Raw genomic sequence first — 57147 nt, 5'->3', positions numbered from 1 at the left:
TGGGCCATGCGGCGGCGCAGCGCGTCCGGCGCCATGTCGACGAGCTGCACCTGGTCGGCCCGGCGCACCACCTCGTCCGGCACGGTCTCCCGCTGCGGCACACCGGTGATCTGCTGGACGACGTCGTTGACGGAGTCCAGGTGTTGCACGTTGACGGTCGCGATGACGTCGATGCCGGCTTCGAGCAGCTCCTCGATGTCCTGCCAGCGCTTCTCGTTGCGCGCCCCCGGCACGTTGGTGTGCGCGAGCTCGTCCACCAGCGCGACCTTCGGACGCCGGGCGACGATGGCGTCGACGTCCATCTCGGTGAAGGTGGCGCCCCGGTGCACCAGCGTCTGCCGGGGCACCACCTCCAGCCCTTCGAGCAGCTCCGCCGTACGCAGACGCCCGTGCGTCTCGACCAGGCCGACGACCACGTCGGTGCCCCGGTCGAGACGCCGGCGTCCCTCGCCGAGCATCGCGTATGTCTTGCCGACCCCGGGAGCCGCCCCGAGGTAGACCCGCAGCCTTCCCCGCTGGTTCATGGTGGTGTCATGCCCGTCGGGATATCGGCCCTCGTGTGCCGGGCGGTGCGGGTGACTGTCCTGCGCATGAAAATCAGCCCTTGTCCAGGGCGAGGTTGAGTTCGAGCACGTTGACCGCCGGTTCGCCCATGAAGCCGAGGGCGCGGCCGGCGGTGTGGCCGGCGATGAGGCCGCGGACGCGGTCCACGGGCAGGCCGCGCTCGCGGGCGACGCGGGGGGCCTGGAGTTCGGCGTAGGCCACCGAGATGTTCGGGTCGAGGCCGCTGCCGCTGGCGGTGACGGCGTCGGCGGGCACGACAGCCTTCGCGTCGCCGCGCACGGGCACGGTGCGGCCCGCGGCGTAGTCCTCGCCGGGCTTCCCGCATTCGACGCGCAGCCCCTGATAGGTGGAGACGAACGGCACCGCCGGGCAGGCCTGGTTGACACTCACGGCGCGGTCGGCGAAGACCTTGAGGACCGCCCCGACTCCGTCCGCCGTGCAATAGGGCCTGGCCCCGCTGACGCCCTCCAGCTCGCCGACGGCCTTGCTGCGGGCGCAGACCTGGGTGAGCAGGGACTGCCTGCCCGCGTCGGGGTTGCCCTCGTCGTCCTTGGCACCCGGCACAGGCAGGGTGTCGACGACGTCCTCGGGGCCGAGGTTGCCGGCGCCGGTCGAGGTCGGGTCGTAGCCGTCGCCGGCGGCCGACGGCCTGCTCTGGAAGTATTTCGCGATCGGCTTGCCGTCGGCGTCTGAGAAGGACTGGCCGATCAGCGCGCTGCCGACGGGCTTGCCGGCGACTTCGATCATCGAGCCGTTGGCCTTGCCGTTGAACACCGCCTGGGCGACGCCGGTAACGAGCAGCGGATAGACGACCCCGGTCACCACGGTGAGCACGAGCAACGTGCGGAGCGCGGCGAGGTGCTGGCGGACCCAGCTTGGCAGACGTTCCATTACGACATCCCCGGAAGGAACTGGATGAGCAGGTCGATGATCTTGATGCCGATGAAGGGGGCGATGATGCCGCCGAGGCCGTAGATGTAGAGGTTGCGGCTCAGCAGCTTCTCGGCGCTTTCGGGCCGGTAGCGCACGCCCCGCAGCGCCAGCGGGATCAGCGCCACGATGATCAGCGCGTTGAAGACGACGGCCGACAGGATCGCCGACTGCGGGCTGGCCAGGCGCATGACGTTGAGCGTGTCGAGGCCGGGGTAGACCGCGGCGAACATCGCCGGGATGATCGCGAAGTACTTCGCGATGTCGTTGGCGATGGAAAAGGTCGTCAGGGCGCCCCTCGTGATGAGGAGCTGCTTGCCGATCTCGACGATCTCGATGAGCTTGGTGGGGTTGGAGTCGAGGTCGACCATGTTGCCGGCCTCCTTGGCGGCCGACGTGCCGGTGTTCATGGCCACACCCACGTCGGCCTGCGCGAGCGCGGGCGCGTCGTTGGTGCCGTCACCGGTCATGGCGACCAGCCTGCCGCCCTCCTGCTCCTTCTTGATGAGGGCGAGCTTGTCCTCGGGTGTCGCCTCGGCCAGGAAGTCGTCGACCCCCGCCTCCTCGGCGATGGCCCGCGCGGTCAGCGGGTTGTCACCCGTGATCATCACGGTTCTGATGCCCATGCGGCGCATCTCGTCGAACCGCTCACGCATGCCCTGCTTGACGACGTCCTTGAGGTGGATGACGCCGAGCACGTGGGCTTTGCCGCCGGCGACCTCGCCGACCACCAGCGGGGTGCCGCCGGCCGCCGAGATGCCGTCCACGATGTGGCCGACCTCCTCGGTGGGGTGGCCGCCGGCCTCCCTGACCCACTTCATCACGGCGGCGGCGGCGCCCTTGCGGATCTTCCGCCCGTCCACGTCGACGCCGCTCATGCGGGTCTGCGCGGTGAACGGCACCCATTCGGCGTGCGCGAGCTCACCCGGCTGCCGTTCGCGCAAGCCGTACGCCTGCTTGGCGTAGACCACGATCGAGCGGCCCTCGGGGGTCTCGTCGGCGAGGCTTGCGAGCTGGGCGGCGGCGGCGAGATCGTCCGGCGACACTCCGGGCACGGGGTGGAACTCCGAGGCCTGGCGGTTGCCGAGGGTGATCGTGCCGGTCTTGTCGAGCAGGAGGGTGCTGACGTCGCCCGCCGCCTCGACGGCGCGCCCGCTCATGGCGAGCACATTGCGCTGGACCAGGCGGTCCATGCCGGCGATGCCGATGGCCGACAGCAGGGCGCCGATCGTGGTGGGGATCAGGCAGACCAGCAGGGAGATCAGCACGATGCCGGTGACGCCGTTCGCGGTCAGCGCCAGGGAGTCGGCGACGCCGGGGTTCTGTGCCTTGGAGTAGATCGCCAGCGGCTGCATGGTGACGGTCGCGACCAGGAAGATGATCGTGAGCGCGGCCAGCAGGATGTTCAGTGCGATCTCGTTGGGGGTCTTCTGCCGGTTCGCCCCCTCGACCAGGGCGATCATGCGGTCGATGAAGCTCTCGCCGGGCTTCTGGGTGATCTTCACGATGATGCGGTCGGAGAGCACCTTGGTGCCGCCGGTGACCGCCGACCGGTCGCCGCCGGACTCGCGGATGACCGGGGCGGACTCGCCGGTGATGGCCGACTCGTCGACGCTGGCGATGCCCTCGACGACGTCGCCGTCCCCGGGGATGATCTCCCCGGCCGCAACGACGACGAACTCGCCCTGTTTCAGCTCGGTCGCCCCGACCGTGTCCCAGGTCGGCTCGGGCCGGCCGGAGCTCCAGTCCTTGAGCCTGCGCGCGTTGGTGTCGCGTTTGGCCGCCCGCAGGGTCGCCGCCTGGGCCTTGCCCCGGCCTTCGGCCACGGCCTCGGCCAGGTTGGCGAAGACGACGGTCAGCCACAACCAGGCGACGATCGCCCAGGCGAAGAACGAGGGCTCGGCGATCGCCACGACCGTCGTGAAGACCGCGCCGATCTCCACGATGAACATGACCGGGTTGCGCCAGAGCGTGGCGGGGTTCAGCTTGCGGAACGCGGCGGGGAACGACTTGACCAGTTGCTTGGGGTCGAGGAGCCCCCCGCCCACCTTGCCGGGCGGGGCCGGGCTCGGAGCACCGGGGGTGGGGATCACTTGCGTGGCCATGTCTACTGGAGTCCTTCTGCGAGCGGCCCGAGCGCCAGGGCGGGGAGGAACGTGAGGGCGACGAGGATCACCGTGACGCCCACGACCAGGCCGACGAACTGGGGGCGGTGCGTGGGCAGCGTGCCCGCCGACGCCGGCACCGGCACCTGCCTGGCCAGCGAGCCCGCCAGGGCGAGCACGAGGATGATCGGCAGGAACCGCCCGATCACCATGGCGAGACCGGTCGCGACGTCATACCAGGGCGTGTTGACGGTGAGGCCGGCGAACGCCGAGCCGTTGTTGTTGGCGGCCGAGGTGAAGGCGTAGAGGATCTCCGACAGGCCGTGCGGCCCGGTGTTCAGCATGCCGGCCCGATGTTCCGCTGAGCCCATCGCGGAGGCGGTGCCGACGAGCACCAGGATCGGCGTGGTGAGGAAGTAGAACGCCGCGAACTTGATCTCGCGCGCCCCGATCTTCTTGCCGAGGTATTCGGGGGTGCGGCCCACCATGAGCCCGGCCACGAAGACCGTGATCACGGCCAGGACGAGCATGCCGTACAGGCCCGCGCCCACACCGCCGGGGGCGACCTCGCCCAGCATCATGTTGAACATCGTCATCATGCCGCCGAGCGCGGTGTAGGAGTCGTGGAAGGAGTTCACGGCTCCGGTGGAGGTCAGGGTGGTCGCCGCGCCGAAGGTGGCCGAGTTCATGATGCCGAACCTGGCCTCCTTGCCCTCCATGGCCGCACCGACCGCCTGCGGCACCGTGCCGCCGTGGGCCACCTCGAAGACGTTGGTGAGGGTCACGCTGATGATCGCGAGCGTGGCCATGACGGCGACGATCGCGTATCCCTGGCGCACGTCGCCGACGATCTTGCCGAAGGTGCGAGGCATGGCGAACGGGATGAGCAGGATCAGGAAGATCTCCACCCAGTTCGTCCAGCTCGTGGGGTTCTCGAAGGGGTGGGCGGAGTTGGCGTTGTAGAAGCCGCCGCCGTTGGTGCCGAGCTCCTTGATCACTTCCTGGCTGGCCACGGGCCCGCCGGTGATCGTCTGCTGGGCGCCGGTGAGGGTGTTGACCGTGTGCGGATCGGCGAAGTTCTGGATCGCGCCGCCGGCCACGAGCACGATCGCGCCGACGAAGGCGATCGGCAGCAGGATGCGCAGCGTGCCGCGCACCAGGTCCACCCAGAAGTTCCCGAGCTGGTCGGTGCCGCGGCGGGCGAACCCGCGCACAAGCGCGATCGCCACCGCCATGCCGACCGCGGCCGACACGAAATTCTGTACGGCAAGGCCGCCCATCTGCACCAGGTAGCCCATCGTGGACTCACCGGAGTAGGCCTGCCAGTTGGTGTTGGTCACAAAGCTGATCGCCGTGTTCCAGGCGATGTGATCGGTCACCGGCTCCATGCCGACGCTCAGGAAGAGCTTGTCCTGCAGGCGCTGCATGCCATAGAGCAGCAGGATCGAGACCGCCGAGAAGGCGAGCACGCCGCGGGCGTAGACGCTCCACTTCTGCTCGGTGCCGGGTTGCACGCCGAGCAGGCGGTAGATCACGCGCTCCACCGCGAGATGCCGCCCGCCGGTGTAGACCCGGAACATGTAATCGCCGAGAGGTTTGTGCACGAGCACAAGCGCGAGAATGAGGGACCCGATGAAGAGGATTCCCGCGAGGGTGGGGTTCATCAGAAGCGCTCCGGGAATAGCAACGCCACGATCATGAAGATCACCAGGCCGACGGCCACTATCAGGCCGGCGAGATTGACAGCACTCACAGGCGCTCTACCGCCTTCACGATCATCCCGAAGATCACGAAGATCGCGATCGTCAGGACGACGAAGATGACGTCTGCCATCTCCACTCCTCTGATACATCCCTGTCGCCCACCGGATAGGCGACTCTGAGAGCAGCAAAGCGGAGAAATTTCGCTATATCTGGCTTCTTGACGGCTTCCATACGCCCACTCCCCCGGCGTTGACGCATTCCCTACATCTCCCCCATTTCCCCAGAACACGCCCCCCGCCTGACCGACCGGTCAAGCCGTGAATCCCCCTTGGGATCACCCGCAAGATCTTTCGACGCGGCCTGGACACGCTTTGCCGGAAAATCCGCTCGTCGTGGGGGCAGGGAGGGGAATCTCGTCGCGGGAGCAGGGAGGGGAATCAGCGCACCGACCAGCGCGGCCCGTCGGCGGTGTCGTGAACCACCACCCCGATCGCGGACAAGGCCGCGCGTACGGCGTCAGCCGTACGGTAATCGCCGTGAGCCCGCAGCCTCGCGCGCAGCGCGATCATGGGGTCGGCGACCGGGGTGAGGCGCTCGCGGCGGTCGCGGGGGTCGCAGGTGCGGCCCATCCGGGCGATCAGGTGGCGCAGGACGTCGCGGGCCTGGTCGACGCCTCCGTCGTCCTCCTCGGTGTCCGCCGCCCAGGTCGCGATCTCGTTCTCCAGGTCGAGCACCGCCCCCGTCATCCCCTCGGGGTCGCGGCCGCGCAGGGCCGTGTCGAACCGGCCCTCGCAGCTCTTGAGCACCTCGGCCAGGGTGGCCCGCGGCTCACGCTCGCCGCGGTGGACCGGCCGCAGGGTCACGTCCGGCGCGCCCGAGCCGTCCGCCAGCGCCCGCAGGCCGGCCAAGGTGAGCAGGGTGCCGTGGGGCAGGACCGTCTGGCCCTCCCGGCGGCGTATGGTGAGCCCGCCGCGGCCCATCACCTCGGCCGTGCCCTCGGCGAAGTCCAGCACCACCGCCGTGTGCTCGTCCACCCCCAGGATCGCCGCGGCGTCAGGCAACTCGGCCTCCATCGCGGCCAGGCGGCGTTCGCCGAGATAACAGAAACGTGTGTCGTGGGTGCCGCCCTCGGTGTTGTCGTAGTGCGGGATCACCACGGCCCGCAGGCCGATCTCGCCGAGCAGGTCGAGCCCCGGCGCCCAGTAAGGCGCGGACCCCACCTTGTAGATCTCGTAGACCGGCACCGTGGCGAGCCCCGCCGTGCACGCCGCCGCCGAGGCGAGCACCGTCACCCCTCGGCCCGCGGCGATGCGCTCGCGCAGCTCGCCTGCCACGCTCGCGGCCTTCCAGCGCTCCATCGCGTAGGTCGGGCTGCCAGGACCCGAGAACACCCAGTCGGCCTCACGCAGCCGCCAGGCGGCGTCCTCCGCCATGACGTCGACCACGAGGCCGACGCTGCGGGCGAAGTAGTGCCGTGCCCGCGCGGAGATGTCCTTGGCGTTCTCCTGGAACGCGTAAGGGGTGTCGAGCAGCAGCGCGCCCGGCCGCCTGGGCAGCCTGCCGACCACCGTGCGATGCACCCCGACCATGGTGGGAGACGTCTCCCCCGACCCCATGAGCACCAGCAGCCCCGGGCCACCCGCCACCGCCACTCACCTCTCCCCTGTGCCCTCCCCCAAGCCACCACGGAAACCACGCCGAGGCAAGGCTCTCCCCGGTTACCAACGCTTCACATCTCCGCCCGGCCGGCCCGCTTTCTCTGGCTTTCCCAGGGGTTTCCGGCGGCGATCGCGGCGTATGTGCCAGAGTTCTTGGCGTTCCCGGCCTGTTCGGCGGAACGGCGCCGTGCCGCCGGCGACGGCCGAGGTGTATGCCGCGGGCCGGCCGAGGTGTACGCCGCGGGCCGGCCGCTCCTGCCAGATGAACGCTCCTGCATACTGTTCGCAGCGGAAACACCATCGTGCTCACCGACCACGGGGATCTCAGTGCCGACCACCCACCGACAAGCATCCAGTCTTGGGTCCCCTCCGGCCCCCGTCGCCGTGGAGGTGATGGCGCTGCGCGCCGACGCGATGGGGATCTGGTCCTATCGCCGGCTGCACACGGTGCCCGGTGCCGGCGAGAGCCCGTCGGCGGCGGCCAGGCGGCTGACCGGCGGCGCCGGGCCCGACGCGGTGGTGCACTCCACCAGCTGGCGCTATCTCCCCGAGGGGCAAGTCGTGCTGACCTTCGCCGTGTGCCCCGATCCGCGGCCGGAGCTCCCCGCGACGCGCCTCACGACGCCGGCGCTCGCCCGCGGCGCGCAGCCGTGCGACCCTGCCCCCGCCGACCTGCGCTGGGACCACGTGGCCACTCACGCGATCAGGCACCTGGCCTTCCTCCAGGCCACCGACGACGTCGTGCGCGCCGCCCTGGCCCGCGAACCCCTGGTGGCGGCGGCCCTGGCCCGCGCCTCCCACGCGCCCGCGGGGGAGATCGTCCCGTAGGGGCGGAGGGCGTGCGCGGGCCGTCAGGGCTTGAAGAGGGCGGTCTTCGCCTCCAGCGGATCCCAGGCGGTGCCGTAGCGCAGCAGGGAGCGGGCGAGGGACACGTGGGCGGCGGCCCACAGGTCGTCGAACAGGAACCACTGCTCATAGCCGAAGATGCCGCTGACGTGGATCGACATCTGCACCATGTGCGAGGTGGTGTGGACCACCGTCTTGGCCGGGTCACGGCCCTCGGTGTAGGGGTCGAGGGGCGCGGGAGAGGCCTCCCCGGAATCCAGGCGGGCCATGGCCCTCTCGTGCACGGCGGCGTGCTCGCCCGCCAGGCCGCCGGTCTCCGGCCCGGTCTCCGACCACGGCCACCGGTTGCAGCGGTGCAGCGCCGGCCCGAGTTCACGCTCGTCCGGGGCCAGCAGGGCACGCAGCAGACCGAGGACGCCGTCCCACTCGTCGCTGGGCTCGCGGAGGCGGTCGGCGAGGTCGGGGACACGCGCCCCCGTGATCGCCACGGGCCGGAGGTACCGAAGGCACTGCCCATCCGGCTGCTGCACCACGACGTAGGTCACACCCTCGGCCGCGGAAGGTGGAAGCGCCAGCTCGTGAACGGGGTCCAGAGGGGTGAAAGGGCGGGCCTGAAGAGGTTGCCGGAACTGATGGAGCAGTTGCGACACATGGGCGGGGAGGGACACTTCCTCGTTTTCCCGGATTTCCTCGATGACAGGGATATCGGGCAGCCGCTCCCTTTCCCATAGCTGGAAATCTACCCAGTCTGGGTGCACTTCCACAAAGGAGTCGTCAAAGAAGAAATAAGCGACCTGGACCTCGTCGTCGTCGGTGAAGACCCGGACGGCGGCCGGGTCCACCCGGACCTCCCTCTCGAAATAAAGATGCTCCTCCAGCACCTCACCCAGCTCGTCCCAGCCGGCGGGCGCGGAAAGCCGGTGTGCGCGCGCCGCTTCGAAGAGGGAGGAAAGACCGTAGACATCTCCGTTGAGCTCGGACTCGATCCAGTCGTCGATATCGGCGAGCACATCCCCCGCCATCTCGAAACCGCGGCGGAACCAATCGAGCACAGAGGCGTCGGGCAACCGCCGGACCCGCTTGCCCAGCGGCCCCTCATAGGGACTCCGATATACAAACCAGGCCATGCACGAAAGATCGCATATGCCTACGACAGTTTCGGCCCCGGCGGGTCACCGTACGGACCCGCCGCGTGACCGGGTTGGAGGGACGGTTGGGTCGTCGGGCTATCGGGTCTCGGGTTGAGTGGTCGTCGGGTTATGGGGAGGACTCGTCGCGGGCCACGCTCTGGAACTCCGCCAGGAGCGGCCCCATGGCCTTGGTGTGCACGCCGTATCTCCCGCCGATGCCGCTGAGACTCACGACATCGGGGACCACGAGGGTGGCGGTGCGGAGGATCTGGCCGATGACCAGGTCGAATTCGTTGCGCAGGTCGCAGGGGTCGACGCCGGTGCGGTTGTCCGCGGCCAGGCGCTCGACGTCGTGGGTGGTGAAGAGCTCGTCGACCAGTGGCCAGACGGTTTCCAGGGCGCTTTGGGCGCGTTCCCGGGAGTATGGGCTGCCGTCGCCGAGCCGTACGACCCAGCCCGCGGAGTAGGCCCGATGGTAGGCGACCTCCTTGAGCCCGCGGGTGGCGAGGGTGGCGAGGACGGGGTCGAGGGAGACCGCCAGGCGGTGGAGCATGGCGAGCCGCCAGACGGAGAAGACGAGCAGACGGGCCATGAGCTCGCTGAAGTCGGCGCTCGCCACCTCGACGAGCCGCACATTGCGGAACTCATGCTCCTCTCGGAAATAGGCCAAATCATCTTCGTCGCGGCCGGAGCCGTCGACCTGGCCGGCGCGGGAGAGCAACATGCGCGCCTGGCCGAGAAGGTCAAGTGCGATATGCGCGATCGCTACCTCGTCCTCAAGCTCGGGCGCTCTGGTGCACCACTGTTGCAGCCGATTGGACATGATCAGCGCGTCGTCGCCGAGCATGAGGCAGTAGACCGCCAGGTCCATGCCGTCCACACCGGCTGGAATGGTGGTGTCGATGCCGCGAAATGGGTCGTTGAACCGGGTTTCGAACGCCCACTCGCCGTCGCCCGCGTGGGCGCCCGCGTCGTAGGCGTTGTCAGATGGCATGGCCTATCGCTCCTCCCGCAAGGTTAGTCTCGCCAGGAATCCGAGCCCCACTACCAGTATCCCTCGGGAATCGTCCTTGTGGGTCCCAGTGTGATGAAGCCATCTTTTGACCCCATACGGCATAGCTTGCTGGGTTTCCCCGCGGATGCAAGCCCTGAGGGGCCGTATATGCTGCCGGATGCGGCTGGTTCGCCTGGTGCCACGTGCATCCGGCGTCGTAAGAGGGAACCCGGTGCGGCAAAAGACGCATATGCGCGTCCGCCAATTCCGGGACTGCCCCGCAGCGGTGAGCGGGAACGACCGCCGTCACACGCACTGGACTCACGTCCGGGAAGCGACGGCCACTAGGAAAACCCTCCCCATCTCGAGGGGGAGGGTAAGCCCGCGAGTCCGAAGACCTGCCAGTTGCCCGCGCGCCTCCCGGCGCGCGGTGGGTCCGTGGTCTCGCGGGAGGACCGGCGACCGGGCGCAGCCGTGCCGTGGGAGAGGCGTCTCCTTTGGTCAGCGGCGGCGCACGCGTGCGCGGTCCCCGTGTGCCCATGGCCTCCCATGGCATGACACGAGGGAAGGACCGCCATGCACAAGGTCACCACCACGATCCTGGGCTACCCCCGCATCGGCCCGCGCCGCGAGCTGAAATGGGCGACGGAGCGCTACTGGGCGGGCGAGATCGACGCCGCCGAACTCGCGCGCACCACCGCGTCCCTGCGCACCGAGGTGTGGCGGGAGCTGTCCGAGGCCGGCCTCGACGGCATCCCGTCCAACACGTTCTCGCTCTACGACCAGGTGCTCGACACCACGGTCATGGTCGGCGCGATCCCGGAGCGCTTCGCCGGCCTCACCGGCGTCGACCGCTACTTCGCGATGGCGCGCGGGGCCGAGGGGGTGCCGCCGCTGGAGATGACCAAGTGGTTCGACACCAACTACCACTACCTGGTGCCCGAGCTCGGGCCGCACACGAGGTTCCGCCTCGACTTCGGCAAACCCGTCGCGGAATACGGCGAGGCCCGCGCCCTCGGCCTGGAGACCCGCCCGGTGCTGGTGGGGCCCCTGTCCTACCTGCTGCTGGCCAAGTCCACCGAGCCCGGGTTCTCCCCGCTCGACCTGCTGCCCGCCCTGCTCGACGTCTACGCCGAGCTGCTCGAACGGCTGGCCGGAGCGGGGGTCACCGAGGTCCAGCTCGACGAGCCCGCCCTGGCCGGCGACCGCACCGGGGCCGACCTCGCGGCACTGCGCCGCGCCTACGACACCCTCGGCGGGCTGACGAACCGGCCACGCCTGCTGGTGGCGACCTACTTCGGAGAGATCGGCGAGGCGCTGCCCGTGCTCGCGGCGGCCAAGGTCGAGAGCATCGCCCTCGACTTCGTGGCCGGCCCCGGCAACGTGCACGCCCTTGCCTCGCTGGGCGGCCTTAAGGACAAGACGCTGGTGGCCGGGGTGGTGGACGGGCGCAACGTCTGGCGCGCCGACCTGTCCCGCGCCCTGTCCACGTGCGCGTCGCTGTCCGGGCTGACCGACCGGCTCGTCGTCGGCACGTCGTGCTCGCTGCTGCACGTGCCGCTGGACCTGTCGGCCGAGACCGGCCTCGACGGCGGGCTGCGCGGGCGGCTGGCGTTCGCCCGGGAGAAGGTCGCCGAGGTGGTGCTGCTCGGCCGGGCGCTCCGCGAAGGGCACGAGGTGATCGGCACCGAGGGCGGTGCCGTACTCGCCGCGCCGCCGGCCAACGAGCGGGTGCGTGCCCGGCTCGCGGAGCTCGGGACGGGCGAGACGCGGAGCCCGCACGCGGTGCGGCTCGCCGTGCAGAAGGAGGCGCTCGGCCTGCCGCCTCTGGCGAGCACCACGATCGGATCGTTCCCGCAGACGCCGGAGGTGCGGCGGGCCCGCGCCGACCTGCGCAAGGGGGTGATCGGCCACGACACCTACGTGAAGTCGAACCGGGAGGAGATCGACCGGGTGATCGCGCTCCAGGAGCGGCTCGGCCTGGACGTGCTCGTGCACGGGGAGCCCGAGCGCAACGACATGGTGCAATATTTCGCGGAGCTGCTCGACGGGTTCGCGGTGACCGAATTCGGCTGGGTGCAGTCGTACGGCTCGCGCTGCGTGCGGCCGCCCATCCTGTTCGGCGACGTGTCCCGGCCCGAGCCGATGACGCTGCCGTGGGCCACCTATGCGCAGTCGCGCACCGGCAAGCCCGTCAAGGGCATGCTGACCGGTCCTGTGACCATGCTGGCGTGGTCGTTCGTCCGGGACGACCAGCCGCTCGCCGACACCGCGCGGCAGGTGGCGCTGGCCCTGCGGGACGAGGTCACCGACCTGGAGGCCGCGGGCATCCGGGTGATCCAGGTGGACGAGCCGGCGTTGCGCGAGCTGCTGCCGCTGCGCCGGGGCGACCGGGAGGCCTACCTGTCGTGGGCGGTGGCGGCCTTCCGCCTCGCCACGGGTGGCGCGGCCGACACCACGCAGATCCACACCCACATGTGCTATTCGGAGTTCGGCGAGATCATCGGGGCGATCGGCGACCTGGACGCCGACGTCACGAGCGTCGAGGCGGCCCGATCTCACCTGGAGTTGCTCGACGACCTGCGCGCGGCGGGATACGGGCGCGGCATCGGGCCGGGGGTGTACGACATCCACTCGCCGCGGGTGCCGTCGGTCGAGGAGATGGAGCGCGCTCTCCGCAAGGCGAGTGAATCGGTGGCCCCGGCGCTGCTGTGGGTCAACCCGGACTGCGGGCTGAAGACCCGCGGCTATGCCGAGGTGGAGAAGAGCCTGGCCAACATGGTGGAGGCGGCCCGCAGGGTGCGCACCTCCCTGGTTTAACGGCTCTGAGCGTGTACTGAACACGTAGGAGGCCCGCATCCGTCCGTTTCGGGGGTGCGGGCCTCCTCATGTCTTCGCGACACGCCGCGCACATAAGCTTACTTTCAGTGACCGGCGGTGATGCTATAGGTGATCTCTACCCGGCCTACTCCGAGGAAGGGCACCGTGAACGCAGGCCCCCGCACACCGTGGACCACCCGGCGCGCCGTCACGACCGGTCTGGCCGTCGTCGCACTAGCCGCCGGGATCTTCGCGCTCAGCCACCTGACACAGGCGGACGCGGCCTCCGCAGGTCCCTGGGTGTGCCGGTTGAACCTCGGCTGACGCCACATCGCGCGCTAGATATCGGATATCAACCGCCCTCTAGCCAGCGACAAGCTTAAGCGCGACAAACACCGGAAATTTCACGACGAGGCCCGTTATACGTGAGCATTCATCATATTGCTTGACGGAACAGGCCGCACATCTCTACCCCCCTTCAATAGAGCCCACCAAGTGGACACTGCACCTCATTAATGGACACTTACCACCTAATCCCCCACCGCTTGTCCACCCACCCCAAAATCAGTAAATAACCTTTCCCGTTTATTCCGTATATGTTATAGACGGGTTTTCCGAAACATCGCCAACGTGCGTGCACAGCTGATAAATGTTGCTTTCACGCTGTTGGAGGTCATTAACGGGAGTTGATCATGCGGTTCCGCGTCGATATCGCGGCGGGTCACACCAGGATGGCGTGGCCGGATGTCCACGGTCCCGCAAGGACGGTGGTCTACAACCTCATCAGGGGCCAGGACGCCGACCTTGCGGCCCAACTCCACGATCACGGATGGGGCGGCACACCACCCCGGCCACTCGGGGTCTCCCCACCGCTGTTCACCGGAACACGCAGGACCAAAGGCGCCTACATGACATCCGACACCGGCGCCCTCTGGCTGGGCTCCCCCATCCCCCAGATCGCCGCATGCCTGCTCGCCGGACTCGCCGGACGTCGCGAACTGCACTGGGGACAGGTGGCACTGCGGGTCAAGGGCGTGCAACTGGAGGCCACGCCCGACCACTCCGGCGGCAGCGCGGAATTCACCTCGGTCTCCCCCGTTCTGGTCAAACAGCACGACCTCTACCTGTTACCGGGAGACCGGATGTACGGCGAGCGCCTCGTGCACAACCTGCGCCACAAGGCCGAGATCCTCGGCCTGCCGCGCGAGGTCGAGGTGGAGATCGTCGACTCGGGCCCCCGGCGGAGGTTCGAGGTGCAAGGGGCACTTCGCATCGGGGCCACCGTACGGCTCCGCGTGGCGGCGGCTCCGTCCCTGCTGGATGCCTGTTATCAGGGGGGCATCGGGCTGGCGACAAACCAGGGGTTCGGCTGGCTGCGCTGACGCGGTGACGGGGCCTCCAGGCCGCGCTTCGCTCTCGGGGGAGCGGACTCTCGACCCGGGCGGGGCCGGAGGACCCTCACACTACGACCGCCTATAGTGAGCCCCCCTACGCTGAGGCGGTCGAAGGCCGCGCCCACCGGGCTCGTCAGCCCGGTGGGCGCGGCCTGCACGGTCCCGGAAAGCAGATCGCACCTACGATCGTGCATAGTGGTATGGTCGGGCGACCGCCCGCGAGAGACCACGTCGAGCTGTGAGGGCCGCCCATGGTTGCCACCCGTCCCGGAAGGGCCGCGACCGCGGCACTGGCCGTGTCCGCGCTGGTTCTCGCCGCGGGGTGCGCGGGCACCCAGACCACCTCGGCCGACGCTCCCACCCCCGTGGGTTCGGAGGACCCGGGCATCGGTCACGTGCACGCACTCTCCGTCGACCCGGGTGACGGCGCCCTTTACATCGCCGGGCACTACGGCCTGTTCAAGGTGACCTCGAAGACCGACGCCGTGCGGGTCGCCGGGCGCATCCAGGACAACATGGGCTTCACGATCCTCGGCCCCAAGACCTTCCTCGCCAGCGGACACCCCTCCATGCCCGACATGCAGGCCGGGAAGGCCCCCCACCTCGGGCTGATCCGCAGCACCGACGCGGGCGTCACCTGGACCACCGTCTCCGACGAGGGCACCGCCGACTTCCACTCACTGCAACCCGCGGGCACGGAGCTCTACGCCTACGACAGTCAGACGAGCAGGGTACGGCGAAGCGGCGACGAGGGCCGCACCTGGAAACTCGGCGCCCAGGCCCAGATCGCCGACCTGGCCGCGCACGCCGGCGAGCCGCTCCGTGTCTACGCCACCACAGCCGAGGGCCTGGCGCGGAGCACCGACGGCGGGGAGAGCTTCACCCCGCTCGACGGGGCACCCCCGATCGTGCTCGCCGACGCCCCCGCCAAGGACACGCTCATCGGCGCCGCCGAGGACGGGCGGCTCCACACCAGCCAGGACGCCGGCCGCACCTGGACCGAACTCGGCCGCCTCCCCGCGCCTCCGTCCGCCCTCAACGCCACGGACCCCAAACGCCTTCTCGCCGCCCTCCAGGACGGCACCGCCGTCGAGTCCACCGACGGCGGCCGCACCTTCACGGTGGTCTTCCAACCGGCGAACGCCTCACACTGACCCCCCGGGTAGCCGGGGCGTTCATCACGCCTGCCGTCTCCAACGAGCGGTCACGCCGGAGAGGAGACGGCCTCACCGGGGCACACCGGCTCACGGGGGCGTCGACAGCGCTCCCGGTTGTGTGGATACCGCTCCCACCGACGCTCATATCGCGAGTGGTCCCTGCCCGCCCGGATGTTTGTGCTTGCCGTCCCGTCTGTGGCGGCCGGGGGTGCGCCCGCCGCGCACCTGTCTCAGCACGATGACCGCGCCGACAAGCACGGCGAGCACCCCGGCTGCCACCGCCGTGGTCTGCGGGGTCAGCGGGATGCCCAGGCCGGAAGCGTGCGCGGTGGCGGCCTGGGCGGCCTGCGCGGCCTGCGCGGCGTCACTGTCGGCCCGCAGAGTGATCAGGGTGGTGCGGACGTCGTCGATGTGCTCCTTGACCTTGCGGGGCACGCCGTATCCCACCACGTGTTCCTCGTCCCGCACCTTGCGTTTGAGCCACACTCCGTCGACGTTCGCCTCGATAGTGTGGATCTTTCCGTTCTTGACCTTTTCCACGACGCCGACGTGGTCGATGTCGCCGATCTTGGAGCCGCCGGACCAGTCATAGAAGACCAAAGCACCAGGTTCAGGGTGGTGCGTCCAGGCGTTCTGCTTCTTGAACCACATCGCGTGCGACGGGGTCCAGGCGAACTGGCCCACAACGTCGGCCACCCCCGCCTTGTCCGCGGCCCAGGCGAGGAACATGTCACACCAGGGCGCGTTCCGATACTTCGGGTGGATGTCTATGTTGGCCGCGTACCACTCACCGAACTTCGTGAACTGTCCTGCCTTCTCCCGATACCCAAGCTCCGGCCGTATGGCTTCGAGCAGGCTCTCCGCAATCGGATCCATAGGCTGCGCGGTCTCCTCACCAGGCCTCGACCAGCATGTGCGCACGGCGCCGCCGCACCATCGCGGCGTTTCCCCGGCACGCGCCTTCCGCCGGCCCGGCGAGGTCCGCTTTGGCGGACCGGCATGCGGGCATGCGGCAGCAAGGCTTAACCCCAACGAGAAACCGGAAACCGTCCTCTCGGTTCACCCCTGACCGCGAGAACCCGGTGAACGGCGGCGTGCGTCCGGAAGACCGCGGCACACCCACATGCCGCCTGAGCACAGCCGTCTCACGAGGCACGTGAGGCGGATGTGACCCACGCGACACCTGCGCCAAGGTCTCACGGAGATCGCCGACCGATAACAATTGACTGTAATCACGGAAGCGCGACCGCGGGCGGGAACCACCAAAAATGACTAAACGACGCCGGAGTACCGCAAGGTCGGGCAAGCTTCATCGGAACGCACCGTGGTGACGGGCCGACTCCGGATGAGGTTAGCCTTACCTACAGAGAGTGCGGCCCGCGTGTCGGAAATGGCCATGGGCGGCCCCCGCCGTACGATTGGCTGGATATGACCGCTGATGGAATCGTGCTGGTCCACGGAGCCATGCACAACAGCTCATGCTGGAACCCTGTGATCCCCCACCTGAGGCTCCCCGCGGTCGCGGTCGATCTGCCCGGGCGGGCCGGAGCGCGGCTCAACCGGCTCGTCTCCCTGGAGGGCTGGGCGGCGACGGTGGCAGACACCGTCAAACGGCACGACCTCAAGCGCGCGATGGTCGTGGCCCACTGCCTCGGCGGGCTCAGCGTGCTCGACCTCGCCAAACGTGTGCCGGGGCGGGTGCGCGACCTCGTGCTGGTCGCCGGGGTGGTGCCCCGCAACGGGCAGTCCTACCTCGACACCCTCCCGTCGCCTCTCGCCCGGCTGCGGGAGGTGATGCTGCGCAGGCGGGACGAGGTCATGCTCCCCCGCCTGCTCGCCAAGATGCTGCTTTTCCACGACATCGACAGGTCGGCCCGGCGCAGCCTGCTCGCCGGGCTCGTCCCCGAGCGGTCCTCGGTGTTGTCCACGCCGGTGCGGACGAGGTTCACAGAAGGCGTGCGGCTGTCCTATGTGCACACCACCAGAGACCGCATCGTGCCCATGCGCGCCCAGCGGCGTTATGTCGCCCGGCTAGGCGACACCGTGACGCGCGCCTTTCTCAACTGCGGACACAGCGTCTTCGCCGCCTGCCCGCGCGAACTCGCCGACGTGCTCAACCGGCTGGCCTTCGCCTAGAGCGGCGTAAGACCCTCGCATGTCCTTCTGCACCCAGTAGGCCGCCGAGGCGCCTGCGTGCACGGCGGTCACCACCGTCTGCCAGTCGGTCGTGAGGTCGCCCGCCGCGAAGACACCGGGCACGCTGGTGCGCTGCTCCTGGTCGACCTTCACGAACCCGTGCTCGTCGAGCACCGGGCCGAGGCGCTCCACCACGGGGACCTGCCGCTGCCGGGGGCGCCAGAACAACGTGCCGCGCGGCACCACCCTGCCGTCCGCCAGCTCGACGGCGCGCAGGTCGCCGCCGGCATGGTGCAGCCGCGCGATGGGGCCGGGCACCACCTCGACGCCGAGGTCGCGGGCGCCGGTGAGCGTCCCGTCGCCGAAGACGACGACGTCACGGCTCCACGGGGCGAACCTCGCCGCCGCCGCTCTCGCCTGCTCCGCGGTCGACACCACCACACCCCAGGAGCGGCCGGCGTTCTCCCACCCCACACAGAGGGGGCAGTGGATCACGGTCTTCCCCCAGCATTCCCGGAATCCGTCCACCTCGGGGAAGACGTCCACCATCCCGGTCGCGAGCAGCACACGCCCGGCCCCGATCCGGTCACCGTCCTCACACGCGATGACAAACCCGCCGTCCCGCTCCACGATCTCCGCCGCGGTGACCGCCCGGCGCACAGCCATGCCGTACTTATCGAGATCGGCCCAGGCTCGGGCGCGGTATTCCCCCGGGGACACTCCGTCCATCCCCACCAGTCCGTGCATGCCATGAGACATGGCGTTGCGCGGCGGCGCCGGCGACTCGACCACCACCACGCGGAACCGCGACCTGCTCAACGTCATCGCCGCCGTCAGCCCCGCGGGCCCGCCACCGACGATCGCGATATCGAACACCTTCAGGCTCCTCGTCGTCACTCCCATTCAACCCTCACCGCGTCCCGCACCGGCACATGCGGCCGTGCGGACTTCAGCGACGCGCGCACAACCTACCGGGGCACTCCACCGGCTCTCACGCCGCCGCCGCGGGCCCGCTCAAGCGAACTGTGCCGTACCGTCACGGGTACGGGGTACGGCGGCGCCTCGTATGATCGGGCCATAGCCCATCAGTGTGGAGACCGGTGACCGAGCAGACGACTCCCCACAGCCGCCCGCGTGGTTCCTTCGCGGCGGCTGCCAAGGCGTTGGCCGGGTTGGGGCGCCTTCGTGACGTGCCGGTCGTCTTCATGCTGGCGTGGGTGGGCTGGCTGGCCATCCCGTGGCCGACCGGTGGCCCCGCGCGGGCCCACACCACCGACGCGGCGGCCTTCGAACCGGGCGCGGAGGCGTCGGGTGCCGCTCCGGCGCGGGACATGGCGGTCGCCGCATCGGATTTCCGGCCGAGCCCGGATTTCCGGCCAAGCTCAGATTTCCGGCCGAGCTCAGATCTCAGGCCGAGCCCGGATTTCCGGCCGAGCCCGGATTTCCGGCCGAGCCCGGATTTCCGGCCGAGCCCGGATTTCAGGCCAAGCTCGGTGGAAGTCCTCCCGTCCGGGGACGTGTTCTCGAACCCGGGGTTCCTGGCGGGCGTTGAGGTCAGGCCCGCCGCCGAGGACACCCGGAGCGCCGAGGAGGTGATCGCCGCCGAGCGGGCGCGCATCGCCGGGGAGGTGCACGACGCGGCCGGGCACAGTCTCGCCGCCATCGCCATGCAGGCAGGGCTCGCCTTGCTCGCCTTCGACGAGGACCCGGAGCAGGCGCGTGCCTCGCTCGCCGCGATCCGGTCGACCAGCGCGCAGGCGCTCGGCCGGTTGCGCTCCGCGCTTGACACGATCGACCCCCGGGAGGCATACGGCGCCGCCGGGACCGACCTGTCCCCCTTGGTCGACGGGGTGCGGGCCGCCGGGCTGCCCGTGGACGTGCACCCTGCGACACCCGTCGTGCCGGGACATCTCCGCGATGTGGTCTACCGGCTGGTGCGCGAGTCACTGACCAATGTGCTCCGGCACGCGGGCCCGACGCGGGTGGCGATCCGGTTCGACGAACGGCCCGGCACGTTCTCGGTGAAGGTCGCGGACCGGGGTTCCGGCCCGCGAGGCAAGGCGGAGGCCGGCAGGGGGCTCACCGGCATGCGCGCCGGGGTCGCGGCGGCCGGCGGCACCTTCAGCGCGGGCTCCCGGGAGGGTGGCGGCTTCCAGGTCACCGCCGTCTTCCCCACGGAAGGCACACCACGTGCCCTCTCTGTGGAGCGGGCGTGATGTCAACCGGTCCAGGCCAGGTGCCCGGGTGATCCGGGTGGCGCTCGCCGACGATCAGGCCGTCGTGCGCATGGGGCTCAAGGCGCTGATCGAGCGGGAAGCCGATCTCGCGTTCGTGGGTGAGGCGGCGGACGGTGGAGCGGCGTTGCGCATGCTGCGCGAGGTCAAGCCCGATGTTCTGCTGCTCGACATACAGATGACCGGCATGGACGGCATCGACGTGTTGCGTGCCATGGCGGCCGAGCCGGAGCTCGGGTCCACCCGTGTCATCGTGGTCACCACGTTCGGCACGGACCGCTACGTGTTCGCGGCCCTGCAGGCGGGGGCCAGCGGGTTCGTGCTCAAGGACAGTGCTCCGGAGGAGCTGGCGCACGCGATCCGGGTCGTCGCCTCGGGTGAGGCGCTGCTCTCGCCCGCGGTCACCAGGAAGGTGATCGGGTTGTTCGGCAGGCCGGGGGCGGCGGTGACGCCGGTGGAGGGGCTTGACAGTCTCACGCCGCGCGAGCGGGAGATGGTGGCCTGGGTGGCGACCGGGCGGTCGAACGACGAGATCGCCGCTGAGCTCGTCATCAGCCCGGACACGGTGCGCACGCATGTCAGCCGGGCCATGGTGAAGCTCCGGGCCCGGGACCGGGCCCAGCTCGTCGTCTTCGCTGTGCGGTCGGGGCTCACCGCCCCCTGAAGCGGCCCTTGGCGCGGCTCGTGGCCGCCGCCCCCTTGAGAAAGCCCTTGTACTCGCGCTGCTCCACTTGCGCGTCGATCTGTTTCACGGTGTCCAGGCCGACGCCAACCATGATGAGCAGGGTCACGCCGCCGAAGGGGAAGTTCTGCTGGCTCGACGGGTCGCGCAGGAGGATGAACACGAGAATGGGGATCAGGGAGACCAGTCCGAGGTAGACCGCGCCGGGCGCGGTCAGCCGGGAGAGGGTGAACCGGAGATACTCGGCGGTGGCCCGCCCCGGGCGGATGCCGGGCACATATCCGCCGGAGCTTTTCATGTTGTCGGCCACCTCGACCGGGTCGAAGGTGATGGAGACGTAGAAGAAGGTGAACCCCACGATGAGCAGGAAATAGCCGATGACGTAAACGGGGTGGTCGCCCGAGGTGAGATAGCGTGCTATCCATTCGGCGACGGGTCCTGTGCCGCCCATTAGCTGCGCCGCCAATTGCGGGATGAAAAGCATCGACGAGGCGAAGATGACCGGCACGATGCTCGCCTGGTTGACTTTGAGGGGAAGATAGGTCGTGCTTCCGCCGTACGTCCTGCCGCCGACCATGCGCTTGGCATATTGCACGGGGACGCGGCGCTGCGCCTGCTCGACGAAGACCACCGCCGCCATCAGGAAGATCCCCGCCACCAGCATCGTCACCAGGGCGAACGGGCTGATCCTGAAGATGTTGGAAATGTAGGACGGGAAGACGGCGATCACCTGGGTGAAGATCAGGATCGACATGCCGTTGCCGATGCCACGCTCCGTGATGAGCTCGCCCAGCCACATGACCACGCAGGTGCCGGCGACCATGGTGACCACGAGCACGACGGCGGCGGGCACCGACGAGTCGTAGAGCACAGGGGTGCGGCAGTTGGGGAAGATCTGCCCGGTGCGCGCCATCGCCACCACCGTGGTGGCATAGAGCAGGGCGAGCACGACGGTCACATATCTCGTGTACTGCGTGATGACGGCCTGCCCCTCGCGTCCTTCCTTTCTGAGTGCCTCCAGGCGGGGCACGACGACGGTCAGCAATTGCATCATGATGCTCGCCGTGATGTACGGCATGACCCCGAGTGCGAACACCGAGAGTTTCAGCATCGCTCCGCCGCTGAACAACTGCAGCATATCGACCGCCGCGCCGTCCGAGCCGCTGAGGCATCGGCGCACGGCGCTCACGTCCACCCCTGGCGAGGGCAGGATCTGCCCGAATCTGAACAGCACGACGATCGCCAGGGTGAAAAGCAGCTTCTTCCGGATGCCGGGCATGCGGAGGGCGCGCAGGAGGAGGCGGGGCATGAGCCGAGTCTGGCCCGGCGGCCCGCCAGGGACATCCGCCCACTCGCGGCTTCGCCGTACGCAAATCCGCGTAGGTCTTGTCATGGTTTTCCGCGGCGGGGCCACGAGTGGGACCCCTATTTCCGCTATTCAAATGATCCGCCTGTCTGGCAGGCTGGGAGCCGGAGACTGTATTAGGAATTTGTCTGCCATTTCCTTGGTGTCCGATTTAGTGGGGGCGCTTAGTGAATTCGGCACGACTCTGCGTGACCTAAAGGGGTAAACTTTGCGCGAGACCGAATCCGCCGCGTCAAGCCGGCGGGAATTTCTTCGTTGGTTGTCCGTCGCCGGAGCGGGTGTGGGCGCGGTGGCGGTCGGCGGGCTGCCGGGGCCTGCCTCCGCCGCCGTCTCACCGGAGGCGCAGAGCACGCCCTCCGGGGGCGTCAACTCCGACATCACCGTGTTGAGAGGCGGCACGGTCATCGACGCGACGGGAGCGCGGCCGATCCGCGACGCGGTCGTGGTGACGATCGGCGACAGCATCGTGTGGGTGGGGCGCGAGCACCGGTCCATGCCCGTGCCTGCGGGGGCACGTGTCGTCGACGTCCGCGGCAAGTATGTGATCCCCGGGCTGTGGGACATGCATGTGCACGGGATCTACATTGAGGAGTTCTGGCCGCCGCTGTTCATCGCCAACGGCGTCACCGGGATTCGCGAGACCTGGGGCCTGCCGGATGTCTACGCCACGCGTGACCGCATCGAGCAGGGGCTGCTCACCGGGCCGAGGGTCAACACCGCGGGCCCCCTGGTCGACGGCCCCGGGTCATGCTGGACCGGCTATCCGCTGGCCCTCGCGCGGACCCCCGCCGAGGGACGCGAGGCCGTGCGGCGCACCCGCGCGGAGGGCGCCGACTGGGTCAAGGTCTACAGCTTCCTGCGGCGCGACGTCTTCGACGCCATCGCCGACGAGGCACGCCTGCTGGGCCTGCCGTTCGCCGGTCATGTCCCGACCATGGTCTCGGTCCCGCATGCCGCGAGGTCGGGGCAGCGCACCTTCGAGCATCTGTACGGCATGGCCATCGCGACCTCCGACCGCGAGGAGGAGTTCCTGAAGCGGCTGCGGGACACCCCGATCGACCCGACCAATCCCTTCCCCTACGCGCAGCTCATGGGCGAGCTCGACCGGGAGGCGGTCAGGTCGCACAACCGCGGCAAGGCCGCCGCGCTCTACGCCTCGCTGGCCCGCCGGGGCACCTGGCAGTCGCCGACGTTGACCGTTTTGCGGGTGTCGTCGGTGCCGACCGACACGCTCGTGAACGACCCCCGTCTCAAATACATGCCGACCTCCTTGAGGGAGTCGTGGAAAGTCATGCTGGAGGCCCGGGGGCCGCGGACACCCGAGCGGCTCGCCGCCGAGCGGGAGTTCTTCGCCTTCCAGATGCGCAGCCTCGGCGAGATGCGCCGGGCGGGCGTCGGCGTGGTCGGTGGCACCGACGTGCTGAACCCCTACTGCATGCCGGGTTTCAGCCTGCACGACGAGCTTCGGCTTCTCGTCGAATCCGGGCTGAGCACCCTGCAGGCGCTCCAGTCGGTCACCCGGGACGCCGCACGCTGCCTCGGCACCGAGCGCACCATGGGCACGGTCACCCGGGGCAAGGTGGCCGATCTGGTCGTGCTCGACGCCGACCCGCTGGCCGACATCCGCAACACGCAGCGCATCCACGCCGTCGTCACGCGCGGCACACTGCGCACCCGGCAGGACCTCGACCGCATCCTCGCCGACGTGGAGGCCGCCGCGGCCCGCCCCGGCGCCGCCGCCGTCTCCTCGGCCGCGGCGCGCATCTCGGACAGGATGGCGCAGGGCGGGGGGTGCGGCTGCCACTGACGGCCGGAAGGCTCCACCCCTGTGGTTCACCGCTCTATCGGCTGGTGAACCACAGGGCTGCCTTGTCCATCTCCTCGCGCGGCCCGGCCGCGAAAGTCCGTACGGCACGGCCCCGCAGGTCGAGCATGATCGTGTGTGTCGTGCGCGGCCCCGGCCAGGGTGGCGGTCGCCTGGCCGGCCGAGGACGGTGCGCCCTGCAGCACTTCTACCGCGACGCGCGGGCCCGCCGGGGGGATTCGGCGAGGCAGACCACTCCCGGACCGCCGCGGCCCAGCAGTCCGAGCACCTGATAGGGGCCTATGTGGGTGGGGAGCATCAGCGGACCGTCGTCCGGTCGAAACACACGAGCGCCTTGTTGAGGTCGATGCGGCCGAGCACGCGGACGGTCTTTCCGACGAAGTCGAGCACCCGGACCTCGTTCTGTCCCTTCTTCTTCATGAGCGGTCCGCCATGGTGCCGCCGAGATCGACGTGGACTTCGTGCTTCACGGCGACACCGGCCCCGCGTCGACGTGGGTCTCACGGGCGCGGGAGGGTGACGAGATCTGGATCGTCGGGCCCAATGCGGCATATCCTGGGATACAGGACGGTCTGGAGTGGCGCGCGCCCGCCGAGGCGACCTGTGTACTGCTCGCGGGCGACGAGACGGCGGTCCCCGCGATCAGGGCCATCGTCGAGGCGCTGCCGCCCGGCGTGCGCGCCCGGGTGCTGCTCGAAGTGCCCGCCGCCGACGACTCCCTCCCCATCGCCGCCGGGCCGGACGTCGAGATCACCTGGCTGACCCGCGGTCACGCCCCGCACGGCGAACTGCTCGTGCCCGCCGTGCGCGAGGTGGCCGCCAGGGTCGCGGCCGACGCCGACGCCGCCCGGGGCGGGGGCTCCGCGTTGGAGGACGTCGACGTCGACACCACCATCCTCTGGGAGATTCCCACCGACACGGCGGGTGGCACGTTCTACGCCTGGCTGGCCGGGGAGGCCGGTGTGGTGAAGACGCTGCGCCGCCACCTCGTGCAGGAGGTGGGGGTGGACCGCCGCGCCGTGGCGTTCATGGGCTACTGGCGCCTCGGGCGTTCCGAGGGAGACTGAGGCGCCGCCTGGGCGCGCCGGGTTCGCGATGCTCTGTACGATGCCCAGGTAACCAAACCCACCGAGATGACCAGGTGAACTTCTCCATGGACGAATCCGGCCAGATCGTCGACGGGACCGTGCATCCGATCCGCTACGTCGGCGACCCCGTGCTGCATCGGCCCTGTGCGACGGTGACCGATTTCAACAGCGAGCTGGCCACTTTGGTGCGTGACATGTTCGCGAGCATGTACGCCGCTCAGGGCGTCGGCCTGGCCGCCAACCAGATCGGTGTGAGCCTGCGGGTGTTCGTCTACGACTGCCCCGACGAAACCGAGGAGCACCAGCGCGGGGTGGTGGTCAACCCCACGCTCGCCCTTCCCGGCATCGGCCGGCGGCAGCTTGAGGACTATGACGAGGGTTGCCTCTCGGTGCCCGGCCAGCGCGCGTCCCTGGCCCGGCCCGACCACGCGGTGGTGCACGGGTTCGACGTGACGGGGCAGCCGATCACGCTGGAGGGCACCGGGCTGCTCTCGCGCTGCTTCCAGCATGAGACCGATCACCTTGAGGGGCGGCTTTATATCGACCGGCTTCCCGGGAAGAGGCGCAAGGCCCTCCTCGCGGCTTACGAGGAGTCCCGCCGCACGGCTTGATGCTTTTGCGCTTTGCGCCTTTGTGCCTTTGTGTACGGCTCACGCCTGAGCGTCGCGTGGTCCGTACACGGCTGGGAAGGCGCCCGCCGAGTTCGGGCGTTCCCGGGTGCTGTGAGGCGGTGTGTCCGGTCGGTCAGGAGCCCGGCATGACGGCGCCGGCCGGGTCCACGGGCGCGGCGGGGTCGATCAGGGAGGCGAGCTGGTTGCGCAGGAACAACTGCTGCACCAAGATCGCGGGCCCGTCCGGCTTGATCTTCACGGTGGCCCTGAGCACCGTCTGACCGCCCGCGGAGACCTCGTCGTGCTCGATGCCGTCGACCGCGTCCCGGAGCACCTTGGCCTGCGGGGTGAATTTCGAGGTGAAGTTGTTCTTGATCTCCGGGACCAGCGGCAGCGCGCACACCACGTTGACCGCCGGGTCACCCGGGGCGGCGGGCTTGCGCAGGCCCAGGCCATAGAGCTTCACCCCTGCCACCTGCGGCGGGGCGGCGATGAGCGCCGCGGCCACGTCGCCCAGGCATGAGGCGACGGCGGTGTGGTCCGCGGAGTCCTTCAGCGACCCGCTGCTCGCCAACCCCGCCTCGACGGGGGCCGCCGCCGCGCCGGCCACGAGCGCCTTGTCGGTGACGACGACCTGATTGAGCTGATTCATCAGGCCGATCTTGACCATGGGGCCGTTCATATCGATCTGGTTGTCCTTGGTGAACGTGAGCCCCTCCTGCCCGCCCATGGTGCGTGGTTTCGCACCGAGAGTGGTGAGCTTGGACTTGATGTCGTCGACGGCGAATGCGCCTTCGAGACGGAGTGCGTTTTCGGGCGGCATGCCGTATGCCACCACTCGGTCAACCTTATAGACATTGATTCCGGTCTGCTGGGTCACCACATCGGCTCTCAACGCGATGTTGCCGAGGCCGACGCCCATGGCCGAGACCCAGCGCCGGTCACCGGTGGCTCCCGCGTCGTTCGCCGCACCGATGGCTCGCCAGTGCGCCATATCCCCATATTCCAGGTATCGCGCTGCCGACCCCTTGGCGGAAAGGGATCCCAATACCTCGACAAGCCCACCGCCTTGCGAGCCGCTGTCCGCGGCCTTCGTTTTGGCGCCGTCGTCGCCCGAACACCCGGTCAACACCAGGCCGGCTGCGGCGAGAGTGACTGCAAATCCACGCATAGCGGTAAACCCTAGCGACACGTCACAACCTCCTACCAGTTCTCTCTCATTGAGCACGACGCTGGGGTTGTGCCGGCGGTTCACGCACCGGGTGAGACATGGGACACACATGAGCGCACCACAACGCTCTGACCAGGCGAATCAATTCCTCAGCCCGGGTATGGAGGGAGTGTCGATCATCAACTCTCGGTCGATGTGTTTCACGGAGAAAGGACAGCCATGCGAGGACATAAAACGTCCACGACGGCATTTACCATAAATTCTGTTAATCTCGCCCTGCTTGCCTTGCTGGGCACTGTGGCGATCCCCACCGGTGCGAGTGCCGCCACCGGGGTGTCCACCATATCGAGCGCCAAGTCAAACCTGTCGGTGCACTCCAGATTGCGCCCCGTTCGCCCGGTCAAGAGCAACCTGCTGCGCACCACCGCCCGTCGCGCCGACCCGGTGGTGATCGCGGGTACTCAGGCGGTCTACGAGATCACCGTGCGGAACAACGGTCCCTCGGACGCGGTCGGCGTCGTCGTGAGCGACACCTTGAACTCCTTTCTCACCTTCGTCTCCTCAGACCCCACGGGGTGTACGGCCAACCAGCAGGTCGTGACCTGTAACGCCGGAACCGTGCCGGTCGGAACGAACAAGACGTTCAGGATCACCGTCAGGATTGCCGCGAACACCCCCAAGGACACCGTCATCGGCAACCTGTCGAGCGTCACCTCGACCACGAACGAGGGCAACCCCGCCGACAACACCTCACCCATCGTCAACGCCACCGTGGACACCCGGGCCGACCTCGTCGCCACGAAGACCGCACCGGCCGAACTACTCCAAGGCACCCACGCGGTCTACACGCTCGGCATCCAGAACAGCGGCCCGTCCGACGCGCAGAACACCCGCATCACCGACGTGCTCGACCCAAACCTGACCTTCGTATCCTCGAACCCGGTCGGATGCACCGCCACCGGTCAGACCGTGACCTGCCCGACCGGCATCCTGCGGCCCACCGATAGCAGAAGCGTGCAGATCACGGTCAACGTCAAACCGACGACCCCGCTCGGCACCGTCATCATGAACACGGCCAGTGTGGCGTCGGACACGACCGACCCCAACAGCGCCAACAACACCACGGTCGACACCACCGGCCTCCCGGTCGGCGCACCGCGAGCCGACCTGAGCATCACCAAGACCGGCCCGACAAGCCCATAACCATCGAACCCCCCTGTGGGCGGGCTGCGACGGTGCCCGCCCACAGCCGGCCTTCTCCCGTCGGGCTGCCTTCGTTTGGGGCTGTACGGCACAGCCTTTTCATGACGTGTGCACAAGTGAGCGGAGGGCGGCACCGCTTACCGGGTTCTGTCTGCATCGGGGCCGGCTCGTGGCCTCGCCCACGCGCGAGGCTCGTGCCGTACGGCACGGCTCTAGCGAGGTGGGCGGGGCGAGCGCATCAGGGTGACCACTAGGGCGCCGAACGCCAGGAGCAAGAGCCCGCCGCAACCGTAGGCGGCGAGGCTGAGGCCGGTGAAGGGAAGCCACTCGCTGATGTACGGCTTCCCGCCGGCGCTGCCGCCGACCTCGAACTCGTGTGTCTCGACTACGGTGCCCTCCCCTTCCCGGTCGTCGGGTTCGTGCCGGTCCGATGATGCGGAATCCGACACATCAGGGCCGACCTCCGGAGAGCTCCAGCTCGGGGATGGCGTCGGGGTGAGTGTGTGAGTCTGTGTTGGTACGGGGGTGGGTGTGGGGGTTGACGTGGGTGGGTCGCCTACGCGGGTGGACACGGTGGCGACGTCGTTGTCCGCGGTCAGGTCCAAGGTCTGCGAACTCATTCCAACCGTGTTGGACAGGAGAACCCCGGAAGGGAGCCCGGACGCGACGCGAACCGGCAGGTCGACGGTCCACGTCGCGTCGGCGGCCAGGTGAAGGCGGCGGCACACGACAAGTCTGGCGTTCGCCGTACATCCCTCCGGGAGTCCTGCGCCGGAGATGAGACCCGCCGCGTCGGGCAGGAGGCCCTCGGGGAGCTCGTCGACGAGTGTGACGCCCGCCGCGGCGGACGGTCCCCGGTTGCTCACCGTGATCCGGTATCTCGCCCGCCGCCCCGGCAGGAGCGGGCCGGCGACCGTCATCTGGAGCGAGAGGTCGGCCATGGTGCGCACGACGGCGTCCACGGGCGGGGTGAGATTGTCGGCCGGGTCGCCTTCCGCCGTCGCCGCGGTCACCTCCGCGATGTTGCTGATCAGCGTGCCTTCCGGCGTGTCGGACGAGGTGCGCACGGTCACGCTGTAGGTCGCGGTCTCGTTGACGCCGAGCCGGGCGACCGGGCAGGTCACCCGCTGCCCGACGGCACGGCAGCCCGGCGGGTCGGACGACACGAACGTGAGCCACCGGTCCAGCGTGTCGCTCGCGGTCACGCCGACCGCTTCGGAGGGGCCGCGATTGATCACGGTGATCTTGTAGACGGCAAGCCGGCCCGCGTATATGGGCTCGGGGGCATGTGAGGCGGCGATGCCGGGGAGCAGCATCAGCGTCACGATCGCGAGCAGGACGCAGACCAGTCTTCTCGCCGGAGTGTGGGACGGTGCGGATGCCCGTCTCCTCATAGCCCACTCCCGATACGCCGGATCCACCTGATCACAACGAGGGGCGTCACCATGTCTACACCGAGAAATCCGTGAAACCGGGGATTGAGGATCTACGGTGTGTCTGTCTTGTTGCACCTCCTTCGCAGGGTGAGTTCCGACATCGTCGCGGTCCGCCATCCATCGTCCGTGGACCGCAGGGCGGTCTGCCGGCTCGCCGCCGGCGGCGCACAGTGCGACCCGCCTACGATAGAACTTCGCCACGATGGCACCCTCTCCCCATCAGCACCCCGGCCGGGGGTCACTCAAGCTCGTCCGGGGAAGGGCACTCGACGGGAGGCCTCGATGCCGAACACGACGCTGGTCACCTACCCCGCCGGGGAGGTCGGCGGCACCTCCGAGGTCGTCGCCGTGATCCCCGTGGGCGACCGCACCGGGGTGATCACCACTCGGACGCCATTCCATCCGCTGGACCACACCTGGCCCGACCAGCCCGCCGACCTCGGCACGCTGACCGCCGGCGGAGTGCGGCACACGGTGCTCGACTGCGTCACGGGAGCCGTCGAGGAGGGCACGAGCACCGTGCTCATCGGCGATGACATCCCCGTGCGGAGGGGGTCGGAGGGGTGGCACTGGCTCGTCGTCCATGTGGTCGACGCGGATGCGAGCGTTTTCGGCCTGCCGTCACACTCGGGCCACGGTGTGGCGCCTGCGGCTTCCTCCGAACCCGCCGCGCATCTTGAAGCGGTGCCGGCCCAACCCGAGGCATTGTCCGTGCACCTTGAGGTGGACGCGGTTCGCCGCCTGGCCCTGTCGGCTGGGCACACGGTGTGTCACCTGATGGCGCTGGCGCTCAACGAGACGCTCGCCGATCTGTGGTCCAAGGAGGTGCGCACGGACTCCCTCGGGCATCCCGACTTCGACCAGATCGCGATCACGTCGTCCCGCATCCTGCCGTATGGCAGCCGTGACGACTACCGCCTGGGCAAATCCCTGCGCAAGAAGGGATTCGCCATGTCGTCCCTCGCCGACGACCTGCCGGGCATCGCCACCCGTACGGAGGACCGGCTGAACCAGTGGATCGCTGAAGGGGCGGAGGTGCGTGTCGAGGCGAGCGAGCCCACACTCACCGCCCGGCGCACCTGGTATTGCGGCTTGACCGCCGGCGAGGCGCGTATTCCATGCGGCGGCACCCACGTGACGAACACCGCCGACCTCAAGACCGCCAAGATCTCGCTCGACCTTTCCCCCGACGGGACCGCGTTGACCGTGGTGACTTCATTGCCGGGTTTCGGGGGGTGACCTGGCTTTCCGCGCACGACACGGAATCGGCCGCCTCAGCGCAGACGCCACCCACACCGGAAACCGCTCTCCGTCGGGCGGATCCCGGGCCCCACCTCCCGCAGTCTGCAGCGCGCTCCACCGTGTCAGAGAAGAGGTGGACGAGGCAGCGAGGCCCCAGGGGTCTCTCGCTTCACGGTGGTGCGAGAGACCCCCGGGTTCGCTCACTTCAGGGTGGTTATGAACTCCGCTGCCAGGTCCAGCAGGTGGCGATCGTCGCGTGCCGTCTGCTGGAAGTCGAGAATGATCTCGTGCACCCCGGCGTCGGCCGCGCTGCGCAGATAGTCCGTGAGCTGGGTGACCGTGCCTGCCGGGGGAAGTGCCTCGGGGCGGGACGGCGTCTCGGTGATCGCGGGGTTGCAGCGCATCACCATGCGGAGTGCGTCAGGATCCCGACCGGCTTCTTCCGCGCTCTGCCGTACGGTGTCCCACATCGCGGTGAGTGCCGGGAGCGGCATCGCGGCGGTCAGCCAGCCGTCGGCGCGGCGGCCGATGCGGCGGAGGACGGCGGGGGCGAAGCCGGCGAGGTAGAGGGGTGGGCGGCGCTCGGGCTTGGGGTGGATGCGGCTGGGCGTGATGCGCCAGTGTTCGTCCTCATATGACACGGGATCTGTGGTCCAGATGGTGTCGAGGACGTCGAGCACCGCTTCGAAGCGTGCCGCCCTGGAACGCCATGGCACGCCCACGGCGGCATATTCGTCCGAAGACCAGCCGAGGCCCAGTCCCACGTTCAGCCGGCCGCCGCTGAGGTGGTCGACGGTGGCGAGGGAACGGGCGAGGATGGCGGGGGGATACCAGCAGGCGTTGAGGGCGCTCGCGCCGAGCCGTACCCGGGTCGTGTGTGCGGCGGCCACCGACAGCACGGCGACGGGATCGAGGAACGTCGCGAAATCTGGGGGGATCGTCCCATCACCTGCGGGATATGGGTCTCTGGGGGACAGGGGGGTCATCAGCCGATCGCCCACCCAGAGACTTGCGAAACCCAGCGCCTCGCTCTCCTGAGCCACCGACCGGATGCTGTCGAGTGATGCGAATCGACCATACTGCGAAATGGCTAGACCGATCTCCACGCCAAATCCCATCGTTCTTGGTTCGTTTTTCTCTTGAGCCGGCATGACTAATAACCGCTTTTCATCCCACCCCAGACGGGCGACGGTAGAAAAGAGGTGAGGAAGGATTCAGATTTTACGGCCGACGCCGCAGAGAAGAAGCGACTCCTCCGGGCGGTCCACTATCTCCGAAATTTCCGGAATTTCCTGATGCCACTCCGACACCCACACCACTCCAGGATCGACCAGTTCGAACCCCTCGAACATGGCGGCCACCTCGGCCCGGCCCCGCAGGACGAGTGGCGACGTCGCACGCTCGTAGACCGCCGTCCCCTTGTCGACGGCCTCCGCCCGCGCGTCGCTCGTGCCGTGCGACAACACCAGATAACTGCCCGGTGGCAACGCCGACCGCAGTGTACGGAGGATCCCGGCGGGGTCGTCTGAGTCCTCGATGAAGTGCATGACGGCCACGAGCAGCAGCCCGATCGGCCGGGTGAAGTCGAGGGAATTGCGCACGTCCGGGTGTTTCAGCAGTTCCTCGGGCCGGCGCAGGTCACCCTGGACGACGCCGGCGTTCCCCACCCCGGTCAGCAACGCCCTGGCGTGCGCGAGGACCACGGGGTCGTTGTCGACGTACACCACCCGCGCACCGGATGCGACCTTGGCCGCCACCTCGTGCACATTCCCCTGTGTCGGCAGACCTGTGCCGATGTCCAGGAACTGCCGGATGCCGACTTGGGCGAGATGCCGTACGGCACGGCCGAGGAAAGCGCGATTCTCGCGGGCCGCCATGCGTAACTCGGGGGCTACTGCCAGGATTTTCTCGGCCGCTTCACGGTCGGCGGGGAAATTATCCTTCCCCCCGAGGTAGTAGTCGTAGAGTCTTGCGACGTTAGGGGTTTTCGGGTCGAACCCCAGCGACTCGCCACTCTGCCCCAAGCCGTACTCCCAGCGAGCTCAGATGATGCGGCGAGCAAGTCGTCCAGGTTTCAACGCATCGCCGTGATCATCATCCTAATAGCCGACATCTCCCTGGAAGGCCGATATAGGCAATGAGGTGCCCCCCACCGCCGAGGCGACCGGCGGTGGGGGGAACGCCCCCGAACTCACGGTCAGTCCTACACGTGCCCACACGTCTGACCGTTCACCTCGGCGTGGAAGGGTGCGGCTCCCTTCCCCCCGTAGCCTCGGTGGAAGACCAGAGTGCGGCACGGCGCTGCACGCGCGCTGTACCGCCGCCTGCACGGCACCGTTCACCCAGTGAAGGCGCAGGTCAGAGGGCCACGACACGCACCTCGAAGAAGATTCCGCTGAGGTGGGGCATGTAGTGGTTGCCTTGCTCGTCGACCATCTTCCAGTAGACCTTGCACATGCCGGGCTGACGAGGAGCCGTCACCGGGACACTCACATGCACCGACTCCCCGGGGTCGGTATCGGGGATCGGCACCCGGCGCGGAGTCTGGCAGAGATCCTCGCCGTCCCATGGCCACTGGCGATAGAGATAGCGATCCCGCCACGGGATGGCGCCGTCGTTGGTGAGCTTCCACGTCTTCACGAACCTCTGCCCCACGCTCACCGTGCTGCCGTCGGGGAAGGTGATGTCGCCATCGAAACGAGACTTGTCCCCGGGGATGGGGCGTACAAGCAATTGCTGGGGCGTGGGCGTGGGCGTGACCTCGACGGACGGCCGCCACCACAACCCCGCCGCCGTGAAACCGACAAGCGCGGCGACAAGCACCGCGAGCAGAGTGCTCCCCCAGCGGGAAACCAGGACCCCGGACATGCGGAACCGGCCGCTCAGGAACCCTTGCCCTTCACCGGAGGTGAGCGTCTCGGATTTGGCGGCCTGGCCCGCAGGCGGGGGCTGGGGATAGTGGGCCTCGGCACCCGCCGCATGAGGCGTGCCCCCAGCACCCGCTGCATGAGGCGTGCCGCCAAGCTCACCGGCCCCGGTGCCCGGCCCGTGAGTCGTGTGACCGGGTGTGGAGAACCCTTCATGTGTGACTCCCGCACCGGAACCGGTTGAGTCCACGAAAGCCGGAACAGGCACTCCTCCGACATCCGAAGAGGGCGTTTGCCCGGCCGCGCCCGCCCCGGGCGGCGTGGTGCCGTGGGCCGTGAATTCGCGGGTGGAGGTTCCCGGCCCAGGGGGAGTGCCCTCGATATCGGCTATTTCCCGGCGCCCGCCAAGCTCTGCCGTGTCGCCTGCCTGCCGCCGCCCGAGACCGGGCTCCGCGTTGAGGATCGCGTGGTAGAGCCGCTGTAACTCAGGCGTCGGATCCGCCCCGAGCTCCTCGCGCAGAGTGTGGCGAATGCGCTCGTAAACGGTGAGGGCCTCGGCCGACCGCCCTGCCATGTGCATGGTCCGCATGAACCGGTAATGGAGCGACTCCCGCATCGGATTACGCTCGCTGAGGGCGGCCAGCGTGGTGATCAGCTCGCTGGGGAGCGACTCCCCAGCGAGCACCAGATCGGCGTATCGCTCCACGGCCGCCAACCGCAACTCATGTGCTCGGGCGATCTCCGCACTGATACAGGGCGTGCTGGGCACGTCGCAGAAGGGCTCCCCCCGCCACAACAAGAGCCCACCCTCAAGGGCCGCCATCGCATCTTTTGGGGTGGCCGCATGACTCGCACGCGCGAGTTCCCGCTGTAAACGGGACAGGTCCAGATCCGCCTTGTCGAGGGTGAGCTCATAACCCCCCGAACGGGTGTGCAACAGCGACTCGGCCGAATCGGGCGACAGTGAACGGAGAAGCGAACGCAGACGGGAGGCCCGGACCTGCACGGCGTTCGCCGGGTCGGCCGGAAGCCGGTCGGGCCAGAGAGCCTCCACCAAATGCTCGGTGGAGACCAACTCGCCGTGGTGGGCCAGAAGCTCACCGAGAAAGGCACGGTCTTTAGCGGCCGAGGGGGCGGTGGACTGCCCCCCGTGCGTGATTGCCAGGGAGCCAAGCACGAGAAAATCCACGCGTGGAGTATTGCATAAAGGGGCGATGCCCCCAGAAAGACCGGCACTCCTCCAGGAGAGGTATCGCACCAGACCGGCCACTTTAAAATAATCAACACTTCAATCCATTTATCGCACATCATATCCCCGGCGCCCCGGACAGGCCGTCGTCCGACCTCCTTCAGAACGGGAAAGCAAGCACGCAATCGCGGAAGCCCGTCACCCCGCTTCACGTCATCGGAATAATGCCATCCCTCATATTCCACCCCGGCAACCGATATCACGATCACCCCTGAACCGCCTCTTCCTCGACGAAGAAGATTTCGCGTGGTCGGCACACCAGAACGCCCGGCAAGCCCCCGCGTGGTGGACCTGGGCCGAAGGCCGCGGCCCCCAATTCGTCACCTTCGACGGCCTCGGCGGCCTCCTCTCCGCAATCCGCCGCGAAATCGCCCCCTGACGCCGGCACACGTCCCCCGAACACACCCCCCGCTTCCATCCGAAGAGGGCGAGACGGCTGTCGACAAGGCGTGGATTTCACCGGGGAACGCCATGATCTCGGGGGTACGCCTACTAAGGTGCCGGTCCATGGGTGCTAAGACCGGACTTCTCCTCCGCTCGACCGCCGACGCCGCCGAGGTGTTCCGTACGCGGCCCGCTCTGGACAAGGACGCGTGCCGTGACCTCCTCCCCCGGCTCTACCCGGAGGCCACACTCACCGAGATGGGCGACGGCGACCTCGGCGAATGCGCCTATCCCTCCGAGGGCCTCGTCTACATCGGCTGCTACCCCGGCGTAGAGATCATCGCCGACCGCCAGGTGGTGGTCGACCTCCCTTCCACCCTCCCCTCAAGGTTCGTCGCCAAGGACGGCCGCAACACCTACCTGCACGCCATGCACAGCGTCACCGACTGGCTGGCCATGGGGGTCTGGCACGACGGCACCCTCATTCGCTCCCTCAGCGTGGCCCCGGACTCCGGCGTCATGGAGGACATCGGCGACCCCCTCCCCTTCGAGACCCCCTTCTGGTCGGGCGAACATCCGGTGGAACAACTGGACCTCGAAGACGACGCCTATCCGCTGCCCTTCCACCCCCTCGAACTAGGCGAAGAAGCCTTGGAGAGCTTCTTCGGCTTCCGCGTGGAGGGCTATCCCACCGACATCGACCCGTTCGACATCCCCCTCATGGGTTTCCGCGTGGACTGACCCACCCGCCGAATCCCGGAGGAGGCGCCACCTCTCGCCTCCCCCGTCCGCGGCACCGACTTGACCGATCCGTTCTGTGAGGACGGCCCGCACAACACTCAGCCGCCGGCCCCTGGACCGCGACCACACCGCCCTCGTGCGCCAAACGCTCCCGCCGGGCCCCCGACCTTAACGATCTCCGAAGTGTCGGCCGGCTCTGATAGGACAGGAGCCCGCGAACCCCGAAGCGAGGAACACCCGATCATGATCGACATCGACGAGCCCATCGTCTCCACGCACGACTACCGCGACCATTACGCGGGCCTTCCCGTGGTCTACGCGCCTGGGCCGGAAACCGGCAAGGACAAGGAGCTCCCCGACCCCGCCTCTGTCGCATGGCGGATCGAGGGCAGCGAGTGGGGCGACGACGTCGACATCGTGATCGCGGATCACTTCAACCGTTTCCTCGAGCGTGTCGACACGACCCGGGTGCGCGCGATCGTCATCGGCCACTGGCAGGACTGCTACGAGACCGACTCCAGCGACATCGTGGAAATGCTGGCCGGCAACGCCTCCCGTCTGCCCGCCCTGCGTGCGCTGTTCCTCGGGGCCATCACACCCGACGAGAGCGAGATCTCCTGGATCCAGCAGTCCGACATCACGCCGCTGCTGACGGCGTTCCCCAAGCTTGAGCGGTTGGACGTGCGCGGCGGCTCCGGTGCCCGCCTGACACCGGTGCGCCACGAGTCGCTGAGGATGCTGCGCTTCGAGTCGGGCGGGCTCGGCGGTGAGCTGGTGCGCGCGCTCAGCGCGTGCGACCTGCCCGCGCTTGAGCGCCTGGATGTGTGGCTGGGAGTCGAAAACTACGGCGGCGACGCCACCGTCGCCGACCTGGCGGGCATCCTGTCCGGCGAGCGCCTGCCCGCGCTGCGCCACCTCGGCCTGCAAAACAGCGAGATCCAGGACGAGATCGCCGCCGCGGTGGCCGCCGCCCCGATCGTGGCCAGGCTTGAGAGTCTCAGCCTGTCGATGGGCGTCCTCACCGACGTGGGCGCCGAAGCCCTCCTCAGCGGACAGCCTCTCACCCACCTCAGCAGGCTCGACCTGCGACACCACTTCCTGACCGGCTCCATGATGACCCGCGTGCCGGCCCTCCTGCCCGGCCTCACGGTCGACCTCGACGACTCCGAGCTGCAGTCGGGCGAGGATTGGCTCTACACCGCGGTGAACGAGTAGGAGCCCGCCGGACTGGACGCCCATCCCGGTCTCGCCCCAAGCACCGGCCCCAAAACGCAAAGGAAGACCATGGCACCACACAACGGTGAGCCGGTGAGATTCGCCGTCGTCGGCACACCGGGCGACCGGCGCGTCCGGCTGTTCGCCGAGGCCGTGGCCGCCTGCGGGCTTCCCGAGCCCCATGTTGTGCCGTGGCGTGAGGTGCTGACCGGCGGTGCTCCGCACATCCCCGAGGGAGCATCGGTCCGCATCGACTCCCCCGGTGAGGACGCGGAAACGGACGCGTTGTTGCGAGGCCCCGGCGACCCGACCCGCGTGGGAGGTGGTGCGCGGTGGTATGCCTCGTTCAGGCGGGGGCTCGCCTCCATCGCCGCCGCCCCGGGGATCGATCTTCTCGACGACGTCGACGAGATCGCGGTCATGTTCGACAAGCGGGTGTGCCACGCCCGGCTCGCTGCGGCCGGTGTGCCCGTGCCGCCGGCGCTCACACGACCGGTCGACTCCTACGACTCACTGCGCGAGCAGATGGCCGACATGGGGTGGTCACGGGTCTTCGTCAAGCCCGCACACGGTTCCTCGGCCTCCGGTGTGATCGCCTTCCAGGTCAATCGCGACCGCCTCAAAGCCGTCACGTCCATCGAGCGGACGGGGAACTCCCTGCACAACTCCCTGCGCGTGCGAGCCTACGAGACCGAACCCGAGGTGCGCGCCCTGGTGGACGCGCTCGCCCCGGACGGCCTGCACGTCGAGCGATGGTTCCCCAAGGCGTCGCTGGGCGGAAGAAACCTGGACCTGCGCGTGGTGACGGTGGCGGGCGTGGCCGTCCACGGCGTCGTGCGCACCAGCACCGGCCCCATGACCAACCTCCACCTTGGCGGTGCCCGCGGCGACCTCGACGCGGTCCGGCGGCGGCTCGGCGACCGTGGGTGGCAGCACCTCCTGCGGGTGTGCGGCGAGGCCGCCGCCTGTTTCCCCGGCAGTCTGCGTGTCGGCGTCGACCTGATGGTGAGCTCCGACTGGCGCACCCTCGCCGTGGCCGAGGTCAACGCCTTCGGCGACCTGCTGCCCGGCCTCCCCGACCTCGAAGGCCGAGACCAGGACACCTACACGGCACAGGTCCGCACCATCCTCAACGGCTGGCGCGGCCCCCGGCACCGGCGACAGCGGTAACCACCCCGCACCCCGACGTCATACGGCGAAGCCACCGGCAGCGCGATCACCAAACAGCCGAAGGCGGGCTACACGACCACTCACAAGGTTGCCACCGCCTGCCGTACGGCACAGCCCAAAAGCAGCACGAGCCCCCACCGGAAGTCGGCGACGCAGTCACTCACACGGTCGCGTGGCGCGCGATACGGTCGGAATCAGGTTCTTCGAGCGGCGACGCCGTTCTCAGTCCCCTGCGTCATATATACGAGGTCGGAGGTGATCACGGTGCATCCGGTCCCATGACAGCCCCAACCAGGGGCGTCACGGAGCCGAAAGGTGACCGTATGAGCAGGACCGATAAAACCCGGCCCTGGTGGGTGCGCATGGCCGACCTTCCGATGGTGACCTACCGTCCGGTGCACGACCATCGTTTCGGGCCGTGCACATTGCCGGATGAGATCACCGCCGACAGCGCGTCCATGAGCCACCGCATCAGTGGCTGCCACTGGGCTGCCACCGCCTTCTACCTGTTCGGTTGCGGCAGCAGCGACGGGTGCAGGGAGTGCACCGGATATTACTTCCGACGTGAGGACCGCCGCCGCAGCCGCCACCAGGTGCGCCGTGAGCTGCGCGCCTACAGCCGCGAAGAATAAAGAAGCACCGTGGCGAGGTGGATCAGATTTTGCGACCGACTCCGCAGAATTCATCCACCTCGCGACTAATAACACCCTTTTACGAGAAATCGCCAGGCACAGGCGGGGGCACACTCTGGCTCTAAAAAAGAAATCGCGTGTCTAACCCGATTTTGGGCCCATGCCCACCACAGGCTTCGTAACGTTGGCTGACATGACGCAGGCGGACGATCCCCCGCAGCCCGCGCCGTCGACCACACCCCCGGCCAAAACCCGGCGTGTGGGCGCGTGGGCAGCCGCCCACCCCTGGCACCTCGCCCTCGCCGGTGTGGCCGCCTGCTCGACGCTGATCTCACTGCTGTTGACCTCCCGGCTCGGGCTGGGCTGGGATGAAAGCGTCTACATCAGCCAGGTGGCGCGCGGTGTGCCGTCAACGCACTTCAGCGCGCCCCGGGCGCGAGGAGTGCCCCTGCTGGTGTCGCCGGTCGCGGCGTTCACCTCGTCCCCGCTCGCGATCCGGATCTATCTGAGCGTGATTTCGGGGCTCGGGCTGTTCCTTGCCTATTGGATATGGCTGCGCCTGCGTCCGGGGCCCGGCGTGCCGCTGGCGGCGGCGATGTTCGCCGGCTTCTGGGTGTCGATGTTCTACGCCAACGCGGCGATGCCCAACACCTGGGTGGCCTACTGCGGAGTCGCGGGAATCGGCCTGTGGTGCCTGGCCGAGAGACCCGCAGTGCCCCTTGGCGGGGCGCGGGGATCACACCGTGAGCGGCTCAATCTCATGGGGCTGGTCGCGGTCTTCGCTGCGGCCTCGCTGCTCCGTCCGACCGATGCGTCGTGGCTGGCCCTGCCACTGCTCGCCTACGGTCTGCTCGGCCGGCGCACCCGCGCCACGGCGGCGGTGGCGGCGGGACTCTCGATCGGGTGGGCCGAGTGGATCACCGAGGCGTTTCTGACCTACGGCGGGCCGGTTGCCCGGCTCAAGGCCGCAGGCACACAGAACATGACAGGCCTGACGTTCAGCCTTCCCGATCACTTGCGGGCGCTCAACGGACCTCTGCTCTGCAGGTTCGGGCTGAACTGCGGCGATGTGCCACTGGAGCACCTCGCCTGGTTCGCCGCCCTGCCCGTCCTCGCGGCGCTGGGCGTCTGGGCCACCCGTCGGCGTGAGTTCGTCCTCGCCCTCGCCGCCGGGCTCTCCCTCGCCTTCTCCTACTTTTTCACCGTTGGTTATGCCGCTCCCCGCTTTCTCCTGCCTGCCTACGCCCTGCTCGCGCTGCCCGTGGCCGCCGGCCTGAAGGTGCTGTGGCGGGGACGGTGGCGCGCGGTCAGGGTGTTCACAGCGGTCGGCCTGGGCTGCTATTTCGCCTTGCAGGGCGCATCCTTGGTGGTCTACGTCGCGCACACGCACGCCGACCGCATCCCCAACGCCCGCGTGGCCACCGCCCTGCGCGCCCTCGGGCTGCGGTCCCCGTGTTTCCTCTACGGTCACCACGCGGTCCAGATCGGCTATCTCGCCAGATGCTCATCGCTCGGCGTGGTCAACCACTACGGCGGAGCCGAGGTCCCCGCCGCCCTGCGCGCCGCGATGGCGGCAGGAGCCTGGGTGGGTGTGATCACCACGGCCTCAACCCTGCCCGCCCCGTTTCTCACCTCGTGGACTCCCGTGTCCCTGCCCGTGGCGGCAGAGGAGAAGTGGCGCGTCTTCCTGCCCCCACGCCCGTGAACCACGGCTCTCAGACCGCTCACCCTTGTCGAACGGACGGTTGCCGTGCACTTTTGAAGCTCCGGCAACCCGCGAACCCGGCACGCCACCACAAGGTGCCGGCAGAGCCACTCTCCGGAAAGCCCGCGCTATAACCCAAGCTTGGGATGGTCGGCCTCAAACTCGGCGACCATCTGCTGCGGGGCGGTCAGGCACCATGCCTCCGTGACAAGCTCAAGCAGCTCGTCGGCGTCGATGCCGTCGAGGTGGACCACCACCCACCCGAATCGGCCGGCGGTGAACTGAGGCTCGAACACATGGGGACGCTCGGCCACCAAGGCGATCTGCTCCTCGATGGTCGCCTTGAGCCCCACCGTCTCGGTGGCCGGCCACAGGTAGCCGAACCCCTTGTCCCTGACCTTCAAGGCGATCCAGTCCTGGCTGTGGGCCTGCTCGACCCCGGGGAGCTCCAAGACCATGTCGAGGAACTCGTCAATGCTCACACCCATGCGCCCACATCTATCAGAGCCCTCCGACAATCGGCGAACGGCCCTGAGGGTCACTCCGTACGCAGCTCCTCGGGACGGGTGAGCCTGCACTGGAGAGGCAGGCTGAGGACCGTGACCAGCAAAATCACCGCCACCCCCGCGCCGGTGATCGCGAGTGCGGGTGTCGCGTGCAAAAGTACCGGCAGGTCCAGCATGCGCAGCAGAACGGCCCCGAGGACAGTGCCGATCAGTCCGGCGACGGCGAGGCCGAGTGTCAGGGGAATGACGGCTTCCCACAGGGTCGACCAGCTCAGTGTGCTGCGCCTGGTGCCGAAGGCCGCGAGGGAGGCGAGGAGACGCCGGCGTTCGCGGAGCCCGTCGAGTACGGTGGCCAGCATGCTGAGCCCGATGAGGGCGAGAGCGCCCGCCGTGCCGCTGTAGATGCCGCGCACGATGGCGTCGAACCTGGTGTTGGTCTCGACGTCGCGTATGGCGGAGACGTGCATCAGCGGGTCATACGCCGCGACGGTGTTGCGGACGTGTTCTGCGGCGTCCGGTTCTTGGGAGTTGAGGTTGACGAAGAGGTGCAGGGCGAGCGGGTCGCGGAGGCTCTTGGGAGCGGCCGCCGGGGTGGTGAGGACCACGCCGTCCCAATACTCGCCGCCCTGAGGCGGCCGGGCCGTGACCTTGGCGGCGTCCGCCGGGATGGTCCAGGTCAGATCCTTTCCTGTGACCTTTTCCCCGGGGAGGGGTGTGCTTTCCTTTCCCTGTCCGATGAACACATCGCCTTCAGCACATGTGGCGATCTCTGCCAGCTGCCGAAGTTCGGCACAGGAGCCGATGATCAACGGTACGAGCTGCTCGTTCCCGGGCCGGGTGATCATGATGGAGGTCGTGGCGATGACGGAACGCACCCCTTTGGACTCGGTCACGGCGGTGGTGAGCTTCGCGCGCTCGGCGCGCGGCAGTTCCGTCGCGGGTGCGACCCTCATCTGAGCCCGACCGAGGTCGGCACCGGTCGGAGTGGTGTACAAGGACTGCATGCCGGTCACCAGCGTCTGCAGCGCGATGCCGCCTGCCATCGCCACGGATATGCCGGTGACGAGCCGCGCGGCCGACGCGCTGTCGGCCTGGATGCGGCGCACCGCGAGCTGCCACGGCACCGCGCCGGCGCCGAGTGGGCGGACTGCCACCTCCACCAGCCACGGCAGCAGCGTCGCGACACCCGTGAGCAGCAGCGCCGTGCCGCCGGCGGCAAGGACGAAGGTGATCACGCCGGTGTCGCCCCTCTGGACGAGCAGCGGTGCGAGCATGACCAGCCCGAGGACGGGGAACAGCAGTCGCCACCAGACGCGCCGCCGGCCCGCGTGGCTCCGCCGTACGACTCCGAGGGGTTCATATGCCACGTTGCGCAGGGTGTTGAGGGTCACCAACACTGTGAGCAGCGGGATCAGCAGGACGACGAGCACGGCCAAGATCGGATTGGGGGTGATGTCGGAGGGGTAGACGCTCATCCGCCACAACGACACCACTTGGGCGAGTTGCCGCCCGGCGAGGAAGAAGAGGCCGCCGAACAGCAGTCCGAGGAGGGCGCTGACCATCGCCTCCCCGACGGCGAAACTCCGGATCATGCGCATGTCCGCCCCGACAAGGCGGAGCACGGCGAAACGCCGGTCTCTCGACTCGCCGCCGAAACGGATCGCGGCGGCCACGAACACCGCGACCGGCAGCAGCAGCACGATCAGCGCGATTATCGTCAGCAGGATGAGCGCGGGCGGTAAGCCCTCTCTTTCGGACGAGTTGCCGAAGGATCTCACACGCCTCGAGACGGACTCGTCGAGTTTGCCGCTGCCGATGTAGACCATGTGCTCCGCAGGGCCTTCGAGCCCTTCGGCGCCGATTGTGGCCGCCACACGCCAGGGCAGCCGCAGGCGCAGGAGCGCGCCGTCGGATGCGGCCAGCAGCTCGGCGAGCGCCGGCGACACCATCATCTCCCCCGGTTGCGGCAACCTCGGCAACCCCGGCGGAATCGGCGCTCTCCTGCCCTCGACCTGCAGGATGCGCCCGACGATCACCTGATCGCGGAACAAGGTGTCGTACGTGGCCATCAGCAGGGTGTCGTCGCCACGCGGCGGAGGCTGCAACCCGGTTGGCTCGGTGCGTGCGGAAAGGCGGGCGTCGCGCCCGTCCATCACTGTGGGGATGGCCGCCGCCAGCAGCAGAAACGCGACTCCGAGCCCGATCGCCACGCCGGTCAGCAACATCCTGGTCCAGCCGGTGGCGCCGCCGCGGACGGCGAGGAGGGCGCCGTAGGCGAAATGACCGGCCGCCCGCCCGCTCAAAGGGTGCCCGCCGTCGTACGGATCGAGCCGTCGCGGACGACGACCTCGCGGTGGGAGTAGGCCGCGACCGAGGGCTCGTGGGTGACCAGCACCACCGCCGTGCCGAACTCCTCGGCGCAGTGCGTGAACAGGCGCATGACCATCTCGCCGTTGAGGGAGTCGAGAGCCCCCGTCGGCTCGTCGGCGAACACCACGCGGGGCTCGGTGACGAGTGCTCTGGCGACGGCGACCCGCTGCCCCTGCCCGCCGGAGATCCGGCCGGGGCGTTTGCGTGCCATGTCGGCGACGTCGAGCCGCTCCAGCCACGACTGCGCGCGCCGCTCGGCCTCCTCGCGCTTGACGCCTTCCATGCGGAGCGGCAGGGCGACGTTCTCCACGCAGGTCAGCTCGGGCACGAGCTGACCGAACTGGAAGACGAAGCCGAACTCACCGCGCCGCAGGGCGCTGCGCTCGGAGTCGGAGGCCGCGGTCACGTCCAGGTCGCGGTAGAGCACCCGGCCGGAGTCGGGGCGCACGATGCCGGCGAGGCAGTGCATGAGCGTCGACTTCCCGGAGCCCGACGGTCCCATGACGGCGACGATCTCCCCCGCGGAGACGTCGAGATCGGCGCCGTTGAGGGCGACGGTGGAACCGTAGGTCTTGCGGAGGTCGCGTGCGGAGAGCAGGAGGCTCACGGGTGCACCGCCTCCGCGAGTTGCCCGAGGCGGGCCGCGGTCAGCTCCAGCCAGCGCAGGTCGGCTTCCAGATGGAAGATGGCGTGGTCGCAGATGAGGGCGTCGGCGAGGTCGCCGGTGGACTTGCGGCGGGTCAGCTCGCGCATCAGGGCCAGGTGCGCGCCGCGCTGCACGTCGAGCACCTCCGTGGCGTCGCGGCCGGTGAGCAGCGCCAGCACGACCTTGGTGTAGAGGGTGCTTTGGAGGTAGGGCTCCGGCCTCTCCGGCCTGGCCATCCACTCGGCCACGTCGGTCACGCCCGCGTCGGTGATGGCGTAGCGCTTGCGCTCGGGGCCTTCGCCGGGCTCGACGGCGTCTATCTGGATGAGGCCGTTCTTCAGAAGCCTGGCGAGGGTTGAGTAGACCTGTCCATAGTGCAGTGGGCGATCGTGACCGAACCTCGCGTCGAATGCCTGCTTGAGGTCGTATCCGTGGCTGGGGGCACGCTCCAACAGCGCCAGCAGCGTATGGGAGAGAGACATGACCCGACTATACATAATGTGTATACACACTTTGTATACACAGGTCCGGGGGCTGCCCGCCGCAGGAGGGGGCGACCCTCGCCGCGGGAGAACTGTCGGAGGCGTCGGGCATGATGGCATCCCTGCTGTGCAGTCAGGACGCCGCCGGAGGTGCCACCGTGCCCATCGACCTGCCGAAGACCTCAAACCCCGCGCGCCGCGCGCTGGCCGAGATCGGGATCACGCACCTCGATCAGCTCACGGGACGCACCGCGCGCGAGATCCTCAAGCTGCACGGCGTGGGGCCGTCCACGATCCCGATCCTGCGCGAGGCGTTGGCGGCGCACGGCCTGTCCTTCCGCGACGAGTGACCCCGGCGGCACTCCGGTCACCTCACAGGGGCGGCGCTCCTCTGGCCGGGCTCAGCCCGTCAGTTCGGAGACGATGAGGGGGAAGACGTCGCGTGCGGCGTTCTTCCCGAGAAGCATGTCGAGGTGCCCATAACCCGGCACCGTGTGCAGTGTGTCCTTGCCGGCCCGGTGGCGGTTGAAGAACTCAAAGCTGCGCCGCTGGCTCTCCGGCAGGAAACACAGGTTCTCCTCACCGGCCAGGAAGGCGAAACGCGCGTCGGTCTTGGGCGCCTGCGCGACGTAGGACTCGGGCAGGCCCGGCAACCTGGACACCGGCACCAGATGTCCCGACGTCACGCAGTCGGCCATCTGCGCGAAGAACGTCATCGGCACCTCGGCGAACTCCCCGCGCACCCAGTCATGCGTGGCGGCGTCGAGGTTTCTGTGCGACCACAGGGCGGGAAAGCCGCTGCCGTAGGTGAAACTCACCATGCGGCACACCAGGTTGTCGCATTCACGATGGGTGAGACGCACAAATGTCTTCATCACCCACGGCAACCAGCCCTCACTGCGGTCGCCCCACGCCGGAGAGATATACGGCGTAAGCCTGGCGATCAGTGGCGCCACCGTCTGGATCTTGAATCTCGACCACGAGGGAATGACGGTGTGCAGAGACACCGCGTTGCTGACGATCGTGTCCACCTCGGGCAGGAGCCCCGCCAGCGCGGATATGGTGAACGACGTCGATCCCTGGCAATGCACGACCGCCTTCAGGGACTGTGCTCCGGTGGCCTTGAGCACTTTGTGCACCGCCGCCGGATGGTCGTAGGCCGCCACCTCGTCGAGCGTCCACGGCACCGGCTCGAGGTCGATCGACGCGCGCCAGTTAAGCATCCACACGTCGAAACCCTCGTCGAGAAGCACGTCGACGAGAGTGCGGGACGTGGGCGGCCGGAATATCTCGGCCCGCACACCCGCGCCGTGCACAAGCATCACGGGCCCCCGGACGGGCGCCTCCCGCCCCGTGACGTGAACCAGGGTGAGCGGATGGCCGTCCAGCGCGGTGAAAGGCACGATCTCCGTCACGTGGTCGGTCCGTATCGTGGGTCTGCTCATGCGTCTCTCTCCACATCAGGATCTTCGTCGCTGAAAAACGAGCCGTAGACCTCCCAGAGCTCCCCGAGGAACAGCCGCCCGAACTGCGCAAACGCATGTGCCGGCCGCGGCCCGCTGGTGGTGAACGTGGTGAGCTGGCGGAGGAAGTCCGGCACGTGAATGGTGATCACACCGCTCGCGATCACCTTGGCGTCCTCGTCGCCCGCGGGCATGACGTGGTCGGCGAGAACACGCACATAAAGCGTGGAGGTGTCCCGCCACACATCGGCGCCCGCGTCATCGTGGACGTCCTTGAAACCGACCAGCGTCAGGTGATTGCCGCCGGTGTCGGCGAGGTGCAGCCGATAAAGCATCCGGCGCCGATCGTCGTCGCCGTCCTTGGTGAACAGGTTGAACCACCCCTGGACGACCTCCAGCCGCCCGCCGAGCATGTCGCAGTCGACATAACCCTCGGCCCGGCACATGTGATCGGCGTCGGCGACGAACGCGTCCACGTCGTCGGTGGTGATGGTGAGGCGGAACATCAACCGGTGGTCGTTGTGCCGGCCCAGCTCGGCGCCTCTCTCCGGATTGTCGATGCCGAGCGCGATAAAGCCCCGCATCTTCTCGGTGAAGGACAGGCCGGTGGCACCGTCCCTTTCCGTCCGCGCCGCCGCCTCCGCCTTGTGCTCCGCGGTCGCCGTCCGCGGGCGTGGCGGGGCCGGCGGCGACGACAGAATGCGGTCGCACGCGCGGTCGGCCACGGCGGCGATCGTCAAGGCCGGATTGGCTCCCACCGAGCCGGGCAGCAGAGCGCCGTCGAGCACATGCAGGCCAGGAAAGCCGAACACCTCCCCGAACTCGTCACAGGTGCCCTCCTCCGGATGCCGTCCCATAGGCGCACCGCCCAGCGGGTGTACGGTGACCACCTGCTTGGCCCACCAGATGGGATTGTCGATGAAACGCGCACCGAGATCCTCGGCGATCTCACGCATCGTCTCGCGCAGCCGGTGGAAATAGTCCTCGGAAGTGGCGGTCGTCCAGGTGACGTCGAGATATCCCTCGCGCAGCCGCATAATGCCGTCGGGGATGTCGCGGCCCATTCCGAGCAGCGGCATCGACCCCTGCCCGAGCGCACCCGGCCCGAGCAGCGAGCTCAGGGAAGCGGAGATATCGGAGGCCGACGACCTGCGTAGCCTGCTCTGCAGCCGCTCGGCGGCGAAACGCGTCACCCTTTTCATCCTGTCGGGGAGCTGCGCCGCCTCGAACAACCACTCGGCGAAGGCCGGATAACCGGCGTCCTGGATGTAGAAACCACGCCCTTTCGAGCCGTCGCCGTCGACATCGTCGCCCACCCGGATCGCACTGGTGATGACCGTCCCGCGGCTACCCTCGATGCGCCGGGTCGCCCCGGTCGCACGATCCTTCGCGTCGACCAGGAATGTCAGCAGGTCGCCGTTGCCGCAGAATCGCGTCCCGATGGTGCGGCTCAGGCCGGGAAAGGCCGAACGATTGCGCAGCAGCAGATAGGAGGTGCCGAGCGCGCCGGCCGCGAGCACCAGCCTGTCACAGCGGACGGCACGCAGCGGCAGTTCGGACGTGGCGAGCTTCCGCCCTTCGTTCTCCGGGAGATGCACCACGTAGCGCACCTCGTAGCCGCCGCCGGGCAACGGCGAGATGCCCCGGACTTCGCTGCGTGTCCGCAGGTCGGCGCCATAGTGTTTGGCGGCAGACAGATAAGTGTGGTCGAGGGTGTTCTTCGCCCCGTCGTTGCAGCCGATGTCACACTCCCCGCACAACTTGCAGGTGCTGCGCGGCAGCCCGTGCAGATTGGGGAACTCCCCCGGCGCGATCGGGGTGCGCGGCATGGGAGCCTCACCCGGAGCACCCGCGAACGACACCGCCAAGGGCGGTCGCGACCACCGCAGGCCCAGCCGCTCCGCGCTTTCCCTCATCGCCACCGTCTTGGCGGTGTCTGAGTAGGGGTAGGGCGTGGCGCCGAGCATTCGCTCGACCTCCGCGTAATGGGGGTCGAGGTCGGCCCGGCCGATCGGCCAGTGCTCATAACCGCCGCCGGGCAGCGGCGACTCGTGCACGAACCACCGCTCGTCCTTGCGGAGCAGGACGTTGGCGTAGATGAGCGAACCCCCGCCGAGACCACTCGACACGACGCCGTAGAGCCCGGGGAAGGCCCAGATGTTGAACAGGCCGTGCAACCCTTCACTCGGGTCCCAGAAGTTGCGGCTCATCTCAGCCGGGGTGCGGGCGAAGCCGCCCGGGGGATAAGTCTTTCCCCGCTCCAGCAGCACCACCGAGCGCCCCGCCTGCGCTAATCGATAAGCGGCTACAGATCCACCGAAACCAGACCCCACCACGACGACGTCGGCATGCTCCAAGCCATTTGTGGAGTTTAGCTCAGAAAACGCAGACGGACTGGACACATTTGCCTCCGGAACACGCGCGGCCCGAAGGGTACGGCCGCATTACCAGAACATCCTGGCGCGTGGCATCGCCCATGACAAGCGAAGAATAGGGGCTATGCGATTCCCCCTCAGGCCAGGAATTCCCCGGAGAGGACGTCTCCACTGGTCACAGCGCCTCCGTCGAAGCGGAGAGGCGAAAAATACGCACAGGGAATGACAGGGTGGACCTGCTTGTGGCGTAACAGTTAGCGCGTCCTTCCCATGGGACCTTCACCTCGGCATAGAACGGCGGTTCCACGGATCATTCTTTTCGCACCGCGGATCGGCAGTGCCGCTAAGGCACACGACCGACAAGATTGGCACGGACTTCCCGCCAAAGATCCCCGGCGGCGAATTCGCGGGGACACCGTACCCCGCATACAGTCTGTGACCTGGGATGAAACTCCGCAGCGCCGGAACCGTCGACAAGCGGTGGCCGGTCAATCCGCCTTTCCGGCGACACGTCGACGACGCCCCCTCGAAAAAACCGCAAAACCCCCCATTCATCCACAAACCGGTCCCATATCGAGGATTCATCGGAAATCCGGTAAATGGTCCGCGACCCACTCGTCGAACGTGAGCGGCGCCCTGCCCGTCAACTCCCGCACCGCCCCGCTCACCTCGGCGGGCCCGCCGACGCTCTCGGCGAGCCTGTTGAGCACGGCGTCAACGATGGCCAGGGGCACGAAATTGGACATCTGCTCGCGCACGACGGACGCGGGGATCTCCTCGAACGTCAGCGTCCGGCCGATCGCGGTCGCGATCACGCCGAGCCGTTGCGATGCGTCATGGACCGTGGTCCGGTGAGGATCGGCGCTATCTCCGACGCCACCACCACTCGGCCGCGAATGCCCTCAGATCGACCAGCAAATTTTCACGCTCTACACGAGCTGTTTCCTGGCAAGCGGATCTCTCCCACCACCGGGACAGGTGACCCGCGCTTCCCCGTGTTGAGAGCGACGCATAACACTGCGACCGGCATTGACAAGCGCTGCGTCACTCTTCGTACCGGCCCTCGCCTTTCCAGCCGGCGTGGTCGCAGGAGCTCGCTGGATTGAGACGGCGATTCGGCGATGAACGGTTCCCAAGAACCTCGATCGTGCGCCACCATGATCGCATCGTCGAGACACGGGAAGGAGACGCGTGGTTGTTTTCGCCTGCGAGCGGTGCGGTGCCGTATTGACCACACAGGTGTCGCGGGTCGCGCTTCCCGACCACGCCGACCAGACGTATAGCCACGAGCTGCTCCCCGCGTTCTTGGAGCCCGGAACATACGCAGTGAACCCCGAACCCTCCGGACCACCGTGGCGACTGTGGGACGAGGTCGGCACTGAGGAGGTCGAAGCCCGTGGCATATACGCGCCGGTCTATTCCCTGTCGTACGGGCCTGCGGGAAAAATCGGCATCGCACCCGGCGATGTCCGTGGAACCGTACTCATTCCCGAGAGATGTGACGGCTACTGCTACGGAGTGGACGGCCGGGACGGCCCCAACCTGGCGTGCGCGGAATGCGGTCGCGCGGTGGCGACCCGCATCGACGACTGCTCACTCTGGCAGGTGGTGTGGCTGGCTCCACACGCCGTGCGTCCCGTCAGCGTCGACGGCCCCGCAGACCGGGTGATCGCCTGGGAGGCGCTGCGGGAGCAATATCCAGACTTGCCGCCAGTTGAGCAGCGGGGATGGTGGAGCCCACAGTGGGAGGCGACAGTCGCGGTGGCGCTGGCCCACCTGCTGTCGCTGTCCGGCGGTATGCGAGTGGTCGTTCCCGACGGCCCCGTCGCCACGGTGTTCCGCAGAGCACTCGATGCCCTACTCCCGCCAGGACCACCGGAACGCCACCTCACCCTGGCCGGCCCCAGCCTGCCCGCCGTGGCCACGGACATAGCCTTGGTGCCCCGGCATCCGCAAACCGGTGAGACATGGCCGTGCAACGCAAAAGCGGTCGTACCACTGGCCGCCAACGCGTGGTTGCACATGGCCTTCCACGACGATCGACGCCTTACCCCGGCAACAGCTGGCATGCTCGAAGAAGTCCGCCGTGACGATCCACCACCACTGCTGCCCGCGATGCCTTTTCGTCCCGATTTAGACGTGTTCCTCGCAACCCTGGCCCGACTCCCAGCAACTCGCGAACCGTGGCTGCGCCAAATCTATGACCACGTAAAGGCCCATAGATACGACTTCCCGTACTTCTAACCGGTCAAGCGCAAACAAAAACGAGCGGGCCTCCAAAACCGGAGACCCACCCGATAGCGCCCTACCCGCCTTGACCAGCGACGACCAAAACCCGTTGCCCCTGCAGGATGTCCGTGGCCATGCACACGCAGCCGGCCAGCAGCGCAGCCGAGACAGCGACAGTGACAAGTTCGGCGAACGCCCTTCGTCTCGACATGTCATAGCACCCCTTCGTCAGTAGTTGGCGTAGAGGTGGTTCACATCGTGGCTGCTGAGGGTGGTGACGCGGGTCACAGGGCCGGTCTGCATGCAACTGCCTGCGCGGTGCTGCAGTCCGAGCGTGAATCAGGAAAGCATGCTTGTTCCTCTGTGCGGCGATCGAGCACCCAACCGTTAAACGGCCCCTGACGGTGGATGGTTTAGGAGGTTGGGGAGGATCTGCAGAGGGTTCAAGCACCGGGGTCCACCGTCCGCACAGTTCAAGCCCCGTGGCGGGAACCTACAGGGGATCGTCACGCTCGAATCGGGTGCCGACGCGTTCCTGGAGGACAGGCCCTCCATCGCTCCGTGAGGGGTGGCAACCAGACGTCCTTGTCCCCTGCGACAGTGCACGGAGGCCGACGGGGAGATCAACGCCGCCCGACTTTTCACCTAGCTTCAGGATCGCGGCTAGCGCATCTCCCCGCACCGCACTTAGCTCAAGATCCGCACGCTCCGAGGACGTGATCATGGGCACAGACGTGCCGACGGCGGTATCGGGCGGCACCTCCCGCAACGTAAAAGGACCTGCGTTTCCGCAGGTCCTTGCGTATCTGGTGCCCCCTGCAAGATTCGAACTTGCGCTCCCGGCTCCGGAGAGGGGTGCAGATCACAGCCACTCCCCCGCCTTTACCTGGGCATATGCAGCACCTCTACCTTGGGGAGACACGTTTGGTCCACGATGGGTCCACAGCGACGGGAAAGCCCGCGGGTTGAGCCCAGAGGAACGGTCGGAAGTTGGACGTGGAGAAGCCCCCAGGGAAGTGACCCCAGGGGCTTGGGAGATCTGAACTCATCCACCCACGTAGTGGAAGCTTGGCTTGGGGTGCATGAGGAAGTCATGATGCGAGATGTTCCACGCATATGCCCCGGCCATAAGGAACTCCACTACGTCGCCCGTCGCGAGTTGCGCCGGCACGTGCCGCGCCATGGTGTCCTTGGGGGTGCAGAGCTGACCGACGACGGTGATGGGCTCTCCCTGCTCTTCAATAACCATTGGCTGACTGTGACCTTTGGTTGCAGGTGTCCTGATGTGGTGGGTGCCACCCGCTACAACGGCGAACCGTTCCCCATGGACCCGCTTGACGTCGATGACTTGAGTGACGTACCGCCCGCAATAGACAGAGATCGAACGGCCCGGCTCGATACGCACCGTCTCACCTGGCCTTCTGAGAGCGGCCAAACCTGCGCCGTATGTTTGCCAGTCGAACCGCGAATCCGGATCAGCGTAGGACACCCCCATGCCGCCGCCGACATTGATCTCCGTGACACCTAGGCTTCGGGCGTAGTCGAGGATCGCGCCCGCAAGCTCAAGCATGGTGGGCGCATCCAAACCGCTGGCTAGGTGTGCATGGATGCCCCGGAGTCGTACCGCGTCTTGCCCCTTCATCATCTCGATGCACTCGGAGATGCCCTCTGGGTCCATGCCAAACGGGGTGGCCCCTCCCCCCATTGCCAGCGACGCACCCTTAATTGGAATGTCTAGGTTGACACGCAGAAGCACGTCGGCCGACCGGCCCGCCGCGAACAAGCGCCGTATCTCGCTAGGGCTCTCGATGTGAAGCCGGTGAACTTCTGCGAAGAGCTCACTATCGGTCTTGCCCGGACCTCCAAGAGCGATGCGCGACTCTGGGAAGTGTTCGCGGACGTGGTCCAATTCCCCTCCTGACGCCACCTCGAAACCGTCAACATAGGGGGCGAGAACTCGCATGAGCGTGGGGTCCGGATTCGCCTTGACGGCATAGTAGACCTGGATGTCGCCAAGCGCGGCCCGTACAGCGGCCATGTGCGTGTCGAGGTCACCGAGGTCGTACACATAGGCGGGTAGTTCGCCGGCGGCGGCTAGCTCCAAAGCGCGTGCGCGGATCGGCAGAGTGGTAGCTGTCATCTCGCGTCTTCTCTTTCGGATCGTGGACGGTGGTTGATCAGGCCAGCGGGAAGCTGTGCTCAATGACCAGGTAGTGCGCGGGCGTTACGGTAGTAGTCACCTCGACAGCCTGCCCGTTCTCGGTCTTGCCGACGTGGAAGATGTCGAGAACCGTCCGCTCGGGGCTGATCTCCAGAGCGGCGGCTTCGTCCTCCGTGGGCGGGCGAACGATGATGCGCTCAGTCGCTTCGACTTGCGCGTAACCGAGTGCAGCTAGAGCGGACTTCACGCCACCACGGATGTTCGGCCCATCGATCTCCAGATCGGTGCCCTCTGCGATCGACAGTGGGAACCATGAGGCATTGAGACGTACTGGAATGTCGGACGCGAGAAGCCGGCGCCGCCGTACCAACGTGTTTTCCTCCCCGCGTGGCAGACCAAGAGCGTCTGCCACGTCGTCCGGAGGTGTTGCCCTCTCCACCGTGATTTCGTGCCGCGGTTCGAGTCCCAGCGAGCGAACTTCTGCGTCGAACGCACCACGCGCTTGACCGCTTTCACGTGCGGCACGCGAATAACGAGCCGCTGAGTGGAGCATCGGCGGAATGTAGGTGACCATGGTTCCCCTTCCCTGGCGCGGACGGATCAGCCCATCGGCTGCAAGTACCTGCATAGCCCTGTTGACCAGGCTTCGTGACGCGCCGTACTTGTCGGCAAGCACCGGCTCGGGTGGAAGGACCGAAGCGGTCGGGTAGACGCCCTCAACGATCTCTTGCCGGATCTGCGCTGCGATCTGACGGAAGCTCAGCTTGTTTGGGATGCCCATATCTCCCTCTTCGGTCGCTATCAAACGCCAAACGTTTGACGTCTATTGACATCAGGCTAGCCACGGGCCCATCATCAAGGAGATCGACAAACGTTTAACGTTTAGCCAGCATACCTGGCACGTCAGGCCAAGTCGAACGATCCGGGGTGCGGTCTACGCCACACCCCACTCGCACAGCCGGAAGACCTGGGAAGGCGGCATTGCCGCGCGCCCGACGGGCTGAGCACTTGCTTCTTGATCAACTCAATATGTGGGCCACCGCCTCCCACGAGAAAAGGCGACCTGGCAGGGCTGACGAACCTGCCCATGAGCTACGCACGTAACGGCGTAGGCCCCAGACGTAGGGGCTAAACGTGCCGGTGCCGCCGTTCGAGACGCCGGTGCCGTCGCCACTCTCCCCAAGCCTTCATGCCGGGGCGGCTCGTTTCCGCCAAGACCCGAAGCCGCCCCGGCCTCCTCAACCACCGCTAAGCCGTCAAGGAGGACACCATCATGCCTCACCGCATCACCCATCCCGCTCTCATGTCCCTCACCGACCTGGAAGCGACCTGGCGCGTCGACACCGACCTCTCCCTGCCGGAATGCGCCTACGACCCGGAGCTGCACACCGGCCCGCGTATGGCGATCGAGCACGCCGACGACAGGGCGGCCCGCGAATCCGTCGCCCGCCAGGTGTGCGCCACCTGCCCGCTGCGGCCGACGTGCGCCGCCTACGCCATGCGTGTCCGGCCCACCTCCGGCGTGTGGGCGGGCATGTCGGCGGCCGACCTGCCCGACCTGCCTGACGACACCGTCGGCGCGTTCGCCGATGCGGCTTGAAGGCCGGTCACGTCCGATGGGCCGATTCCGCGCACGCTTCTTCGACCCGGCAGGCCGCCGCTACGGCCTGCCCACCTGGCCGTGGCGCATGGCGCCGCCGCACCTGATGACCCGCCGTCAACTGACCGCCGCCGGTCTTCGCCCCGGTGGTCAAGAGGTGGTCGGGCAGGTCCTGTGGGCGTCGCGCCGCTACCGGGCGCCCGGCGGTGTGCGTGCCGCCTACCTGTATGACGTGCGGTTCGCGCTCCCGAAGCGCACCGCCACCCCCGCCCAGTTGAGGGCGTTGGGCAAGGCGTTGGCGGCCCGCCGTACCTGCCCCGACTGCCGGCGCGACGTCGGGTACGTGCTGCCGCGCCACCTGGGCACCTGCCTGGACTGCGCCGAAGGGATAGCGGCATGAGTGCCCGGCGCTCCACCTCGGCGCGTCTGGCCTCGGCGCTGTCGGCCGTTGTGCTGGCGGTTCGTGTCCGCGGCATCCTGGCGGCCGACCGGTGCGCGGGCAGGGACGCCGATTCGGCTCTGCGCGGGTGGTCGGCCGATTTCGCCAATTGGTGTCTCCGGCCCGCGTGCCCCGTTTGCTGGGGGCGGCTGTGGCGGTGAGCGTCCGTCTGATGGGTCTGCCTGAAGAGGTGGACGCCGTCACCGCCGCGTTGAGCGAGTTGCCCGCCGTGCAGGTCGTGGCGGTCTCGCGGCCTTATCCCTGCCGTGGTCGGGACCTGCGCGTTCGCGTCTACGTCGAAATCCGCTCCGTGGAGGAGAGCCGATGACCACGACGACACTCCGGCGGCCCGCCCCCGGTGGTCGCCCCAAGGGCAGGGCCGCCAAACTGGCCCTGGCCGCGTCGGACGCGGCCGATGTGCGCGCCTACGACACCAACCCCGACGTCATCGCCTACCGCATCGAGCGCATGCGCGCGTGGGTAGATCGGCTGATCTGGTCGGGGATGATACTCGGGTTGGCGTTCACCGCCGTCAACGTTCAGCAGTTCGCCGCCGCCGGCGCCGCCACATATTCGCTGGCGTGGTGGTCGGCATGGCTGCTTGACCCGCTGGTGTCGCTCATCCTGATCGGCGCGTTGATCGGTGAGCAGATCATCAGCCGCCATCAGATCAAGGCCGGTCCGTGGGTGCGGGCGTTGAAGTGGGTGGCTCTGTCGGCCACCTATGCGATGAACACGTGGAGCGCGTGGGAGTCGCTGGATGCGGCGAAGATCCTGCTTCACTCGGTTCCGCCGGGCATGGTGTTCTGCGCCGCCGAGGCGGTCACCGATCTGCGGCACCTGATCACCGAGGCTGTGCACGCCGCCTACCGGGCCGCCGCCGCACCGCCCGCCGACCTTGCCGGCGTCGCCGAGGCCGAGGCGCCCGTACCGGAATCCCGTACGGGCGTCGCCCGTACGGACGACGTACGGAGTCAGGTCACCGACAGTACGGAGGAGACCGCCGAGGCCCGTACCGGCATCGCCGCCGCACCGGCCGTCGACGCGGCCCCGCCGGCGGTGAGCCGGGAACAGATCGTGGCCGAACTGCGAACCGAGATCCTCCGTGCCGCCGACCGGGGCGAACGCTGGGCACCGAACTACACCGCGCTGGAAGCCCGGACGGGACGGCGCCGCTCATGGTGCGAGAAGGCCGTACGGGACGCCCGTACGGCCCTGATCCACACCGAGGACAACACCGCACCGGTACCGCATGAGGCCCGTATGGACGCGACCGACGGCGCTGCACCGGTGGACGCCGGTACGGACTCGACGACCCCACCCGCAACCGTTGCCGACTCCCGTACGGACCCGCCCCGTACGGCCATAGCCGCTTAGAGGAGTCACCCCATGACGTCCGCCACCGACCCGTACACCGACGACACGCCACCCCCCGACGACACCGCGGTTCCCATCCCCGCGCCCGAACCGAACCACTCGCAGCCCGCCGCCCCCGACCACGGCAGCGACGCCGCGCACTCGAACCAGCCCGGCACCCCCGACGAGCCCGACGCGCCGAAGGGTCTGCCGGTCGGTCACCTCATCGCCGGGGGCGCGTCGGCCGTGGCGGTGTCCGGCGCCGCTCTCTACCAGGTCGCCGGGATGTGGGGTCTGGCCGGCGCGGGTATGGCCACCGCCGCGGCGTGCAGCGCGATGGCCTACCTTCGGCTGCGCCGCCGCCGAGGCCGCGGCGAACGGCCGGCTCACTCCGCCGACCGTGAGCGCCGGGGATCGCGTGGGCGCCGCCCGCGCGGAGAGGCGCTGTTCGGACACGGGGGCGACCGCACGGGCAAGCGGGGCTCCCGCGGCACCGGCGACACTCACGGCAAAGGCCGCACGGGGACCGCACACCCCATGTCCCCTCCCCGCCCCTTCGGCCGTCCGACTGCCGACCCCAGCAGCACCGGCCGACGACGCGCCGACCGCGACCTTGACGGGAACGGGCGCCGTTCCCACGCCGGACGGCGCGGCACACGTGCCGGTACCCGGCGCGCGGCGGACGGCACCGGCAGGACCGGCAAGAACAACCGCAAGACCGCCAAACGGGCACGGAAAGCCGCCCGAGGTGCCCGCAAGCTCCCCCGCCGTATCACCAAGGCCACGGGTCGAGCCGCCAAGCGCACCGGGCGTGTGCTCCACAAAGGCGCACGCTCGGCAGGCCGCACCGCCAAAACCGCCGGTCGGGGCGTACGGCGTGCCGGGCGCGCGACGGGCGGAGCGTTCCGGCGGCTGCGCGCATGGGCTGATCGGCGCACCGGCCGGCGGCTGAGCACCGTATGGGCGACCGTCCGCAAAAGCCGGGGGTTCCAGCGCATCGGCGGAGCCGCACGGCGAGTGTGGTCGCGGTGGCTGGCACGCCCGACCGCCGCCGCAACCGCGGCCTTGACCGCATGGCTTCGCCGATGGAGGCGCCGCCCCGAGGCCGCCCCGGACCCGGAGCAGACCGACCCCCGCGAAGAGCCCACCGAGACCGACGACGTACCCAAGACCGACGCCGACACCGACGACACCTCAACCGGCGAACCGGCGGGCGACAAGACCGACCCCGCGCCGCTCATTCCGATTCCAGCCGATCCCCG

53 protein-coding genes, 1 pseudogene and 1 riboswitch (2 of these 55 running past the window's edge) are annotated in these 57147 nt (G+C 68.4%); of the genes and pseudogenes, 28 read left to right on the top strand and 26 right to left on the bottom strand.

The genetic code is table 11. The annotated features are described in order from the left end of the window. The 6 genes from Ssi02_RS07050 to Ssi02_RS07025 form a co-directional block, all read right to left on the bottom strand. A protein-coding gene (locus Ssi02_RS07050; RefSeq protein ID WP_204022374.1) for a sensor histidine kinase crosses the window boundary here: on the bottom strand, nt 1-524 show its 5' end (the start). The gene continues 2128 nt to the left of window position 1, outside the view; 524 of the gene's 2652 nt are visible here — the first part of the coding sequence; the start codon lies at nt 522-524; its stop codon lies off the left edge, out of view. A gap of 73 nt (nt 525-597) precedes the next feature. Beyond that, entirely contained in the window at nt 598-1455 is an 858-nt protein-coding gene (locus Ssi02_RS07045) for a potassium-transporting ATPase subunit C (protein WP_204022371.1), read from the bottom strand. After that, a complete protein-coding gene (gene kdpB / locus Ssi02_RS07040) occupies nt 1455-3599 on the bottom strand; it encodes a potassium-transporting ATPase subunit KdpB (protein WP_204022368.1) in 2145 nt (714 codons plus the stop codon). The genes Ssi02_RS07045 and kdpB overlap by 1 nt, the downstream gene beginning before the upstream one ends. Before the next feature lie 2 nt (nt 3600-3601). Next, complete coding sequence (gene kdpA, locus Ssi02_RS07035; RefSeq protein ID WP_204022366.1) at nt 3602-5263, bottom strand: potassium-transporting ATPase subunit KdpA; 1662 nt, start codon at nt 5261-5263, stop codon at nt 3602-3604. After that, nucleotides 5263-5352, bottom strand: coding sequence for a K(+)-transporting ATPase subunit F (kdpF, locus tag Ssi02_RS07030; protein WP_204022363.1), 90 nt, complete (start codon nt 5350-5352; stop codon nt 5263-5265). The genes kdpA and kdpF overlap by 1 nt, the downstream gene beginning before the upstream one ends. Nucleotides 5353-5739: 387 nt before the next feature. Then, the gene (locus Ssi02_RS07025) at nt 5740-6954 is read right to left on the bottom strand and encodes a type 1 glutamine amidotransferase family protein (RefSeq protein WP_204022360.1); all 1215 of its coding nucleotides are present in this window, start codon (nt 6952-6954) and stop codon (nt 5740-5742) included. 399 nt (nt 6955-7353) lie between these two features. Between Ssi02_RS07025 and Ssi02_RS07020 the strand changes: the two genes are divergently transcribed. Next, nucleotides 7354-7788 carry a hypothetical protein gene (locus tag Ssi02_RS07020; RefSeq protein ID WP_204022357.1) on the top strand — a complete coding sequence of 145 codons (435 nt, stop codon included), beginning with the start codon at nt 7354-7356 and terminating at the stop codon, nt 7786-7788. 23 nt (nt 7789-7811) lie between these two features. Here Ssi02_RS07020 and Ssi02_RS07015 read toward each other — a convergent pair whose 3' ends face one another. Further along, the gene (locus tag Ssi02_RS07015; RefSeq protein WP_204022354.1) at nt 7812-8933 is read right to left on the bottom strand and encodes a hypothetical protein; all 1122 of its coding nucleotides are present in this window, start codon (nt 8931-8933) and stop codon (nt 7812-7814) included. A 130-nt stretch (nt 8934-9063) separates the two neighbouring features. Then, on the bottom strand, nt 9064-9930 hold the full coding sequence (gene paaC / locus Ssi02_RS07010) for a 1,2-phenylacetyl-CoA epoxidase subunit PaaC (protein WP_204022351.1): 867 nt from the start codon (nt 9928-9930) through the stop codon (nt 9064-9066). Nucleotides 9931-10098: 168 nt separating this feature from the next. Then, nucleotides 10099-10350, top strand: a riboswitch (cobalamin riboswitch). Between the two features lie 156 nt (nt 10351-10506). On the opposite strand from paaC, the gene metE reads away from it, so the two are divergent. The 4 genes from metE (at nt 10507) to Ssi02_RS06990 (ending at nt 15298) form a co-directional block, all read left to right on the top strand. Then, nucleotides 10507-12750 (top strand): 5-methyltetrahydropteroyltriglutamate--homocysteine S-methyltransferase, encoded by a 2244-nt coding sequence (gene metE, locus Ssi02_RS07005; protein WP_204022349.1) that lies wholly within the window; start codon nt 10507-10509, stop codon nt 12748-12750. A gap of 165 nt (nt 12751-12915) precedes the next feature. After that, nucleotides 12916-13074: a hypothetical protein gene (locus Ssi02_RS07000; protein WP_204022347.1), complete on the top strand. Its 159-nt coding sequence runs from the start codon at nt 12916-12918 to the stop codon at nt 13072-13074. A gap of 368 nt (nt 13075-13442) precedes the next feature. Then, nucleotides 13443-14132: a CRISPR-associated endoribonuclease Cas6 gene (cas6, locus tag Ssi02_RS06995; RefSeq protein ID WP_204022344.1), complete on the top strand. Its 690-nt coding sequence runs from the start codon at nt 13443-13445 to the stop codon at nt 14130-14132. 263 nt (nt 14133-14395) lie between these two features. Then, nucleotides 14396-15298, top strand: coding sequence for a F510_1955 family glycosylhydrolase (locus tag Ssi02_RS06990; RefSeq protein ID WP_204022342.1), 903 nt, complete (start codon nt 14396-14398; stop codon nt 15296-15298). 144 nt (nt 15299-15442) lie between these two features. Here the strand turns inward: Ssi02_RS06990 and Ssi02_RS06985 are convergent, their stop codons facing one another. Then, nucleotides 15443-16177: a CHAP domain-containing protein gene (locus tag Ssi02_RS06985; protein WP_204022341.1), complete on the bottom strand. Its 735-nt coding sequence runs from the start codon at nt 16175-16177 to the stop codon at nt 15443-15445. Between the two features lie 552 nt (nt 16178-16729). Here Ssi02_RS06985 and Ssi02_RS06980 point away from each other — a divergent pair. After that, a complete protein-coding gene (locus Ssi02_RS06980) occupies nt 16730-17437 on the top strand; it encodes an alpha/beta fold hydrolase (RefSeq protein ID WP_204022339.1) in 708 nt (235 codons plus the stop codon). Here the strand turns inward: Ssi02_RS06980 and Ssi02_RS06975 are convergent. Next, nucleotides 17333-18313 carry an NAD(P)/FAD-dependent oxidoreductase gene (locus Ssi02_RS06975; protein WP_204022337.1) on the bottom strand — a complete coding sequence of 327 codons (981 nt, stop codon included), beginning with the start codon at nt 18311-18313 and terminating at the stop codon, nt 17333-17335. The genes Ssi02_RS06980 and Ssi02_RS06975 overlap by 105 nt on opposite strands. Before the next feature lie 258 nt (nt 18314-18571). Here Ssi02_RS06975 and Ssi02_RS39750 point away from each other — a divergent pair, with 258 nt between their 5' ends. Genes Ssi02_RS39750 through Ssi02_RS06965 form a run of 3 tightly spaced genes read left to right on the top strand, consistent with a single transcriptional unit; the run spans nt 18572 to nt 20335 of the window. Next, a complete protein-coding gene (locus Ssi02_RS39750) occupies nt 18572-19033 on the top strand; it encodes a hypothetical protein (protein ID WP_373870091.1) in 462 nt (153 codons plus the stop codon). After that, on the top strand, nt 18931-19653 hold the full coding sequence (locus Ssi02_RS39745) for a sensor histidine kinase (protein WP_239128660.1): 723 nt from the start codon (nt 18931-18933) through the stop codon (nt 19651-19653). Before Ssi02_RS39750 ends, Ssi02_RS39745 begins: the two co-directional genes overlap by 103 nt. Before the next feature lie 28 nt (nt 19654-19681). Then, nucleotides 19682-20335 carry a response regulator gene (locus Ssi02_RS06965; RefSeq protein ID WP_204022333.1) on the top strand — a complete coding sequence of 218 codons (654 nt, stop codon included), beginning with the start codon at nt 19682-19684 and terminating at the stop codon, nt 20333-20335. On the opposite strand, the gene secY is transcribed toward Ssi02_RS06965, so the two are convergent. Continuing rightward, nucleotides 20322-21662: a preprotein translocase subunit SecY gene (gene secY / locus Ssi02_RS06960; RefSeq protein WP_204022331.1), complete on the bottom strand. Its 1341-nt coding sequence runs from the start codon at nt 21660-21662 to the stop codon at nt 20322-20324. The two genes, Ssi02_RS06965 and secY, sit on opposite strands and share 14 nt — an antisense overlap. Nucleotides 21663-21927: 265 nt before the next feature. Between secY and Ssi02_RS06955 the strand changes: the two genes are divergently transcribed. Beyond that, nucleotides 21928-23526: an amidohydrolase family protein gene (locus Ssi02_RS06955; protein ID WP_204022328.1), complete on the top strand. Its 1599-nt coding sequence runs from the start codon at nt 21928-21930 to the stop codon at nt 23524-23526. 315 nt (nt 23527-23841) lie between these two features. On the opposite strand, the gene Ssi02_RS39235 is transcribed toward Ssi02_RS06955, so the two are convergent. After that, nucleotides 23842-23964 carry a hypothetical protein gene (locus Ssi02_RS39235; protein ID WP_275410612.1) on the bottom strand — a complete coding sequence of 41 codons (123 nt, stop codon included), beginning with the start codon at nt 23962-23964 and terminating at the stop codon, nt 23842-23844. Between the two features lie 17 nt (nt 23965-23981). On the opposite strand from Ssi02_RS39235, the pseudogene Ssi02_RS39230 reads away from it, so the two are divergent. The 3 genes and pseudogenes from Ssi02_RS39230 to def all read left to right on the top strand — a co-directional run. After that, a pseudogene (locus tag Ssi02_RS39230) lies at nt 23982-24083 on the top strand (siderophore-interacting protein); the annotation flags it as partial. Next, nucleotides 24069-24611: a siderophore-interacting protein gene (locus Ssi02_RS06950; protein ID WP_275410613.1), complete on the top strand. Its 543-nt coding sequence runs from the start codon at nt 24069-24071 to the stop codon at nt 24609-24611. The pseudogene Ssi02_RS39230 and the gene Ssi02_RS06950, both read left to right, overlap by 15 nt. A gap of 74 nt (nt 24612-24685) precedes the next feature. Further along, the gene (gene def / locus Ssi02_RS06945; protein WP_239128658.1) at nt 24686-25243 is read left to right on the top strand and encodes a peptide deformylase; all 558 of its coding nucleotides are present in this window, start codon (nt 24686-24688) and stop codon (nt 25241-25243) included. Between the two features lie 133 nt (nt 25244-25376). Here def and Ssi02_RS06940 read toward each other — a convergent pair whose 3' ends face one another. Beyond that, a complete protein-coding gene (locus Ssi02_RS06940) occupies nt 25377-26414 on the bottom strand; it encodes a hypothetical protein (RefSeq protein WP_204022326.1) in 1038 nt (345 codons plus the stop codon). A gap of 297 nt (nt 26415-26711) precedes the next feature. On the opposite strand from Ssi02_RS06940, the gene Ssi02_RS06935 reads away from it, so the two are divergent. Continuing rightward, nucleotides 26712-27617, top strand: a complete 906-nt coding sequence (locus Ssi02_RS06935; protein WP_204022323.1) for a DUF11 domain-containing protein — start codon at nt 26712-26714, stop codon at nt 27615-27617. 212 nt (nt 27618-27829) lie between these two features. Here the strand turns inward: Ssi02_RS06935 and Ssi02_RS06930 are convergent, their stop codons facing one another. Beyond that, a complete protein-coding gene (locus Ssi02_RS06930; protein ID WP_204022320.1) occupies nt 27830-29011 on the bottom strand; it encodes a DUF11 domain-containing protein in 1182 nt (393 codons plus the stop codon). Nucleotides 29012-29335: 324 nt separating this feature from the next. Here Ssi02_RS06930 and Ssi02_RS06925 point away from each other — a divergent pair, with 324 nt between their 5' ends. Next, nucleotides 29336-30292 carry an alanyl-tRNA editing protein gene (locus Ssi02_RS06925; RefSeq protein WP_204022318.1) on the top strand — a complete coding sequence of 319 codons (957 nt, stop codon included), beginning with the start codon at nt 29336-29338 and terminating at the stop codon, nt 30290-30292. A gap of 203 nt (nt 30293-30495) precedes the next feature. Here the strand turns inward: Ssi02_RS06925 and Ssi02_RS06920 are convergent, their stop codons facing one another. From Ssi02_RS06920 to Ssi02_RS06910, 3 genes are all read right to left on the bottom strand, one after another. Then, a complete protein-coding gene (locus tag Ssi02_RS06920) occupies nt 30496-31413 on the bottom strand; it encodes a TIGR03619 family F420-dependent LLM class oxidoreductase (RefSeq protein ID WP_275410611.1) in 918 nt (305 codons plus the stop codon). 96 nt (nt 31414-31509) lie between these two features. Next, nucleotides 31510-32319, bottom strand: a complete 810-nt coding sequence (locus tag Ssi02_RS06915) for an SAM-dependent methyltransferase (protein ID WP_204022314.1) — start codon at nt 32317-32319, stop codon at nt 31510-31512. A 334-nt stretch (nt 32320-32653) separates the two neighbouring features. Further along, nucleotides 32654-34339 (bottom strand): BTAD domain-containing putative transcriptional regulator, encoded by a 1686-nt coding sequence (locus Ssi02_RS06910; RefSeq protein WP_204022312.1) that lies wholly within the window; start codon nt 34337-34339, stop codon nt 32654-32656. Nucleotides 34340-34918: 579 nt separating this feature from the next. Here Ssi02_RS06910 and Ssi02_RS06905 point away from each other — a divergent pair. The 5 genes from Ssi02_RS06905 (at nt 34919) to Ssi02_RS06885 (ending at nt 40258) form a co-directional block, all read left to right on the top strand. Then, the gene (locus Ssi02_RS06905; protein ID WP_204022310.1) at nt 34919-35536 is read left to right on the top strand and encodes a DUF6928 family protein; all 618 of its coding nucleotides are present in this window, start codon (nt 34919-34921) and stop codon (nt 35534-35536) included. 243 nt (nt 35537-35779) lie between these two features. Beyond that, complete coding sequence (locus Ssi02_RS06900) at nt 35780-36751, top strand: STM4015 family protein (protein WP_204022308.1); 972 nt, start codon at nt 35780-35782, stop codon at nt 36749-36751. Between the two features lie 69 nt (nt 36752-36820). Next, nucleotides 36821-37921 (top strand): STM4014 family protein, encoded by a 1101-nt coding sequence (locus Ssi02_RS06895; protein ID WP_204022305.1) that lies wholly within the window; start codon nt 36821-36823, stop codon nt 37919-37921. 323 nt (nt 37922-38244) lie between these two features. After that, nucleotides 38245-38553, top strand: a complete 309-nt coding sequence (locus Ssi02_RS06890; protein WP_204022302.1) for a hypothetical protein — start codon at nt 38245-38247, stop codon at nt 38551-38553. A gap of 193 nt (nt 38554-38746) precedes the next feature. Further along, nucleotides 38747-40258 carry a hypothetical protein gene (locus tag Ssi02_RS06885; protein ID WP_204022299.1) on the top strand — a complete coding sequence of 504 codons (1512 nt, stop codon included), beginning with the start codon at nt 38747-38749 and terminating at the stop codon, nt 40256-40258. A 128-nt stretch (nt 40259-40386) separates the two neighbouring features. On the opposite strand, the gene Ssi02_RS06880 is transcribed toward Ssi02_RS06885, so the two are convergent. Genes Ssi02_RS06880 through Ssi02_RS06865 form a run of 4 tightly spaced genes read right to left on the bottom strand, consistent with a single transcriptional unit; the run spans nt 40387 to nt 44262 of the window. Continuing rightward, nucleotides 40387-40746, bottom strand: coding sequence for an MmcQ/YjbR family DNA-binding protein (locus Ssi02_RS06880; RefSeq protein WP_204022296.1), 360 nt, complete (start codon nt 40744-40746; stop codon nt 40387-40389). Between the two features lie 50 nt (nt 40747-40796). Beyond that, nucleotides 40797-43067 carry an FtsX-like permease family protein gene (locus Ssi02_RS06875; protein WP_204022291.1) on the bottom strand — a complete coding sequence of 757 codons (2271 nt, stop codon included), beginning with the start codon at nt 43065-43067 and terminating at the stop codon, nt 40797-40799. Further along, a complete protein-coding gene (locus Ssi02_RS06870; protein ID WP_204022288.1) occupies nt 43064-43741 on the bottom strand; it encodes an ABC transporter ATP-binding protein in 678 nt (225 codons plus the stop codon). The genes Ssi02_RS06875 and Ssi02_RS06870 overlap by 4 nt, the downstream gene beginning before the upstream one ends. Beyond that, on the bottom strand, nt 43738-44262 hold the full coding sequence (locus tag Ssi02_RS06865; protein ID WP_204022286.1) for a PadR family transcriptional regulator: 525 nt from the start codon (nt 44260-44262) through the stop codon (nt 43738-43740). Before Ssi02_RS06865 ends, Ssi02_RS06870 begins: the two co-directional genes overlap by 4 nt. Before the next feature lie 110 nt (nt 44263-44372). On the opposite strand from Ssi02_RS06865, the gene Ssi02_RS06860 reads away from it, so the two are divergent. Further along, nucleotides 44373-44612, top strand: coding sequence for a helix-hairpin-helix domain-containing protein (locus Ssi02_RS06860; RefSeq protein WP_239128657.1), 240 nt, complete (start codon nt 44373-44375; stop codon nt 44610-44612). A gap of 51 nt (nt 44613-44663) precedes the next feature. Here the strand turns inward: Ssi02_RS06860 and Ssi02_RS06855 are convergent, their stop codons facing one another. The 3 genes from Ssi02_RS06855 to Ssi02_RS06845 form a co-directional block, all read right to left on the bottom strand. Then, the gene (locus Ssi02_RS06855; RefSeq protein WP_204022283.1) at nt 44664-45707 is read right to left on the bottom strand and encodes an alpha/beta fold hydrolase; all 1044 of its coding nucleotides are present in this window, start codon (nt 45705-45707) and stop codon (nt 44664-44666) included. After that, nucleotides 45704-48058 carry a GMC oxidoreductase gene (locus Ssi02_RS06850; RefSeq protein WP_239128668.1) on the bottom strand — a complete coding sequence of 785 codons (2355 nt, stop codon included), beginning with the start codon at nt 48056-48058 and terminating at the stop codon, nt 45704-45706. Before Ssi02_RS06850 ends, Ssi02_RS06855 begins: the two co-directional genes overlap by 4 nt. 623 nt (nt 48059-48681) lie before the next feature. After that, a complete protein-coding gene (locus Ssi02_RS06845) occupies nt 48682-48915 on the bottom strand; it encodes a Rossmann-fold NAD(P)-binding domain-containing protein (RefSeq protein ID WP_204022277.1) in 234 nt (77 codons plus the stop codon). Between the two features lie 376 nt (nt 48916-49291). Between Ssi02_RS06845 and Ssi02_RS06840 the strand changes: the two genes are divergently transcribed. Further along, a complete protein-coding gene (locus Ssi02_RS06840) occupies nt 49292-50344 on the top strand; it encodes a hypothetical protein (RefSeq protein ID WP_204022274.1) in 1053 nt (350 codons plus the stop codon). A 1030-nt stretch (nt 50345-51374) separates the two neighbouring features. Here Ssi02_RS06840 and Ssi02_RS06835 read toward each other — a convergent pair. Together Ssi02_RS06835 and Ssi02_RS06830 are read right to left on the bottom strand one after the other, a co-directional pair. Next, nucleotides 51375-52469 carry an alanine racemase gene (locus tag Ssi02_RS06835; protein ID WP_204022271.1) on the bottom strand — a complete coding sequence of 365 codons (1095 nt, stop codon included), beginning with the start codon at nt 52467-52469 and terminating at the stop codon, nt 51375-51377. Between the two features lie 37 nt (nt 52470-52506). Then, complete coding sequence (locus Ssi02_RS06830) at nt 52507-53271, bottom strand: GntR family transcriptional regulator (protein ID WP_204022269.1); 765 nt, start codon at nt 53269-53271, stop codon at nt 52507-52509. A 492-nt stretch (nt 53272-53763) separates the two neighbouring features. On the opposite strand from Ssi02_RS06830, the gene Ssi02_RS06825 reads away from it, so the two are divergent. The 6 genes in view from Ssi02_RS06825 to Ssi02_RS06800 are tightly spaced (at most 16 nt apart) and all read left to right on the top strand, a layout consistent with a single transcriptional unit that may run on beyond the window. After that, on the top strand, nt 53764-54090 hold the full coding sequence (locus Ssi02_RS06825) for a WhiB family transcriptional regulator (RefSeq protein ID WP_204022267.1): 327 nt from the start codon (nt 53764-53766) through the stop codon (nt 54088-54090). A 16-nt stretch (nt 54091-54106) separates the two neighbouring features. Further along, nucleotides 54107-54490, top strand: a complete 384-nt coding sequence (locus Ssi02_RS06820; RefSeq protein ID WP_204022265.1) for an RRQRL motif-containing zinc-binding protein — start codon at nt 54107-54109, stop codon at nt 54488-54490. Continuing rightward, a complete protein-coding gene (locus Ssi02_RS06815; protein WP_204022263.1) occupies nt 54487-54690 on the top strand; it encodes a hypothetical protein in 204 nt (67 codons plus the stop codon). The genes Ssi02_RS06820 and Ssi02_RS06815 overlap by 4 nt, the downstream gene beginning before the upstream one ends. Then, nucleotides 54687-54857: a hypothetical protein gene (locus Ssi02_RS06810; protein WP_204022261.1), complete on the top strand. Its 171-nt coding sequence runs from the start codon at nt 54687-54689 to the stop codon at nt 54855-54857. Before Ssi02_RS06815 ends, Ssi02_RS06810 begins: the two co-directional genes overlap by 4 nt. Next, nucleotides 54854-55906, top strand: coding sequence for a hypothetical protein (locus Ssi02_RS06805; protein ID WP_204022259.1), 1053 nt, complete (start codon nt 54854-54856; stop codon nt 55904-55906). The genes Ssi02_RS06810 and Ssi02_RS06805 overlap by 4 nt, the downstream gene beginning before the upstream one ends. Before the next feature lie 12 nt (nt 55907-55918). Then, on the top strand, nt 55919-57147 hold the 5' portion of the coding sequence (locus Ssi02_RS06800; RefSeq protein WP_204022256.1) for a hypothetical protein. The gene runs 361 nt beyond the window's last position; 1229 of the gene's 1590 nt are visible here — the first part of the coding sequence; the start codon lies at nt 55919-55921; its stop codon lies beyond the right edge, outside the window.

It is taken from the genome of Sinosporangium siamense (assembly GCF_016863435.1).
Lineage (GTDB): Bacteria > Actinomycetota > Actinomycetes > Streptosporangiales > Streptosporangiaceae > Sinosporangium > Sinosporangium siamense.
Note: the sequence above shows the minus strand (reverse complement) of the source record. Positions and strands in the feature narration are given on the sequence as shown.

What these genes read in the sequence shown, in the direction of transcription:
- Ssi02_RS07045 (WP_204022371.1), bottom strand. Translation starts at nt 1,455, where the DNA reads ATGGAACGTCTGCCAAGCTGGGTCCGCCAGCACCTCGCCGCGCTCCGC.
- kdpB (WP_204022368.1), bottom strand. Translation starts at nt 3,599, where the DNA reads ATGGCCACGCAAGTGATCCCCACCCCCGGTGCTCCGAGCCCGGCCCCG.
- kdpA (WP_204022366.1), bottom strand. Translation starts at nt 5,263, where the DNA reads ATGAACCCCACCCTCGCGGGAATCCTCTTCATCGGGTCCCTCATTCTC.
- Ssi02_RS07020 (WP_204022357.1), top strand. Translation starts at nt 7,354, where the DNA reads ATGGCGCTGCGCGCCGACGCGATGGGGATCTGGTCCTATCGCCGGCTG.
- Ssi02_RS07015 (WP_204022354.1), bottom strand. Translation starts at nt 8,933, where the DNA reads ATGGCCTGGTTTGTATATCGGAGTCCCTATGAGGGGCCGCTGGGCAAG.
- paaC (WP_204022351.1), bottom strand. Translation starts at nt 9,930, where the DNA reads ATGCCATCTGACAACGCCTACGACGCGGGCGCCCACGCGGGCGACGGC.
- metE (WP_204022349.1), top strand. Translation starts at nt 10,507, where the DNA reads ATGCACAAGGTCACCACCACGATCCTGGGCTACCCCCGCATCGGCCCG.
- cas6 (WP_204022344.1), top strand. Translation starts at nt 13,443, where the DNA reads ATGCGGTTCCGCGTCGATATCGCGGCGGGTCACACCAGGATGGCGTGG.
- Ssi02_RS06990 (WP_204022342.1), top strand. Translation starts at nt 14,396, where the DNA reads ATGGTTGCCACCCGTCCCGGAAGGGCCGCGACCGCGGCACTGGCCGTG.
- Ssi02_RS06985 (WP_204022341.1), bottom strand. Translation starts at nt 16,177, where the DNA reads ATGGATCCGATTGCGGAGAGCCTGCTCGAAGCCATACGGCCGGAGCTT.
- Ssi02_RS06980 (WP_204022339.1), top strand. Translation starts at nt 16,730, where the DNA reads ATGACCGCTGATGGAATCGTGCTGGTCCACGGAGCCATGCACAACAGC.
- secY (WP_204022331.1), bottom strand. Translation starts at nt 21,662, where the DNA reads ATGCCCCGCCTCCTCCTGCGCGCCCTCCGCATGCCCGGCATCCGGAAG.
- Ssi02_RS39235 (WP_275410612.1), bottom strand. Translation starts at nt 23,964, where the DNA reads ATGAAGAAGAAGGGACAGAACGAGGTCCGGGTGCTCGACTTCGTCGGA.
- Ssi02_RS06940 (WP_204022326.1), bottom strand. Translation starts at nt 26,414, where the DNA reads ATGCGTGGATTTGCAGTCACTCTCGCCGCAGCCGGCCTGGTGTTGACC.
- Ssi02_RS06930 (WP_204022320.1), bottom strand. Translation starts at nt 29,011, where the DNA reads ATGAGGAGACGGGCATCCGCACCGTCCCACACTCCGGCGAGAAGACTG.
- Ssi02_RS06925 (WP_204022318.1), top strand. Translation starts at nt 29,336, where the DNA reads ATGCCGAACACGACGCTGGTCACCTACCCCGCCGGGGAGGTCGGCGGC.
- Ssi02_RS06920 (WP_275410611.1), bottom strand. Translation starts at nt 31,413, where the DNA reads ATGGGATTTGGCGTGGAGATCGGTCTAGCCATTTCGCAGTATGGTCGA.
- Ssi02_RS06905 (WP_204022310.1), top strand. Translation starts at nt 34,919, where the DNA reads ATGGGTGCTAAGACCGGACTTCTCCTCCGCTCGACCGCCGACGCCGCC.
- Ssi02_RS06900 (WP_204022308.1), top strand. Translation starts at nt 35,780, where the DNA reads ATGATCGACATCGACGAGCCCATCGTCTCCACGCACGACTACCGCGAC.
- Ssi02_RS06895 (WP_204022305.1), top strand. Translation starts at nt 36,821, where the DNA reads ATGGCACCACACAACGGTGAGCCGGTGAGATTCGCCGTCGTCGGCACA.
- Ssi02_RS06890 (WP_204022302.1), top strand. Translation starts at nt 38,245, where the DNA reads ATGAGCAGGACCGATAAAACCCGGCCCTGGTGGGTGCGCATGGCCGAC.
- Ssi02_RS06885 (WP_204022299.1), top strand. Translation starts at nt 38,747, where the DNA reads ATGACGCAGGCGGACGATCCCCCGCAGCCCGCGCCGTCGACCACACCC.
- Ssi02_RS06880 (WP_204022296.1), bottom strand. Translation starts at nt 40,746, where the DNA reads ATGGGTGTGAGCATTGACGAGTTCCTCGACATGGTCTTGGAGCTCCCC.
- Ssi02_RS06865 (WP_204022286.1), bottom strand. Translation starts at nt 44,262, where the DNA reads ATGTCTCTCTCCCATACGCTGCTGGCGCTGTTGGAGCGTGCCCCCAGC.
- Ssi02_RS06860 (WP_239128657.1), top strand. Translation starts at nt 44,373, where the DNA reads ATGATGGCATCCCTGCTGTGCAGTCAGGACGCCGCCGGAGGTGCCACC.
- Ssi02_RS06855 (WP_204022283.1), bottom strand. Translation starts at nt 45,707, where the DNA reads ATGAGCAGACCCACGATACGGACCGACCACGTGACGGAGATCGTGCCT.
- Ssi02_RS06835 (WP_204022271.1), bottom strand. Translation starts at nt 52,469, where the DNA reads ATGACAGCTACCACTCTGCCGATCCGCGCACGCGCTTTGGAGCTAGCC.
- Ssi02_RS06830 (WP_204022269.1), bottom strand. Translation starts at nt 53,271, where the DNA reads ATGGGCATCCCAAACAAGCTGAGCTTCCGTCAGATCGCAGCGCAGATC.
- Ssi02_RS06825 (WP_204022267.1), top strand. Translation starts at nt 53,764, where the DNA reads ATGCCTCACCGCATCACCCATCCCGCTCTCATGTCCCTCACCGACCTG.
- Ssi02_RS06820 (WP_204022265.1), top strand. Translation starts at nt 54,107, where the DNA reads ATGGGCCGATTCCGCGCACGCTTCTTCGACCCGGCAGGCCGCCGCTAC.
- Ssi02_RS06815 (WP_204022263.1), top strand. Translation starts at nt 54,487, where the DNA reads ATGAGTGCCCGGCGCTCCACCTCGGCGCGTCTGGCCTCGGCGCTGTCG.
- Ssi02_RS06805 (WP_204022259.1), top strand. Translation starts at nt 54,854, where the DNA reads ATGACCACGACGACACTCCGGCGGCCCGCCCCCGGTGGTCGCCCCAAG.